Raw genomic sequence first — 57,010 nt, 5'->3', positions numbered from 1 at the left:
CGCGCTGTCGGCGGGCTTGGTGGCGGCGACCATGATGACTCGTTTCTGCGCCTGTCGGCGCGAGACAGGCCTCGGCGTCCTGTGCCGAGAATTTCACCCGGAGCGACTGTAACGCCGCTACCCACGTTTCAGTGGTCCAAACCACTAGTTTTTTAGCCCGTCAGAGGGGCAGGTTACTCCACCTGGTTGACTTACGGGGCAGCAAACTTGACACTCCGTCAGGGGCAGAGCCGCTCCACCCGCCAGCCGCCGCCCTCGCCCTCCAGGGCGACGAAGCGGAGGCGGTCGTGGAGGCGGTTCTCGCGGCCCTGCCAGAACTCGACGGTGCGCGGGACGACGCGGTAGCCGCCCCAGAACGGGGGGACGGGGACGCCCTCGCCCTCGGGGTAGCGGGCGGCCAGGTCGGCGTAGCGCTGTTCCAGCACCTCGCGGCCGGCCACCGGGCTGGACTGTTCGCTGGCCCAGGCGCCGAGCTGGGAGCCGTGCGGGCGGGTGCGGAAGTAGGCGGCGGTCTCGTCCCGGCCGACCTTCTCCACCCGGCCGCCGATCACCACCTGGCGGGCCAGCCCGATCCACGGGAAGAGCAGGGAGGCGTTCGGGTTGGCGGCCAGGTCGGTGCCCTTGCGGGAGCCGTAGTTGGTGAAGAACACGAAGCCGCGCGGGTCGTAGCCCTTGAGCAGCACGGTGCGCGAGGACGGCAGGCCGTCGGCGTCGGCGGTGGAGACCACCATCGCGTTGGGCTCCACCACGCCCGCCTCGACGGCCTCGTGGAACCAGCGGGCGAACTGCCGGAACGGGTCCCCGGCCAGCTGGTCCTCGGCCAGGCCCTCGTGCTGGTAATGCTTGCGCATCACGGTCAGGTCCGGCACGGGCCGCTCCTCGGCCGGCGTGGACAGGGCGCTCGGGTGACTGTGGCGTTCCGCGGTAGGCACGCCAACATCATCCCGTACGACAAGCGCCGGACGCCGCTACGTCCACGCAAACACCCGGGGACATGGCGGCGCACCGCCAAAGCCCGGCGAATCGTCCGGTTTGCGGCGGAGTGCCCAGGAAATCCGCCGGCAGCACCGGGGCGGGCGGGGGTTCGAGTGGCGTCTGGGGGAAACATCACCGTCGTGGTGTATGGCGCAATGCACTCCGTGCCTGCCACTCTGACACCGAGTGCCAACCCACCATCGGTCACCGGCGTGCCGCCCCACCACGGCCGCACGTCGTGTCGGATCACTGAAGGAGCCGTTCTACATGTCGGACTTCGTACCCGGCCTTGAGGGTGTCGTCGCCTTCGAGAGCGAGATCGCCGAACCCGACCGCGAGGGCGGCGCGCTGCGCTACCGCGGGGTGGACATCGAGGACCTGGTCGGCCAGGTCTCCTTCGGTCACGTCTGGGGCCTGCTGGTGGACGGCCGGTTCGCCCCGGGGCTGCCCGCCGCCGAGCCGTTCCCGATCCCGGTCCACTCCGGCGACATCCGGGTCGACGTGCAGTCGGCGCTCGCCATGCTCGCCCCGGTCTGGGGCCTCAAGCCGCTGCTGGACATCTCCGCCGAGCAGGCCCGCGACGACCTCGCCCGGGCTGCCGTGATGGCGCTGTCCTACGTCGCCCAGTCCGCCCGCGGCCAGGGCCTGCCGATGGTCCCGCAGCGTGAGATCGACAAGGCCGAGACCATCGTCGAGCGGTTCATGATCCGCTGGCGCGGCGAGCCGGACCCGAAGCACGTCAAGGCCGTCGACGCCTACTGGACGTCCGCCGCCGAGCACGGCATGAACGCCTCCACCTTCACCGCCCGGGTGATCGCCTCCACCGGCGCCGACGTCGCCGCCGCGCTGTCCGGCGCGGTCGGCGCGATGTCCGGCCCGCTGCACGGCGGCGCCCCGTCCCGGGTGCTCGGCATGATCGAGGAGATCGAGCGCACCGGCGACGCGGTCGGCTACGTGAAGAAGGCCCTCGACAAGGGCGAGCGCCTGATGGGCTTCGGCCACCGCGTCTACCGCGCCGAGGACCCGCGCGCCCGGGTGCTGCGCCGCACCGCCAAGGAGCTCGGCGCGCCGCGCTTCGAGATCGCCGAGGCGCTGGAGAAGGCCGCGCTGGAGGAGCTGCACAACCGCCGCCCCGACCGCGTGCTGGCCACCAACGTCGAGTTCTGGGCCGCCATCATGCTGGACTTCGCCGAGGTCCCGGCGCACATGTTCACCTCGATGTTCACCTGCGCCCGCACCGCCGGCTGGTCGGCGCACATCCTGGAGCAGAAGCGCACCGGCCGCCTGGTCCGCCCGGCCGCCCGCTACATCGGCCCCGGCAGCCGCAAGCCGCAGGAGATCGAGGGCTGGGACCAGATCGCCCACTGACACCCGATCAGGTGAATGCCTGACGGGCCATCAGCACCCGTGACACCGCCGCCGGGCGCGCGTACCACCCCTGACCAGGGGCGGCGCGCGCTCCGGTGAGCGCTGTCCGGTGCCGCGAAGATCGCGTCTCAGCGGCCGGACGGCCGTACAGCCGGGCAATTCGGGGCGATAGGGTGCGGGTGTGGCTCAGATTCAGATCCCCGCCGACAATCTGCCCAACGACGGCCGCTTCGGCTGCGGCCCCTCCAAGGTGCGCCCCGAGGCCTTGAGTGCCCTCGCCGCCACCGGAACCTCCCTGCTGGGCACCTCCCACCGTCAGGCCCCGGTCAAGAACATCGTCAAGCGTGTCCGCCAGGGCGTCGCCGAGCTGTTCTCGCTGCCCGAGGGCTACGAGGTCGTGCTCGGCAACGGTGGCTCCACCGCGTTCTGGGACATCGCCGCGTTCGGCCTGGTGCGCGAGAAGTCGCAGCACCTGAACTTCGGCGAGTTCTCCTCCAAGTTCGCCTCCTCCGTGAAGGCCGCCCCGTGGCTGGCCGAACCGACCGTCATCAAGACCGAGCCGGGCACCCACCCGCTGCCGGTCGCCGAGGCGGGCGTGGACGTCTACGCGCTCACCCACAACGAGACCTCCACCGGTGTCGCCATGCCGATCCGCCGTCCCGAGGGCGCGGACGCCGGCTCGCTGGTGCTGGTCGACGCCACCTCCGGCGCCGGCGGCCTGCCCGTCGACATCCGCGAGACGGACGTCTACTACTTCGCCCCGCAGAAGTCCTTCGCCTCCGAGGGCGGCCTGTGGCTGGCCACCTTCTCCCCGGCCGCCCTGGAGCGCGCCGCGGAGATCGCCGGCTCCGGCCGGTACATCCCGCCGTTCTTCGACCTGCCGACCGCGATCGACAACTCCTCGAAGGACCAGACGTACAACACCCCGGCCCTCTCCACCCTCTTCCTGCTGGCCGACCAGCTGGAGTGGATGAACGGCCAGGGCGGTCTGGACTGGGCGGTGGCCCGTACCGCCGAGTCCTCCTCGATCCTGTACGCGTGGGCCGAGAAGTCCTCCTACGCGCAGCCCTTCGTCGCCAAGGCGGAGGAGCGCTCGCAGGTCGTCGGCACCATCGACTTCGACGAGTCGGTGGACGCCGCCGCGGTCGCCAAGGCACTGCGTGCCAACGGCATCGTGGACACCGAGCCGTACCGCAAGCTCGGCCGCAACCAGCTGCGCATCGCGATGTTCCCGGCGATCGACCCGGCGGACGTCGAGAAGCTCACCGGCGCGATCGACTACGTGGTCGAGCACCTCAACGACTGACCCCCGCCCGCTCGAAGGCCCCGGTCCACGGACCGGGGCCTTCGTCGTACCGCCACACCGTTCCCGGGCCCACCCTGCGGACCAGCCGCCCGCCGACGAGGGGCCGGGGCTACTTCTGCACGAGGGCGCTGATGATCACTACGGCGAGCAGCAGGACGAACGCGCCGGTCACGATCCGCATACGGGTCTTCGGGTCCACGCTTCGAGACTAGTCGGTCGCCCGAGCTACCCCTGCTCCGGCCCCTCGTTCGCCGGCTGGGCGCGGCCTCGGTACTCGCGCTGCCGGAAGACCGTCGGGGCGACGCCGACGCGGCGGGTGAACAGGCGGGTGAAGTACGCCGGGTCCTGGTAGCCGACCCGGCGGGACACCGTGGAGACGGGCAGTTCGCTGGCCGCCAGCAGGTGCTTGGCCTCGTTCAGGCGGACGGTGAGCAGGTACTCCTTGGGGCTGGTCGCGCCCTGTGCGCGCACCGCGCGGCGCAGTTCCTCCACGCCCATGCCGACCCGCCGGGCGTGCTCGGCCACCGACAGCGGCAGGCACGCGTCCCGGCGCAGCACCTCCATCACCGGCGCACCCTCCGGACCCAGGTCGGCCCGGTGCCGGTGCAGCTCCACCAGCAGCTCGTGGACCGCCGCCGACGCCTCCGGGCCGGCCGTCGGCCCGCCCCGGCGGCAGACCGCGGCGATCCCGGCGATCACCCGCAGCGCGGTCTCCGCGGAGTCCAGCGGCACCACCTCGGCCTCCGGCAGCAGCCCCAGCTCGGCGTACCCGGCGGTGCCCGCGCCGGTGAAGTCCACGAAGGACTCCGCCCAGCCGTCCGCGCCCGGCCCGTAGTGGTGCGGCACCCCCGGCCGCAGCCACAGCACCGCCGGCGCCACCACCGGCAACCGCCGGCCGCCCGGCAGCGCGTACCAGCCGTGCCCCGAGCCGACCACCACCGCCACCCAGTGGTCCAGCACCCGTGGCCCGACCACCGGCAGCCGCCCGCGCTGCAGGCCCACGCCCAGGCACGCCAGGCCGGTGCCCAACTGCGCCGGCCCCGGCGTCAGGTAGTGCCACCAGCGCTCCATCGTCCTCCGTCCCCGGTCGTCTCCCGGACAAGTCCAACACGCCGCCGGGCTTTGTCCATGGTCCGGGCCGATGCCTTCTTGCAGGCTAGGAGGCATGCTCACCTACGACTCGACCGGCTTCCGCCTCGACGGCCGCCCGCTGCGCATCCTCTCCGGCGCGATGCACTACTTCCGCACCCGCCCCGAGCAGTGGCCCGCCCGCCTCGCCACGCTGCGCGCGATGGGGCTGAACACCGTCGAGACGTACGTGCCGTGGAACCTGCACGAGCCCTCCCCCGGCCGCTTCGAGCGCCTGGACGAACTCGGCGCGTTCCTCGACGAGGCACACCGCCAGGGCCTGTGGACGATCGTCCGGCCCGGCCCGTACATCTGCGCCGAGTGGGACAACGGCGGGCTGCCCGGCTGGCTGACCGCCAAGGTCGGACGCCGGGCCCGCACCAGCGACCCCGAGTACCTGGCCGCGGTCGACGCGTTCTTCGACGTGCTGCTGCCGCAGGTCGTCGAACGCCAGTGGGGGCGGCCCGGCGGCACCGTGCTGATGGTGCAGGTCGAGAACGAGTACGGCTCCTTCGGCAGCGACCGGACCTACCTCGACCACCTGGCCCGCGGCCTGCGCGAACGCGGCATCACCGTCCCGCTGTTCACCTCCGACGGCCCCGAGGACCACATGCTCGGCGGCGGCACCGTCCCCGGCATCCTGGCCACCGTCAACTTCGGCTCCGACCCCGAAGCCGCGTTCGAGACGCTGCGCCGCCACCGCCCCGAGGACCCGCCGTTCTGCATGGAGTTCTGGAACGGCTGGTTCGACCACTGGGCCAAGCCGCACCACACCCGCGACGCCGCCGACGCCGCCGACTCGCTGCGCCGCATCCTCGCCGCCGGCGGCTCCGTCAACCTGTACATGGCCCACGGCGGCACCAACTTCGGCACCACGGCCGGCGCCAACCACGAGGACGCCCCGTTCAACTCCACCGACTGGACGTACTCCCCGTACCAGCCGACCACCACCTCCTACGACTACGACGCCGCCCTCGACGAACGCGGCCTGCCCACCCCCAAGTTCCACGCCTTCCGGCGAGTCATCGCCGACTTCGCGGCCGAAAACCCGTCGCTGGTCCACTACTTGGACGACCGGGTGGCCGAACTGCCGTCCGCAACACCCGTGTTGAGCGGACGCGAGGTCGCGCTCACCGAGATCGCCGAGCTGCCGTTCGGGGACGCCGTCGCCTCCCCCGTGCCGCCACTGTTCGAGGAACTCGGGCTGGAGCACGGCCTGGTCCGCTACACCGCGGCAGTGCCCGCGATCAGCGACACCCAGCCGCTCACCGTCGAAGGCCTGCGCGACCGGGCCGCGCTCCGGATCGCCGGCAAGCACGCCGCCTCCCTCGAACGCGGCGTCCCCGCGCCGCCCGTCACCGCGACGGGCGGCGACCAGGTCACCCTGCTCGTCGAATCGCTCGGCCGGGTCAACTACGGCCCGCAGGTCGGCGAAACCAAGGGCATCACCGGCGTCCGCCACGAACGCCAGTACCTGCACGGCTGGCACGCCCAGCCGCTGGCGCTCGACCCGCAGCCCGCTGCCGCGTACGCCCCCGGCGAGCCCGGCCCGGAGCTGCTCGTCCGCGGCACCTTCGACCTGGACACCACCGGCGACACCTTCCTCGCCGTCCCCGAGGGCGACCACGGCTACCTGTGGATCAACGGCTTCCTCCTCGGCCGCTACGACCGCCAGGGCCCCCAGGTCACCCTCTACTGCCCGCAGCCGCTGCTCCGCGAGGGCACCAACACGCTCACCCTGCTGGAACTGGGGCAGACGGCGCCCTCCCGCATCGAGCTGCGGGAGGCACCCGAGCTGGGGTGACAGCAGGCGGGCGCGAGAACCGGGGCGCGCGCCCGCCGGCCGTCACCCCCGCAACGGCCACTCCTTCACCACGGTGTACCGCGCCGGTCCGAACCCCGTCTCGCTGCGCATCAGATGGATCCGCCCGGCCTCCCACTCCGTCCCCCGGAAGCGATCCATCGCGGCCGCCATCCCGCGCATCCCGCTCGCCCCGAAACGGCTGCGGGCGAGGGTGAGGTGCGGGTGGAAGGGGTGGTCGTCCGTGATGTCGAGTGCGTCGCGGACGGCGTCGGCGAGCCGTCGCAGGGCATGCGTCTCGCCCGTCACGCCGCACCAGAGCACCCGGTCGCCGAACGTCCCACCGCCGGCCAGCCGCAGGCGGTGTCTCGGGTGCGACGCCGCGACCTCCGCCAACTTGTCCGAAAGCAGCGGCACTTCGTCCGCCGGAACCTCCCCCAGGAAGGCCAGCGTGAGGTGCCACCCGGCACTCCCGCTCCAGCGCAGCCGGTCGGCACCGGGGAGCTCTCGCAGGGAGGATGCCGCGTCGGCGAGTTCCTGGATGGCGCGGGCCGGCGGGTTCACGGCGACGAAGAGCCTCATCCCGCCATCGTGCCCTACCGCCCGGCGGCCGCCACCGGATAGAAAGGAGGTCATGCGCATCCGCACCGGAGGTCCTGACTCCGCTCCCGCCCTGCTCTCTCTCATCGACGGCGCGGTCGCCTGGCTGACCGCGCAGGGCCGTACCGGGCAGTGGGGGGCGGTGCCGTGGTCGCAGCGTCCGGAGTCGGTGGCCCGGGCCGAGCAGGCGTGTCGCGAGCAGTTGGTGCGGGTCGCCGAGCGGTCGGGGGGCGGGGGCGACGCGCTGGGCATGTGCATCCTCTCGGAGGAAGCCCCGTCGTACGCCCCGCCGGTGCCGGAGCGGGAGCTGTACGTGCACTGGCTGGTCACCGACCGCGTGCACAGCGGTTCCGGCATCGGCTCCGCACTGATCGCGGACGCCCTGCGGGAGGCCCGGGCCCGCGGCATCGACCTGCTGCGGGTGGACTGCTACGCGGGCGGCGACGGCCGGCTGGTCGAGCAGTACGAGCGGCTCGGGTTCACCCGGACCGCCACGTTCACCGTCGACCGGCCGGCCGGCCCGTGGCCGGGCCAGGTGCTGGAGCAGCGCGTCCCGCAGGACTAGCAGGCCGTCGCCAGGTCGCTCTTCTGCACCACCGAGAACACCCGGCCGCGGGCCCGCACCGGGTGCAGGTCGAACCTGAGCCGCAGGCCGCTGATCCGGCCGAGCACCAGGGCCACCACACCGGCGGCTGCGGCGGAGACCAGTCCGCAGGCGAGCAGGCCGAGGCGGGGGCCGTATTCGGCGGTGATCCAGCCGACCAGCGGGGCGCCGATCGGGGTGCCGCCGGTGAAGACCAGGACCAGCAGGCCCATGACCCGGCCGCGCATCTCGGGGTCGGTGCCGAGCTGGAGCGCCGAGTTGACCGAGGTGTTGAAGGTCAGGCCGAAGATGCCGATCAGGGTCAGCAGCAGCGCGAACGTCCAGTAGCCGGGCGCGAACGCGGCCGTGATCTCCAGCGCGCCGAACGCCAGCGCCGCGAACACCAGGCGGCGCAGCCGGGGCGCGCCGCGCCGTGCGGCGAGCAGGGCGCCGGTGAGCGACCCGACCGCCATCGCGGTGTTGAGCAGGCCGTACCCGCCCGCGCCGACGTGGAAGGTGTCATGGGCGAAGCCGGAGAGCAGGGTCGGGAAGTTGAACCCGAAGGTGCCGATGAACCCGGCGAGCACCATCGGCCAGAGCAGCTCGGGGCGTTCCCGGACGTAGCTCAGGCCCTCGCGGAGCTGGCCGCGTTCGCGGGCGATCCGCTCGACGGGGCGCAGTTCGCTGCTGCGCATGGCGAGCAGGCCGCCGATGACCGCGGCGAAGGACAGCGCGTTGACGGCGAACGCCCAGCCGCTGCCGACCGCGGCGATCAGCGCGCCGGCCACGGCGGGGCCGACCAGCCGGGCGGTCTGGAAGTTGGCGGCGTTCAGGCTGACCGCGTTGGCCAGGTCCTTGGCGGGCACCATCTCGCTGACGAAGGCCTGCCGGGTCGGGTTGTCGACCACCGTGACCAGGCCGAGCAGCAGCGCGAACAGGTAGACCGCGACGGGCGTGACGGTGCCGGTGATGGTGAGCAGGGCGAGGCCGGCGGCGAGCAGGCCCATCGCGCCCTGGGTGGCGATCAGCAGGCGGCGCTTGGGCAGCCGGTCGGCGAGGACGCCGCCCCACAGGCCGAGCAGCAGCATGGGCAGGAACTGCATGGCGGTGGTGATGCCGACCGCGAAGGGGCTGCCGGTGAGGCTGAGGACCAGCCAGTCCTGGGCGATGCGCTGCATCCAGGTGCCGGTGTTCGAGACCACCTGACCGGCGAAGTAGTACCGGTAGTTGCGGATGCGCAGGGACGAGAACATCCCTCCCGGGCGGGTGAACCGGCCCGGCGAAGCGGCGGGGATCTCCGCCGCGGTGCGTTCCTCGGGGTCGTCGTCGCCGCTGCCCGGCAGGCCCGTGGGAGCGGGCGCCTGGCTCTGCGCGGCGGGGGCGCCGGTGGGCGCGGGTTCGGTGGCGGCCGTCTCGTCGGCGAACGGCTCGTCGGCGCGCTGCCCGGCGGGGCGGGCGCTGATGCGTCGGGGGTCGGTTCGGAGGTCGGTGCGGATGGTCGCGGTGCGGATCGTGGCGGCGCGTGCGGCCGGCGGTGTCACAGTGGTCTCCCCTCGACGCGCCGCGGCCGTTTCGACGGCCGCGGCGCGGTGTGTGGCGCTGGTGGATGCTGCGGTGATGCGGTTCTCCTTCGTTCGCCCTGAGACGGTCGGCCTGTCGGCTTACAGGTGGGCCAGTTTGTAGAGCACGGGCGCGGCTGCCTTCAGCCGTTCCCACTCCTCCTCGTCGAGGCCCTCGGCGAGCTCCGCCAGCCAGGCGTTGCGCCGCCTGCGGGACTCGTTGAGGATCTGCTCGGCCTGTTCGGTACTGCTGACCACCACCTGCCGGCGGTCCTCGGGGTGCGGCTCGCGCCGCACCAGGCCCTTCTCCTCCAGCATCGCGATGATCCTGGTCATGGAGGGCGGCTGGACGTGCTCCTTGCGCGCCAGCTCACCGGGCGTCGCCTTCCCACAACGGGCAAGCGTGCCGAGCACCCCCATCTCGGTGGGGCTCAGCGACTCCTCGACCCGCTGGTGTCGCAACCGCCGGGCCAAGCGCATCGCGGACGACCTCAGCTGGCTTACCGCCACCAGGTCGTCCTCGGACATCTCGGGCATGTCCTTAGCCTACGTCATTACCAAGGCTAAAGAAAATTGATTTCGATCACCCGGCCGGCCGCGCTCCCCCGGGGGGTTCAGTCCGCGCTGAGCTGGAAGCCCAGGCGGCCGAAGCGGAGGCGGTCGCCCGGGCGGACGACGGTGCCGCCGGCCAGGCGGCGGTCGTTGACGAAGGTGCCGTTGCTGGAGCCCAGGTCGTAGAGGACCCAGTCGCCGCCCTCGAAGCGCAGTTCGGCGTGACGGCGGGAGACCGTCGCATCGCCGAGGCGCAGGCCGGAGCCGGTCATCCGGCCGATCAGCAGGCGGCCGACGGCCGGAGCGGGGAGCTGGAGGCGGGTGAGCTGTTCGGCGTGCCAGGTCTGCCGCAGCCGGACGTTGAGCGCGGAGACCTTGGCGACGGTGCGCAGCAGCAGCCGGGAGACCGGGCCGTAGGTGCGCAAATCGCCGACCACCTCGGCGAGTTCGGCGCGGCTGCGGGCGGTGAGGACCAGTTCCATCCGGCGGATGAAGGTGTCGTGGGAGAGCCGGCCACTGCCGACGCCGTCCCGCAGCACTTCCAGCGCGCTGTCCCGCTCGCCCTGCGAGGGGCGGGCCAGCTCGGTGCCGAACTCCTGAGCGCTCATGGCGCGATTGTCGGCCGCCCGGGGCGCGGCTGTCCAGCGTGCGGCGCGCCCCTGACCGGCGCAATCCCCAACTGCGCCCGCACTGCTGCCTTTTCGGCGAATTCCCGGTCAACTCGCCTGCCCGGCAACGCCGTCCTGGCAGGATCCGGTGCAGCACGATCCGCCGCGCGAGGGAGCACCGCCATGCCCGTCATCGCCGTGACCGGACACATGGGCCTCACCCCGGCCACGGCCCGCGCGGTGCGCGCCGCCCTCGACGCCCAACTCGCGCCTTACCCGGCCGGTGAGTTGACGGGTCTTTCGTGTCTCGCCCCGGGCGCGGACACGCTCTTCGCGGACGCCGTCCTGGCCCGCGGCGGACGCCTGATCGCCGTACTGCCGGGCCCGGCCTACCCCGGCCCGCAGGCCGCGGCCGCCGAAGCCGACTTCGTCCGCCTGCGCGCCGCCGCCGACCGGGTGCTGACGCTGCCCGCGGCCGTGATCGACGACGCCGCCTACGTCGCCGCCAATGCCGAACTGCTGGCGCTGGCCGACGAGTTGATCGCGGTCTGGGACGGCAGGCCGGGCAACGGCCCGGGCGGGACGGCCGACATGGTCGCCGCCGCCCGGGCCGCCGGGGTGCCGGTGCACGTGCTCTGGCCGCCCGGATCGGCCCGCACGAGCAGCTGAACCGCCCGAGAACGGCAGCCGAACTGCCCTACGGCTCCAGCCGGTTCGGGCCGCGGAACAGGAAGACCGCGTCCCGGATCGACGGCAGCCCGAGAGCCAGCATCAGCACCCGGCCGAGGCCCAGGCCGAAGCCGCCGTGCGGGGGCATCCCGTAGCGGAAGCAGTCCAGGTAGCGGCCGAGCGGGCCCTCGGGGCTCGCGTCCATGCCCTTCTCCCGGGCCTGCGCGACGAGTTGGCCGTGCCGGTGCTCGCGCTGGGCGCCGGTGGTGATCTCCACGCCCTTCCACAGCAGGTCGAAGGAGTCGGTGACGGTCGGGTCGTCGGCGGGCCGCAGGTGGTAGAACGGCCGCACCGAGGCCGGGAACCGGGTGACGAACACGAACTCGTGCCCGCTCTCCTCGGCCACCAGCGCGCTGAGCAGCCGCTCGCCCTCCGGGTCCAAGTCCTCCCGGACGCCTTCCTGGTCCCAGCCGGCGGCCCGCAGTTTCGCCACCGCCTGCGCCATCGTCAGCCGGGGGAAGGGGAGTTCGGGCACCACGACGCGGGTGTTCCGGTGCTGCTCGATCTGCTCGCCGTGCCGTTCGGCGACCCGGGCCAGCACCCGGCGCAGCATCCGCTCCTGGAAGGACATCACGTCCTCGACGCTGTCGATCCAGGCCAACTCGACGTCCACGCCGGTGAATTCGGTGGCATGCCGGGAGGTGAACGAGGGCTCGGCGCGGAACACCGGGCCGATCTCGAAGACCCGGTCGATGCCACTGGCGATCGCCATCTGCTTGTAGAACTGCGGCGACTGCGCCAGGTACGCCGTCCGGTCGAAGTACCCGACCTTGAACACCTCGGCGCCCGACTCTGAGGCCGTGCCCATCAGTTTCGGCGTGTGCAGCTCGGTGAAGCCCTCCTCGGCCGCGAGCTCCCGCATCGCCTGCTCGACGGTGGTCTGCACCTCGAACACCAGCCGCCGCCCGGGGCGCCGCAAGTCCAGAAAACGCCAGTTCAGCCGCTGTTCCGGGCCGGTCTCCGCGCTGATCGGCAGGCCCGACTCGGCGGCCGACACCACCTCGATCCGCTCCGGCACGATCTCCAGCCCGCCGAGCTTCACCACCGGGTTGGCGACCACCTTCCCGGTGATCTCCACCGCCGACTCCGGCGTCAACCCCCGCAGCACCTCGTCGAGCCGGTCTCCGTCACCCCCGCGCCGGTGGGTCACCTGCACCATCCCGGTGTGGTCCCGCACCACCACGAACTGCATCCTGCTCTGCAGCCGCAGCGTGTTCACCCACCCCTTGACCGTCACCGTCCGGTCCAGTGCGGACGGCAACTCGCCGACGAGGGTACGTACCATGATCAGCAACTCCCTGGGTTGCGGACGCGTTGTTCGCGCCACGAATAGAGCGGTAAACAGCCGCCCGAGGACGCGCCCACCGTAGCGGCCCGCCCACCTGCGACACCTCCGGTTTTCCGCCGCACTCGTCGCCCCCGCCCCGGGCCTACGATGTCCCGACTCGACTGCGGCCAGGGGGAGTTGACGGTCGATCGCAGACGCGTACGCACCTGGGGAGGTCCGTCCGATGGACGAGGACGCGTGGGAGCGGCCGGTGGCACGGGCGCAGTCCCTGGAGGGGCTGCTCAACCTGGCCGGCCCGCTGATCGAGATCGCGACGCTGCCCCGGGCGCAGACGCCCGTCCGGCAGCTGCTGGTGTACGACCCGCTCGACCGGCCGGCCGGGCGCGGGGACCTGCTGGTCGCCGTCGGCGTGGACCCGCACGGCGCGGCGGCCGAGAAACTGCTGCGCGACGCCGGGGCGGCCGGGGCGGCGGGCGTGGTGCTGCGCGAGGCCCGCGACGGCGGACGGAAGCAGGAGCTGCGGGCGGTCGCCGAACAGGCCGGAACGGCACTGCTGTTCCGCACCGCCTGGGTGGACTGGCCACGGGTGATCACCACTCTGCGGGCCGCCGCCGCCACCGGTCCCGTCCCCGGCAGCGCCAACGTCCCGCTCGGCGACCTGGGCGGACTGGCCCGCCTGATCGCCGTCCAGGTGCGGGGCGCGGTGACCATCGAGGACCCGGACTCCCGGGTCCTCGCGCACTACGCCGAGAGCGCCGACCTCGACCCGATCCGGATCCGCACCGTCACCACCGGCCAGGTCCCCGAGGAACGGCAGCAGGCGATGTCCGAGGGCGGCTTCTTCAAGGAACTCTGGTCCACGGACCGGGTGTTGCACCGCCGCGCCGAGGGCGACGTGCCGGAGCGGCTGGTCCTGGCCGTGCAGGCCGGCGGCGAACGCCTCGGCTCGATCTGGGTCGCCGCCCTGTCCGGCCAGCAGCTCCCGGACGGCGCCGCCGAGGCCCTGCAGGTCGCCGCCCAACTCGCCGCCGCCCACCTGCTGCACCACCGCTCCCGCCACCACGGCCGCAGCGAACTGCTCACCGAGGCCGCCCGCTCGGTCCTGGACGGCCGCGGCTCCGGCGCCCTGCTCGCCCGGCACAGCGGCATGCCCGCCGACGGCCACTGCGCCGTCCTCGCCGTCGGTGTGGCCGGCCCGCTCGACGACGACCTGCGGGTCCGGCTGGAACGGCACGCCGGCTGGCACCCCGCCGGCCCCGGCCGCAGCTCCCTGCTGCTCCCCTCCGAGCGCGGCGTCCTGATCCTGCTGGCCGGCCTCGCCCCCGACCTGCCCACCGCCGAACTCCAGGTCGCCGACTTCGGCCGCCGGCTGGCCGCCGACCTGTCGGCCCGTCTGAAGACCCGCGCACTGGCCGGCCTCGGCCCCGTCCAGGACCGCCTCGACCACGCCTCCCGCTCCCGCGAATCCGCCGAACTCGCCCTCAGCGGGCTGCTGTTCGGCCGCGCCGAACTCGGCTGCGCCACCGTCGACGAGGTCGCCGACGCGGTGGCCCTGCGGCACATCGTCGAGACCCTGCGCGAGCTCCCGCTCCCGGTCCGCACCTCGGTGTCCCGGCTGGTCGCGCACGCCGACCAGAAGGGCGACCGCGCCCCGCTGGACGCGCTGCGCGCCTACCTCGACCACTCCCGCGAACTCGGCCGGGCCGCCGACACCCTGGGCGTGGCCCGCACCACCTTCGCCAACCGCTTCCACAACAAGGTCCTCAAGATCTCCGGCCTGGACGTCGACAACCCCGACGCCCGCCTGCTCGCCCACCTCCAACTCCGGCTGCTCGACCACGACCCCACCGCGCCCTGACACCGCGCCGGGCCACGAAACCGGTGCCCGGACGCGGCTTCCGCCAGACTCCCCGGCACCCGGCACCCGCCCGCACCCACCAAACCGCCGACCGACGTCCGGAATCCCGGCCCCCGCTCCGACGCAGGCCCGGACCATCGCACCGTGCGCACGGCCACCGGCCCCACGCCGGGGCGCCCTGCCCGTGTCCTGACACCGGACCAGGCCGTCGAACCGGTGCCCGGACGCCGGTCTGCCCCCGTCTCCCCCGTCATCCGGCGGCCCGCACCCACCCGGGCCGCCCCGGCCGCCGCCCCGCACCAACCCCGGCCGAACCGTCGCACCCCGCGGTGCGCGCGGCCCACCCCGCCCGCCGAAACCCGGCGCGGCGGGCACAGACACGGCGGCACCCCGAACCGCACGCTGGAACCACGGCCCGGAACGCCACCCGGCCCGGTCCCCTTCCTGCCGACCTCGCGCGGAGCGTGCCCCATGACCGACCACCAGCCCCTGATCGGCGCCGAGCGCCGCGAACTCGTCCTCCGCGCGGCCGTCCGGCGCGGCCTGCTCGACCCGGAGGACACCCCGCTCGCCGCCTTCCTCGACCTCGACGCCGTCACCGGGACGGTGGCCGCGCTGCACGCCGCGTTCCCCGCCCGGCTCGACGTGCTGCACGCCTTCGCCGCCAAGGCCAACCCGCTCGGACCGGTGCTGCGCCGACTGCGCGGCCTCGGCATGGGCTGCGAGGTCGCCAGCCCCGGCGAGTTCGCGCAGGCCCTGGCAGCCGGCTTCGCGCCGGACCGGATCGTGCTCGACTCCCCCGCCAAGACCCGCCGCGAACTGGCCCTCGCGCTGGACCTCGGCGTCGCCGTCAACATCGACAACTGGCAGGAACTCACCCGCGTCGACGACCTGCTCACCCACCGCCCCACCACCTCCCGGATCGGCGTCCGGGTCAACCCGCAGGTCGGCGGCGGCAGCATCGCGGCGATGAGCACCGCGACCGCCACCTCCAAGTTCGGCATCCCGCTCGCCGACCCCGGCAACGTGGAGCGGCTGATCGACGCCTTCCGGGCCCGCCCCTGGCTGACCTGGCTGCACTGCCACATCGGCTCGCAGGGCGTCGAGCTGTCCCGGATGGCGGCCGGCGTCGGCGCGACCGTCGACCTCGCCGAACGCATCAACCACGAGCTCGGCCGCCGCCAGGTCACCGGCATCGACCTCGGCGGCGGCCTCCCCGTCAACTTCACCGACGACCGGATCGCACCCGGCTGGGACACGTACGTCGCCGAACTGCGCCGGCACGCCCCCGCGCTCTTCGACGGCGGCTACCGGCTGGTCACCGAGTTCGGCCGCTCCGTGCTCGCCAAGTCCGGCTTCCTCGCCTCCTCCATCGAGTACACCAAGACGGCCGGCGGCCGGGCCATCGCCGTCAGCCACGCCGGCGCCCAGGTCGCCACCCGCACCGTCTTCATGCCCGACAGCTGGCCACTGCGCATCAGCGCCCACACGCCCTCCGGCGCCACCAAGCACGGCACCCTCGTCCCCCAGGACATCGCCGGCCCCTGCTGCTTCGCCGGCGACCTGGTCGCCCGCGCCCACCCGCTGCCCCTCCTGGAACCCGGCGACCTGGTCTGCCTCCTCGACACCGGCGCGTACTACGCCTCCCACCACTTCAGCTACAACTCCCTCCCCGAACCCCCGTGTACGGCGCCCGCACCGACACCTCCGGCGCCATCCACTTCGAAACCCTGCGCCCCGCCCAGTCCATCGACAACCTGGTCACCCGCACCACCGCCTGACCCGCGCTGCCCCGCCCGGAACAACGACAACGGCCCTCCCCCGCAGCACTCGCGGGGAAGGGCCGTCGGGCGACCTGAGGTCAGAGCAGGCCGAGGGCCGGCATCAGGTAGTAGAAGGCGAAGACCGCGGCGACCGCGTACATCGGGACGGGGACGGTGCGGGCGCGGCCGGCGACCACGCGGAGGAGGCAGAAGGCGATGAAGCCGAAGCCGATGCCGTTGGTGATGGAAGCGGTTAACAGCTTGGGTAGGGTCTTCGCATGGCTACCTTCTCTCCTCGCCGTTTCGCCGGCCGCACCGAGCTGGACATAGACCCTGACCAGCTGGTTTGGATTCTCTACGCCCGCGAGTCGGAGGACTCCGAGGGTACGGGCGAGCAGGTCGAGAACCAGATGGTGGACCTGCGCGAAGAGGTCGCGGGCATCGGTGGCCGGGTTCAGCGCGAGGAGTTGGAGAACGACACCTCCGCCTTCAAGAAGAAGCGCATCCGTCTCCCCGACGGCACCTTCGTCTACCGGGTGGTCCGTCCCAAGTGGGACTCGATCATCGCCGACCTGCGCCGGGGTGAGGGCAACGCGCTCGCCGTTTCCAACATCGACCGAGGCATGCGCGACCCCCGCGACCTCGAAGACCTGATCGACCTGGTCGAACGGCACGGCGTCTTCGTCATCTCGGTGACCGGGTTCCTCGACCTCACCACGGACGCGGGAATCGCCATGGCCCGCAACGAGGTGAACCAGCGCAACCTTGAGTCCCGAAACACCTCTCGCCGCATCTCCAACGGCAAGCGCAAGGCCGCCTTGAAGGGGCGGAACTCAGGCGGAGCGAATCGCCCCTATGGCTGGGAGGACGACAAGAAGACTCTCCGCCCGGCCGAGCACAAGAACATCCTCGAAGCCATTGAGAAGGTGCGGCAGAGGAAGAAGACGTCCACGGTCATCACGGAGTGGAACGGGCGCGGAGAGCTGACCGCGACCGGAAAGCGCTGGCTGACGAGGACGCTGGAGCAGATCCTCACGAACCCCCGCCTGTACGGCGCGAAGACGTACAAGGGCGAAGTCCTGTACGACGCGAACGGCGACTACGTGCGCGGCGACTGGGAGCCGGCCACCACGAAGGAGGTGTTCGACAGCATCCAACCGCTACTCCCCACCCCCGGCCCCCGGGTCAACCCCCGAGACGGCCGAGGCCACACCACCAAGTACCTGCTGTCCCCCTTCGTGCGCTGCGGCAAGTGCACCGCCCGGATGCGCGGCGGCGTCCGCGACGGCGGACACGTCTACTGGTGCCGCTCGAAGAACAACGGCGGGTGCGGAGGGTGCTCCCGTCGTGGAGCCGAAGTAGACCGCTACATCACCGAGTTGGTGATTCAGGACCATGAGCGCGCATCCCTCCGCGCGGTCGAGCAGCTTCCCCCGTGGGAGAAGGACGAGGATCTGCGGATCGTCCGCCAGAAGATCAGCGAGTCACGGGAGCAGTACCGCGCCAACAACATCAGCGGCGCCAGCTACTTTCCACTGCTGGCCGAACTGGAGGCGGACGAGCGGAAGTTGAAGAACGAACGGCAGCGGCACGAGGCTGCCCGAGCCCTCCAGATGGAGGCGATTCCCAACCTTCGCCAGCAGTGGGCCGACCCGGAATTTGCGCTTGAACAGCGGCAGGCCGCCGTCGGGCAGAGCCTGGTTGCGGTCGTGATCCATCCGACCGGCCCCGGCAGCCGGGTGTTCGACCCAAGCAAGATCGAACCCATCTGGAAGGAGCACCCGGCCGAACAGGGTGGTGCCTGACCGCATGACGAAGTGGCGGACCGCAGAGAAGTGCGGTCCGCCACTTGCCTTGTGTTCAGTTGGGCTACGACGCTGCGAGGCCGTAGATCATGGCCACCTGTCGCCGCCACTCGGCCGACCGCTCCGGGGCGCGCTTGAGGTGTTCGCGCGCCCATTCCTCCGGGCTGGGCATTGGCGGCCGACCACCAGGTTTGGCCCTCTGCTCAGACTTCACGCCGCTTCCCCCTCCCGCTTGAGGCGCAGAGTGGCGGCGCGGTTGTCGCGGACGGTTTGGGCGAGCAGTTCTTCGCCGGGGGTGTAGCCGGTGGTGAGGAAGCGCCAGTCGGAGATGACGAGGGTGGTGTCGGGATCGACCAGCGGGAGGCCGGCGCGGATGCGGGCCTGCTCGCTCTGCCAGGTGCGGCGCACGTCCCGGAGGGTGCCGAGGGTAGTGGAGTAGCGGCGGGACTTGGTGGAGAAGTGGCCGCGGAAGCCGAGCATGTGAGCCCACTTGGTGAGCTTGAGATCGGCAAAGTCAGTGACGCGGCGGCCGAGGTCCCAACAGGTGCGGATCATCTGGCGAACGTGCGCGGCAACCTTGAGGTCGGCGATGGGCTCGGCCAGGCCGGTGCCGTCGCAGGAGCGACATTCGGTGTCACCGTCGTCGGTGGGGATGCGTCCGCGCCCCTTGCACGGGGAGCAGTAGAGGGGGCGGTCGACGGTGCCGGTGCCCTCCGCGGACTTGGTGGCGTACTTGGCGACGTAGCCGGCCACGGCGGCGTCCGTGAGCGGGGTGTCGTCGCGGTCGTCCGCGTCGGGTCGGCGGATCACCCGTACGTCGAGCTGGGCGCCCCAGCGAAGGACGCGTTCGCCGATGGAGTCGCCAGTCACGGTGACGGCCACCTTGGCGGCAGCGGAGCGGACCGCGTCGGTGAGGAGGTCGGTGGTGGCCCAGGCCGGGGGCGCGGTGGTGGAGCCTTCCGGGCCGTCGAGGCGGACGATGGCGTGGAAGTGGACCAGGCCGCGCTTCTGGAACTCGGCGACCTTGGCGAAGGAGACGCGGCAGTGGTCGCGCAGTTCCTTGAGCGAGAGGCCGGTGGCGTGGGCGACTTCGCGCCGCAGGTAGGTGGTGAGGCGGGCCCAGAGGGCTCCGGCGTGCGCATTGAAAAGAACGGCCCCGGCGTAGTCGTACGTGGCCGGGTCGATCGGGGTGCCGAGGGCGGGGTGCTCGGCGGGGTGGAGGACGCCGCAGCGGCAGGGGACGAGCTTGCCGGTGCGGGTGGTGGGCCGGTTGTGGACGGGGCCGAAGGAAGGGGCGGTGAGGGTGACGAAGACGCGGGGGTGGGTGCGGACGGCATCCGGGGTGCCCTTGCCACCGGCGAGGCCCGCCCGGATCAGCTGGTAGGTGTCGGCCGCGTAGACACGGGAGCAGGAGGGGCAGCGGGTGGAGCGGCGGTTCCCGCAGGCGACGAGGGTTCGGCCGAGGGGTTCAGCGGCGCTGGAGTACTGCCGGAGCAGTTCGCCGCTGGTGGTGTCGAACGTCGAGGTGCTGCCGACGAGTTGGATGGGCCGGGTGCAGCCGGCCAGACGCTCGACGGTGGCTTCGATGCGGTCGAAGTCGTCACGGTTGGCGAGGTGGATCAGGTCCCGGGCGGCCGTCGAGGCGACCGCGCGCAAGTCGAGGAGGTCGGGGTGTGCGGTCATGAGTTCTGTCCTTCCGGGCAGCGCTGCGAGGCATGGGGGTGCCGTCGCGCCGACCACGAGGGGTGTGGTGTTCGCGGTCGGCGCGAGGCGGTGAGGTAGTTCGTCAGGCGGGGACGGCGGCCAGGTGGGCATGGACGGCGTCGGCGAGAGTGGCGGGGACGCCGAGGCGGACGCGCAGTTCGGCCGGGGTGATCACGGTGCCGGTGCGGACGTGGTGGTCGTCGGCAATGCGGCGGCCGGCCGCGAGGAGCGGTGCCGGAACGCTCGGCAGGGCCGTGGGCACCAGGACCGGGGCGGGTTCCGGATCAGGTTCGATGTCCGGCGCGAGTGCAGGTTCGGCGTCCGGGCCGGTCAGGTCAGCGGCCGGAGGCAGCGGCGGCGTGGGCCCCTGCTCGGGTTCGGTGCTGTTTGCAGGGGTGCGGGGTTCAACGGCCGGGGCGGGTTCCACCGGGGACGCGGCGGGTACGGGGACGGGCCGATCGAGGACGGCGGGCGGGACGGGACGGAGGTCAGGAGCAACATCCTTGCTGAGACGGGTGGTTGGGCTGGCGAGGTGGTGCAGGAGGTCAGGGCCGACAACTCCCCAGCCGAGGAGAAGAACGGGGGCGACGGCGTCGAGGGCAGCCCGTCCGATGTGGCCGGTGAGGAGGGGATCGGCAATGTTGAGGGCGACGGTGAGCAGGCCGCACAGGTGCATCAGCCGCTTGGCCGAGGCGAGTTGGGCCGGGCCGGTGCCGGTCAGGATGAGGTGGTGGAGGGCGACGAGGAGGCCGACGACGGACAGGTCCACCATCGGGGCGATCAGGGGCGCGATCGGGCGTGGGATGCCCAGGCGGAGGGCGAGGGCCCAGACGTTGCCGAAGGAGAAGACGAAGGCCAGGGCGGCGATGACCGCCATCACCACCGTGACCGTGACGCGGGTGAACGCTCCCGGGCCGGCCAGACCGGGCGTGGCGAAGGTGGTGGCGGGCATCGCCAACTTTCCTCTCTGCTCTGCACATTGGTGCCACAGTGGTCAGGCGGTGGTGTCGAAGTCGGTGTCCTTGAACAGGCTCGGTCCGGCCTGGAGGGTCAGCAGCTCGAAGGGGTCGGCCGTCAGGTGCGCGGAGGCTTCGGCGACGCGGGCGACGTGGTCGGGCTCGACGTAAGGCACCCGGATGCGGGTGAAGCCTTCGTGGCCCTGCCGGACCATGGACGCGACGCCGACGAAGCCGGGGTCCTGCATCGTGACGGGGTTGGCGTCGGGCCAGTTGCGGATGTCCTCACCGAGGGCGGCCACCGCGGCCTCGGTGGTCTTCTGGGCGAAGGACAGCGAGACCGGGCACACGTCGCGGATGAAGGTGGGGATGGCGTCGCCGGTCGCCTTCTGGGTGGCCAGGACGACCACGATGCCCACCGAGCGGCCCTTCTTGACCAGGTCTTCGACCAAGCGCGCGTTGTCGGCCGCGAGCTGGGCGAGGCGCTTGGTGGTGGAGTCGGAGCCCTTGTACTCGCGGAAGTAGGTGTGCGCTTCGTCGACCACCAGGACGACCAACGGCCATTCCGCGCTGGGGCCCTTGGACCACATGTTGGTGGTGCCCAGCAGCCGGCGGATCGAGGAGGAGCGTGCGCGCCGCAGCTTCACCAGGCGGCGGAAGAGCTTGTTAGCGGCTTCCAGGTCGTCACCGACGAAGGCGAACAGGCGGTTCACGACGTCGGCGTAGTCGCCTTCGTGCGCCTCTGACACCTTGCCATCGGCCACGGCGAACTGGACGGCGCCGGAGGGTGCGAGACGGGAGATCAGGCCGTTGATCAGCGAGGTCTTGCCGTAGCCGGGCAGGCCGGCCACACACACGCCGGGCACGTTGGACATGCGCAGGACGGAGGCGAGGGCGTACTCGTCGATGCCCAGGTCCCACACGGACAGGTCCGCCGGGGGCTTGCCGTCGGGCGTGAAGGCGTAGGGCTCGAAAAGGGGTTCGCGGCGTACGGCGCGGATGCGGAGCTTGCCGGGACCGTCCGGGTTCACCGAGACGCGGGTGCAGGCCCAGGCGTCCGCGAGGTGGTCGGCGCGCTTCTGGAACTCCTCCAGCCCGATCTTCGGCACCGTCTTCACGGTGACCGTGACGCCGTACGGGTCGGGCTTGGTGGAGAGGCTCGGGGTGAGGATGCGGGGTTCGGGCTTCTTGTCCCCGGTGGCGAGGGACTGGAGGAAGGTGGGTGTGCGGTCGGTGGTGACGAGCCCCAGGTTGCGGGCCAGGCGCGGCCAGGTGCGGCGCATACGGGCGGCCTGCCGAATCGAGCGGCGTGTCTCCTTGTCGGCGGACAGGAAGCGCACACCGATCACGATCAGCCAGCCGAGCAGGCCGAGGACGACGACCGCGGCAGCGTAGGGCAGCCACGGCATTGCGTCGAGCGGGCCGGTGGTGGCCATCGACGGGGCGGCGATCACGAGGTGGGGTCCTTGGGGAGGTAGAGGAAGCGGAAGAGCGCTTGACGCAGGTTCAGCAGGTCCGGGCCGGAGGTGATCGGCGGGTAGCCGTGGGCTTCCAGCACCTTGGCGGCGTCGAAGAGCAGGCCAAGCGCGAAGCGGGGGTCGCCATCCGGGGCCGGGAGCGGATACACGGCCGGGTCGGCGGCCGGGGCCGGGCCCGTGGAGGAGAAGTCCACGGGCCCGACGATCCGGGCAGGGCGGGTGCCGGTCACGAGGCGACGGGCTCAGCGCTCTTGGCGGCCGACTTCGACGCCGGGGCCGCCGGTGCGGCGGGAACCAGGGCCTCAGCCCGGTACGCCACGCCGTTGCTGACCTGGCCGTTGAAGAGGTTCGCCCACGGGGTGGCGATCAGGCCGACCGGGCGCACGATCGCACCGGGCACGAGGCCGGCGTCGAGACCGGGCTCCGGCACGGTCACCTTGATCAGCTGAGCGGCGGCCTCGAACGTCTCCAGGAGCTGGACCGTGTAGAGGGTCGCGCCGGTCTCGCGGTCGGTGGCGACCTGCCCGGTGGCGGCGTCGGCCAGCTTCGGCACGGGCGGGACGGCGACCATGTGGGTCGTGCCGGTCAGGTCGGGGCGGATGGTGATACGGGCCATGGAGGACTCCAAGGGTGGGTGGTGGAGGGGCCGGAGGACACCGACCCTGCTAGACCGCTAAGCGGTGCTAGGTCATTTGTAGCACTAGTGAGACTGTCACTGTCAAGCAGAGCTAGCAGTGTTGGTCCATGAATATGCCGATCGAAGGGAAATTTCGGATGAGACAGAGCTTGGGTGTGCTAGCGGGGGCTACCCTTGGGAGCATGAGCCGCAGTAACGATGAGGAGCGGGCGCCGTACCAGAAGGCCGCCGACGCCATGCGCCAGGACATCGCCGAGGGGCGCTTGAAGGCCGGCGACAAGCTGTACGCCCTCTCGGAGATCGAGAAGCGGTTCGGCATCGCCAACATGACTGCCCGCAGTGCGGTCCGAGTCCTGCGCGAAGAAGGACTCGTCTATGCCGTGCAGGGCGTCGGCACCTTCGTGCGCGCCACGCCTCAGCCGGAGCTCGCTGCCAAGCAGGTTGAAACGGCCGGCGGAACCGTCGAGGTATCCGCCGCCGACTTCGCCAAGATCGTTGATCTCGTCACCGGGCTCGAAGCTCAGTTGCAGCAGCTTCGGGAAGAGCAGCAGCAGTTCCGTCAGCAGCTCGCTCGATTTGAGAAAAACGCTCGTTGAGTCGAGCCATCTCCTCGTTGAGATCAGCCAGCTGACCGCCGAGCCGCGCCAGCGTTTCGAGCAGTCCCCCGATTGCGCCGTTCATTGGAATCCCTTCCCCCGCATGTCGTTCGTTTTCGGTGGCCCCACTCAACCCGCCGGAACTCACCGCTTTTCTCACCAGCCGACCCGACCGCGCGTAACGGTTGCGTATCGGGTGTCGGTGAGAAGACTGGTGAGTTTCCAGCCGGCCCGGTGCGGCCGGTGAGAACGGCCACGCAGGCCGGTGAGTTCGGGTGCCGGGCTGGTGAGTTCCCGCACTCAACACCCCAACCCTTGGCGGATTCCTTGGCGCGGAAGCCCTGTTGGGCAACGAATCGGTAACTCCTCCCGGCAAGGTTGGTCATCAAGGTTTGCGAGGCCATCAAGGTTTCGCTTGGCGGCCCACCAAGGTGAGACAGTCCCGCAGGTGAGCGACCACCAAGATTCACGCCAGCCACCCTGGCAACGGCCGGCATCCCCAGACACCCTCCGAGGCTGCTTGACCCTGCATGAGGACACATCCCGTCAGGTCCGCACGCCCCGGGGGGCCCGATAAGAACCCAACCGCAAGGGGGCGGACAACTCAAACCAGGAATCCTGGAAGCCTTTTCGGCTAGAACAGCGATGAGAGATGACAGGCACCAACCGGAGTCGCCGAGCAGGGCGGGCGAGCAAGTCTGGTGGCGCACATCACAGCGCAGATGCAACAGTTTCCCCACCGGCCCTTCGTCTCGTTGGCCCCGACCTGCTCGGGCACATCCATCCTGACAGCCGGCCATGTCCTTGAGCGGGAGATATGGCAGGTGGTAATCGCCCCTTGCGTGGCCATACGTTCGCATAAAAACCACCAGGCTCCAGAAGGCTCGGAAAACTTCCCTGTGGCGTGCACCACACATTCGGCACCACCGCTTCGGCTGGCCGGACTCGGGACACGATGCCGCCATTTCGCGGTTGGGTTCGGCCGGAGATTCCTGGTAGAAGCCGTCCCGCTCGCGGTAGGACCATCCAGCCACGCACAGCCTGTGGACAGACTTTCCGGATCTCATGCCCGTACCCGACATGGCCGGTTCCTCCCTGTTCGTCCCATCAGTCCGCACCGTCACAACTAGAGGCCCGAAATCCGGTGCCGGTGTGACACGTCGGCCGAACTCTCTTCTGACCCGCGCACCACCTTCGCCCCGCAGCAGCCCGACGCATCGAGCCGATCTTGTGGTAAGCCGCCACAGCGGCCAGACGGCTCGTACGGGCCATAGAGGTGCCGCAGGCTCAATCGGTGTGACACCCGACCGGCAGCCGTCAAAGCAGCCCGATGCCGAGGGGGAGAGCGGAGCACGGCCGCGCGAGCGCGCCAAGGCCGGGGCAAGCGGAGGACTGGCGGGGAAGGGCACCGCCGATTTCCTGACGCCCATGACTGATCAGAGCAGCAGCAGGCAGGAAGTCGTACGGCCGGCAGAGCGGCCAGAACCAGGGTGATCAGGAGGGCGAGGGGAGCGTGTTCAAAGTTTCATTACTGGATCAAGGCGGCCCGCCAGAGGCGGGCCGCGCGCCGCCGCGTTTCCGCCCGCCGCTCCTGTCTCCGCCCCGCTATGGGCGGCCCCGCTGGCGGCGCAAGGAACGGGAGGCGGTCGGTCGGCCAGGACGACCCCGGACAGGCGGTCCGGCCCCACGGGGCCCGGGTCACGGCCGATGGTTGCCCGCCGTTCGTTCGGGCCCCCCGCTGCCCGATTGTCCGGGGCGGTCGGAACCCGTCAAGCCCGCACCGCTCGCCGCCGTCGCCCCGTGCAGGTCCGTACGCGCGGCCTTGACCGAACCCGCCCGCCCCTACGACTCGGCAGCTATCGGGGGGCCCGACCGGAGTGGCGCCCCGTGTGTCGCTGCCACAGCTCCGCCCGTGATCAGGTCGGCTCCCCCGTGGCGAAGCAACGGCGGAAGCCGGCGTCGGCGTCGCGTTGAAGTCAGAAGCCCCTGTGGTCCGAGGTTCTCGGGCCGCGGGGGCTTCCTTGCTGCCACGCCTGTCACTGCCGGGTCAGACGTCGCCGAACTCGCCGACCTTGACGGCCGCGACGAAGGAGTTGAAGGCGGCCCGGGAGAAGACCAGTGCTGGCCCCGCCGGGTCCTTGGAGTCGCGTACAGGCATGTGCGTGGCAGACGCGTCGGGGGCGATTTCAATGCAGTTGCCGCCGCCACCGCTGTAACTGCTCTTCACCCACCGACTCATCGTCAGGTCAATGGTCTGCATGAAAGTCCTTCCCGAACCGCCCTGAACTTGGCCAGTGAGGCCGTAGTGGATAGGGACTCCACCTGGAGCTGATGGTAGTCCTCGACCAAGCCTGACACGGCGTCACGTCCGCGCTCGACGTAGCCGCGAAGCTGGGACTCCACATAGCCCACGGTCACCCCGCCGGGGAGGGTCAACAGGACGGTGGGAAGCCGAAACGATCGGTACTCGGCCATCTCGAACGGCGCGACCTGCAAGGTGATGTTCGGGCGGCCGGCCAGGGCCTCCAAGTGCTCCAGTTGCTCGGTCATGACTTCCCGGCCCCCGATCGGCCGGAGCAGGCAACTCTCGTCCATGACGATGTGGACTCTCGGCTCCGGCGCCCGGGTGAGGATCTCTTGCCGCTGGAGCAGGAACTTGACCCGCTCGTCGGCCTGATCCTGAGTGATCCGCCCGCGCTTCACGCCCGCGGCTTCGAACGCGGTGGCGTATGCGGGCGTCTGCAACAAGCCCGGCACGACACCCAGCTCGAAGGCGCACAGTCGGAGGCACCGGGCCTCGGCCTCGACGAACTCGGGGAAGCCCTCCAGGAGGCTGGCGTTGTTGTACTGCCGCCACAGCACCTGGAACCTCTCGCCGGCTCCGAATACTTCGTCGGCCTTGACCGCGAAGTTAAAACTGATCGGCTTCTTCCCTCTTTCGATGTACGAGATCAAGCCGCCCGAGCAGTGCATGCGGTCAGCCAGGTCGGTCTGGGCCCACCCTCGCCCCCTCCGCGACCTGCGAAGTTCCTCCCCGAAGCGCAAAGCAGGAGATGACGAACCGTCAACTTCTGTGAGGTCTTTCATCGTTGCCCCCCTTAACTCGCCGATCCATGAACGGACAAGACCTAGCGATCGTAGTTCCCCGCGCCCATCCTGGTTACACACCGGCGAGAGATAGGAAGCAGACGGTGACCGACAGACCTGTGCTCAAACGCGGCGACCACGTCACGTACGGCCCCGGCGAGGTGGCCCTGGAACTCATGGACGTACGAGGCGGCTTCGTCTACCTGCGTCCCCTGGCTGGCGGCACCGAGTTGGAGGTGCCCCGCAACCAGGTGCACCTGGCCGACGAAGCCGCGTAGGCCGCTGGGCCGACGGTGCAAGGCAGGGAAAGCCCTTCCGTCGCCTTCCTGCGAGACCGAAGCCGGCACCTTTAACCGCTCAACTGATCCACACGACCACGGAACTGGGGTTGCGATGACAACGGACACGGACCACGACACGGTGGAACGGGACTACAAGGCAGACCCGGAAGACGTGCGCATCGGTACTCACGTCGCGTTCCTGGTGGGGCCCGAGCAGCCCGAGGACGGTGACGCGGCCCAGGAACCGCGGCTCGTCCTGGTCTACAAGGCGGAGCTGGACCCCCCGCGTTGGGGTCTCCCGGGTGGTAGCTGGGGCGCGTACCCGGACGAGACGCCCGTCGACACCGCCGCCCGGCACCTGGGGGTGCGGCTGGGGGTTCGGTCGGACGGGTACCCGACCGTGCTCGGCAACGACTGGGTGCTGGCGGACCGCTACCCGCCGGGGCTCAACATCATCTTCGACGGGGGCACCATCACGCCCACCGAGGCGGCGCTGATGCGACCCATGCCCGGGAGCGCGTACGGGGAGGTGAAGTTCGTGCCGGTGAGCGAGATCTTCGAGGCCGAGCTCAATGACCCGGAGAAGCTCCGAATCATCCAGGCGCTGCGAGTGCTGACGGCCGGACGCGGCTTCGCCATGACCGTTCACGGCGTCCCCATCCCGACGCCGGCGCACCGGGCGCTGTAGCGCCCCCTTGAACTGCCCGCTTCGGCTGCCGAAGCGGGTGAGCAGCCCCGCTCGGCCTGGAAAACCGAGTGCTCGTCGCCCTTCTGCGAGCGACGGGGCCGTCAGCCCGGTTTACGGTTCCCGGGTCAGCGGCTGAGGAGAAGTCGGCTGCCTGCTCTGCCCCACCTGGCACCCGGGTGCCCACCCCCCGTGTCAGGAGTGGAATGGCCGGTCCGCCGACGAGCAGAGCTGTGGGTGCTGTCCCGCTGTCGCACCAGTGTCCGTCGTGCACGGAGACGGCCGTCCGCTTTGCAGCAGAGGGAAGACGGCCGTTGCGACAGCACCCACAGCCACCACGAGAATCCGCCTCGCCCAGGCGGTCACCGGACCAGTCACGGGGGACTGGTCCGGGAGCAACTGCCCGCCCCGGGGGCAAGGTGAGGTCATGACCGGGGCGGGCAACCATCGAGTCAGGATTGGAGTGGAAGTGAGCACCGACCGTCGAACGCTCAGGGACAGCGCTGTGGCCGTAGTTCTGGGCGCGGGCCCCACGGTGCCGGCCGTTCTGCTCACCGTGTCGGACCCCGACCACTCCCGTCGGTGGCTGTGGACGTTCGGTGCCGTGCTGGTTGCCCTGCTCGGTGCGGCGTTCGGCTCCGACTGGCTCGCCTGGTGGCGAGGACGGCACGACCGCGCCGTACGGAGGCGGGATGCGGTCACGTGCAAGGACGCCGTCCGGGGGCGGATCGCACCGTGATCGCTGCTGAACTACCGGACCTCATCGAGGTGTTCGAGACGAGCATCCTCCCCCCAGTCCCGGCCGAACTGCTGTGGGCCCCGGGCTGGTGCTACCGGTGCCACCTGGTGCGTGACGTCGCACCAGCCGGAACGATGGTCACGAGACAGGGAATTGAGCTGGAACTCGGCCTCTGCCGCTGGCACTGGGCAGAGACGGAGCGGGACATGCTCGCCGTTGTCGAACACCACCGTTTCCCCACCTTGCGTGATCAGTTCGGCCGACTCGCCCGCTGGGCCGGAACCCTGGCTCGCCTTCGCTCTTGATCTCCCGGAGCGCTCCTGCACGCGCTCCGGGCTTTCCCGCCCGCCCCCAACAGGCAGATGGGCGGAAGGGTGCGCCAACCACGCACCGGCGGTCGCCCTGACTGCGGGGCCAGGGCGACCGCTCCCGACTCCTGGCGGACGAGCCCAAGTTCGCCAGGCCGCACACGCCGCCCTGGGCACGTGTCGGCTCCGTGCTCAGGGCGGACTCAGCCGCATCCCCCACGGCGGCGGTTGCTTCGAGCGTCTCCACTTCCCGGTGGAGGCGATCCCCACGACTTCTGTGTCGGTCGGTGGGGACGCTCGCCGGTCTTCGGGCGTGTGACTCCTCCCGCTTGCGGGGAGGGGCTGGTCCTGCGAGACCACTGAACCGTTCGTGTTAGACCGACCCAACAACCGAAAGGGCGAAAACGCCATGAAGGTGATGGACAACCGGTACTCGCCGGGGATGCGCAAGTGGAACCTTCGCTTCGGAATCACCTCCCGCTGCAACATCCGCTGCCAGTACTGCCTGCCCGAGGGCAAGCAGGGCGTCATCGTCCAGCCGTCCCTGGAAGAGGCCATCGAAGTCCTCCAGGCCGCACACGACATCGGGTTCACCCGCATCCACTACACGGGCGGCGAGCCGACCGTGCGCCGCGACTTCGTGGACCTGCTCCGGGCCGGGAAGGAGATCGGCTTCACGCAGCAGATCGTCACGACCAACGGCTACCGGCTGCACCACATCATCGAGGAGGCGATCGACGCCGGCCTCACCCGGGCGATCGTCAGCATCGACACCCTCGACGAACAGCGGAACCTGTTCATCACCCGCCGCGGCTTCCACAGCGACACCCTCCGGAGCATCGAGCGTTCCGTCGAGCTGCTGCCCACGCTCACCAAGATCTCGTGCGTCACCATGCGCGACACCCTGCACGAGTTGCCGGCCTTCATCGAGTACGCCCGCGAACTCAACAACCGCGGTGGGGAAGGGCAGTTGGCGATCAAGCTGAACCAGTTCTTCCCGTCGAACCCGGCCCAGCTCGGCGCCGAGGGCGAAGCGTTCTGGAAGAACCAGTTCGTGGAGGAGTCGGCCATCCTCGAATCGCTCGCCAAGGCCGGGGAGCTCAACCCGGTGCGCCGCGAGGGGATCGAGGGCGACAACCCCAGTTACAACTACTACGAGATCGGCGACACCGGGGTGAAGGTCGCCGTCCTGGCGATGTTCTCCTGGGACTACCCGTGCGGGGGCTGCTGGAAGCTCCGCATCAGCCCCAACGGCATGACGACGGTGTGCATCAGCCAGAAGAACCCGCCTGTCCTGTGGGGGATGAGCCTCGACGAGAAGCGGGAGACCTTCAAGCGCTTGACGGGCTACCGCGACAGCGAGCAGTTCGACATCGACAACCCCAACCGCAAGCACTACCGCGACCAGCTCGGCGAACTGCGCTTCGACAAGGTCGTCGGCGAGCAGAAGAGCATCGCGCACTTCCGCACCATCCTCACCCGTGAGCAGATGGAAGGCGGTATGACGGCGTGACCACCGGGCTGGAGCGCCTGTGCTTCGGTACCTCCACCTTCGTGGCCGGCCGCCTGTTCCCGCAGAAGGACTCGGGCCCCGGAATGGCCGCACTGTGCACGGCGCTCCAGTCCGGCGTCCGGCTGATCCACTCGAACCCCAACCTCAACACCCAGTGGGCCGTCCGCGAGGTGCTGGAGGAGATCGGGCCGGTCGACGGACTACGCCATCTCGTCAAGGCCGAGTGCCCGCTGCACGGCGACCTCGAAGCCCGCATCCATTCCGCCATCGAGGTGACCATCGGCCGGCTCGGCATCCCCCGGGTCAACGCGCTCGTACTCGAAATCGACGTCAAGCGCACCGAACGCACCGACCAGCTCCACCGGCCGCGAGTGCTCAGCGGTTTCTTCCGCAACGGCGCACGTGTGGCCTTCGCGTCCGGCCGGGTGGACGCGGTGTACGCCTACTGCCACGGTCCCCAGGAGCTGGCCGCCGCACTCAGGGTGGAGGCGATCAGCGCCGTCGCCGCGCAGTACCACCTCACCTCACCGTGGGCCCACGCACATCTCGCCCAGGTGGAGAAGGCCGGCAAGGCGTTCGTCGGCATGTCGCCGCTCAACCGCGGAGCACTGGTCAACGCGTTCGCTCCCACCGTCCGAGCACGGCTCCGGCCGTTGACGTGGGCACTGAGCGACCCGCGCATCGCCGCCCTCGCGGTGACCATGTCCACCCCCGACCACGTCAACGAGGTGATCGACACTGTCCTCAACTCGGAACGATCAAGGTCCTGTTCTCCCTACACTGGCCGCACCGGAATCCCAAGGAGAGAACTCCCGTGATTGACATTGCCCTGTTGCGAACCGACCCCGACCTCGTGCGTCGTACCGCACGGGCGAAGGGCTCCGACGTCAACGTTGACCGCCTGATCGAGGTGGACTCCGAACTCCGTCACGAGCAGACCAAGGCCGAGGAACTGCGTTCGCAGCAGAAGAAGCTGGGCAAGGGCGCCGACATCGAGGCGGCCCGCGACCTTAAGAGCCGGGTCCAGGCCGCCCACGACCGCGTCCGCGACCTCCAGGCCGAGCGCGACGACCTGTGGGTTCGCGTGCCGAACATCTTCCCGGACGACACCCCTTTGGGTGACGACGACGAGGGCAACGTCGAGCTTCGGAGCGTCGGAGCCCCGGAGCCGACCGATGAGGCCCGCGCCCACGAGGTGATCGGCGAGCGTCTGGGCATCTTCGACCTCAAGCGCGCCGCCGAGGTCTCCGGGTCCGGCTTCTACTACTGGAAGGGAGACGGCGCGCGCCTCGCGTGGGCGATGTTCTCCTACGTCCAGGACCTGCTGGTACAGCGCGGCTTCTCCCCGATGATGACCCCGCTCATGGCGCGCGAGCGTACGTTCTTCGGCACCGGCTTCCTGCCGTTCTTCGAGGACCAGCTCTACCGGGTGCAGGGCACCGACCTCTCCCTGATCGGCACCACTGAGCAGACCCTGATCGGCTTCTACGGCGACACCATCCTCGACCCCGAGGAGCTGCCGATCCAGGTCGCCGCGTTCTCCCCGTGCTTCCGCACCGAGGCCGGCGCGGCGGGCCGGACCAACCGCGGTGGCTTCCGCGCGCACCAGTTCCACAAGGTCGAGCAGATCGTGCTGTGCCACCCGGACCAGTCCGAGCACTGGCTCACCGAGTGCCAGCGCAACGTGGAGGACATCCTCGACGGCCTCGAACTCCCGTACCGCGTCGTGCGCGTGTGTCTCGGAGACATGGGCGCGCCCACGTACAAGAAGTACGACACCGAGGCATGGTTCCCGTCCTTCGGCCTGTACCGCGAGACGCACTCGAACTCGAACCTGTGGGACTACCAGTCCCGCCGCTTCAAGATCCGGTTCAAGGACGGCAACGGCAAGACCGTACTCCCGCACACCATCTCGTCCACCGGCATCACCGACCGCGCCGCCCTGGCCATCCTGGAGAACCACGTCCAGGCCGACGGCACGATCTACATCCCCAAGGCGCTCCGGCCCTACATGGGCGGACAGGAATGGATCGGCAGGCGGGATTGACCCTGACGCTGGGGCTGAACTTCGGCACCCACGACGCGGCGGCGGCCATCGTTCACAACGGAACGGTGGTCGCCGCCGTCGAAGAGGAGCGCCTCAACCGGATCAAGAACACCAAGGTGTTCCCCGCGCGCGCGGTCCAGGCGTGTCTGGACCTGGCGGGCGCCAGCGCCGACGACCTCGACCAGGTGGCCCTGTTCGTGGACCCGAAGCTCCACCTGCTCCTGGCCCCCTCCAACCTCCGCCACGGCACGCCGGCGTCCATCGGATCCCTGTTCTCCGACCTCGACAAGTACCGCAAGCGCCGCCGGTTGCCGGCCACCATCCGCAGCAGCGGTCTCCTACCGAAGAACCTGCCGCTGATACCCGTGCCCCACCACCAGGCGCACGCGGCCAGCGCGTACCACGTCTCCCCCTTCGACAACGCACTCGTCGTCACGCTCGACGGCCGCGGCGAGTACGAGACCGCCGCCATCTTCGACGGCATCGACGGAAAACTGATCCGTCGTCACCACATCACCTACCCGCACTCGTTCGGCTACCTGTACAGCGCACTCACCCGCTACCTGGGGTTCCGGCCGCAGAGCGACGAGTACAAGGTGATGGGCCTGGCCGCGTACGGCAGCGGCACCTACCGCGAACGGCTCGCCCGACTGGCCCACTTCGACACCGAGACCGGCCGCTTACGCCTGGACCTGCGCTACTTCGACCACCACCGCAGGCCCAGCGCCCAACGAACCCTGTACAGCCGCAACTCGGTCGAACTCCTCGGCCCACCGCGGAACCCCGGCGACGAGATCACCGACCGGCACCGCGACGTCGCCCACGCCCTCCAGCACCTCCACGAGCAGCTGGTGACCGCGTACATCGTCCACGCCCAACGACTGGTGCCACGCAGAACGCTCTGTCTCGCCGGGGGCGTAGCCCTCAACTGCGTCGCCAACGCAGCGGTCATCAACTCCGGACGCTTCGACCAGGTCTTCGTCCAGCCCGCAGCCGGCGACGCCGGGACGTCCATCGGTGCCGCGCTGGTCGCGGGTGCGTCCAAGGAGCGACGACCACTCCAAAATGCCTTCCTTGGCCCGGAGTTCGGCACCAAGGCCATCGAGAAGGCCCTCAGCGGCCTTCCAGCGGGCCGCTACGAGGTGCGGCGGACCACCGACCCCCATCGGGAGGCGGCGAGGCTGCTGCACGCCGAGCAGGTGATCGGCTGGTTCCAGGGCCGCATGGAGTTCGGACCCCGCGCACTCGGCGCCCGCAGCATCCTCGCTTCACCTCGCTCGGCGGAGACCGCAGTTCGGATCAACGCCATGATCAAGCAGCGCGAGGCATTCCGCCCCTTCGCGCCGGCGGTCCTGGCCGAGCACGCCGACGAGTACTTCGACCTGTCCCCGGCCGGAGCGCTGGTGTACCCGTACATGCTCGCCACGGCCCCAGTGCACCCACACCGGCGCGAGGAGATTCCGGCGATCGTCCACGCCGACGGCTCCGCCCGTATGCAGACAGTTGAGCGGACCGGCAACCCCGACCTCTGGAAGGTCATCCAGGAGTACCGCCAGCTGTCTGGCCTGCCGGTCGTACTCAACACGTCGTTCAACGGGGCCGACGAGCCGATCGTCTGCACTCCGGACGACGCGGTCAACACATTCGTGAGATGCGGGTTGGATGGTCTTGTTATCGGACCATTCGTGGCCACGCCGCACAGTCCATAAAAGGGGATCCGATAGTGCTTTCTGGAGGATGTCGGGCCAGGCGGATTGGTAGATTCCGCATGTTCATGGGCTCGGGAGCTGGATACCACTCCCGAGCTCCATCCGAAAGACCCGACCGGGCCGGGGCGCTTCACCCCTCGCTATGCGCAGGCGGTTACGGCATTCGCCTGTCCGCAACGGCCCACCACTTGCTGAAGATGAGGATCATGGTCCCCATCCAAAAGAACGACAGCGACGACCAGAGGACCAGCTGCGCTCCGACCCGGAACAGCGCGAGTCCCATCAGGAACCCGGCAGCGCCGACCCCGGACACCGCGTAGCCCCACCGCATGACAAATCGGGCCCGGGGCCCGATGGGGTGCCGTACGGGCGCGGAGACGACCGCGACCAAGGTCAGCAGTTGCATGAACGCGAAGCCGACGACAATCACTTCGCCGCCTTTCTCTCGTACGCCCGAGGGCGACAGTACGCCGCAGGGAAGTCCTGGGCCCTGCGGCGTACCAACCAATCTGTCTACTCAGCTACCGTTAGGCGTCACCGTAGGACGTGAACGAGGTGGCCTTGTCGTTAGCATCCCATCCGACGAAGGAGTTGTGGGTGGGGTCCGAGAAGAAGTTGTCACGGGCAGGCTCGAACCACAGCCGCTGGCCGCCAGGACCCCAGACCTCCACCACCGTCTTCAAGCTGGTGTTGACCCAGCCAGAGGCCTGATAGCTGAAGTTCCAGGTGTCCAGCGTCTGCTCGTAGGGGTAGTGGTCCTTCCACTGCAGTCGCCGACCACCCCAGTCGCTGTCCTGGTACAGGCAGTACCACTGATCGGTCCACCCGTAGGGGCACTTCTGGTACTGGCACGTGCCTGTGTCGTAGCAGGTTCCACTCGCCACCAGATCGACCTCTCCGGCCGCCGCCGGCCGCCGCGCGGCGTTGGGCCCAAGGGCCTTCGCACTCGTCAAGGACGCCTGCTTCTGTCCGGGAACTGGAAACTCCATGACGACGTTTCCACCATTCCAGGAGATCTCGGTAGCACTGATCTGAGTGCCTCCCGGAGACTTCCGGAGCTGGTCGTCGATCTGCGCCTGGAGCTCTGTGGCTTGAGCGACCGTCATCCCCGACACCTCAGCGCGGGCGTCGGACTGCGCCATGACGTAGGACGCGGGCTTCGGGGGTGCGGCCTGTGCCGCACCGGTGGCCGCCCCCGCCAGAAGCAGGATCGACGACGCGAGCGTTAAGAGCTTTCGCATACTTTCCACCTCGTTTGTCCGGCCAGCAACAGGGCGGCGAACAACCCCTCGAACTGTTCGCAAAACCCAGTTGCTGGTGCTCTGTCAACTGCGGCCAAGCATTTCATCAGCAGCAAACTCGGACAGAACATTTGAGCGAAACTTGAGCTACTGAGGATGTTCGGCGAAATGATCACTGCTCGATCGGCGTAGACCGGAATTGCGGGTCCTGGTAGCGGACAGGCTCGAATTCCCTGGTAGGAGAGGAACGTCGAGATCGTATCTGTGAAAACCGGAACCTTTACGTGGGGCGCCTGCATTGTCGCGCTGGCCGTCCCGCACCACACCGTCGACTGTTGCCGCCCACTGCTGCCGGATCGGCACCCCGAAGCGCTCCCCCACGCTCGGCCCGTTCCGCCAAGCGGTGTTGGTGGTGTGTAGGTCACGGGATCGAGGCTTGATGCATCGTCTGGCCTGCGATGTCGACGCCTCCCGGCCACCGCTACCTACACGAGGGCATCGACATCTGCGTCCCCGTCTGCGGCAGGGTGTGCTGGGCGCCCGGGGTGAGCGAGACGTGGATCATCGTGATCGGGGTGTGGGTGGCGCCGGGGCCCTGGTAGCCGTCCAGCTCGCCGGCGATGACGCGGATCAGCGCGCCGCCGTCCTCGGAGGCGAGGAGCTTGACGCTGCCGCTGCCGCTGCGGATGTCCTGGCACTTGGGGGCGATCATCTTGCCCGAGGCCGGCACGTTCACCCACAGCTGGAGGCCGTGGAACAGGCCGCCGGACAGCACCAGGGACTCCGGCGGGGTCTCGAGGTGCAGCAGGCCGGAGCCAGCCGTCATCCACTGGGTGTCGCCGTCCGTGATGGTGCCGCCGCCGTGCGAGTCACGGTGGACGAAGGTGCCGTCAATGATGTGCGTGACGGTCTCGAAGCCGCGGTGCGGATGCCAAGGCGTCTCTTTCGGCTCGCCAGCCGCATAATCCACCTCGTCCATCTGGTCCATCATGATGAACGGGCCGAGGAACTTGGTGTTGATCTTCGCGAAGGCGCGGCGGACGGGGAAGCCCTCGCCTTCGAAGGCGTCGCCTCAGCGGGCCGGCCTGAGCCCTTCCTCGCGGGATTCAACTCCGGTCCCTCACATGACCGGCGCTGGCTTCCCCGATTGTGCGGCAACTATGCCGGACCCGCCCACAACGAAGGTGGCCCTGCGCTCCGAAGAGTGCAGGGCCACCGCTGGCCGTTCAGCGCGGTCAGAGCAGACCGAACGCGGGCATCAGGTAGTAGAAGGCGAAGACACCAGCCACGGCGTACAGCGCAGGCTGCACCTCGCGCCCGCGACCTGCGACGACGCGCAGGATGCAGAAGGTGATGAACCCAATACCCAAGCCGTTAGTGATTGAGTAGGTGAACGGCATCATCACGATGGTGAGGAAGGCCGGCATGGCGATGGTGTAGTCGCTCCAGTCGATCTCCTTGATGGAGTTCGCCAGGATCAGGAAACCGACGGTGACCAGCGCGGGGGTGGCGGCCTGGGCCGGGACCATGGTCGCCAGGGGGGTGAGGAAGAGGGCGACCATGAAGAGCGCGCCGGTGACGACGGAGGCGAAGCCGGTGCGGGCGCCCTCGCCGACGCCGGCGGTGGACTCGACGAAGCAGGTGTTCGCGGAGGAGGAGGTCGCGCCGCCGGCCGCGGTGGCGATGCCGTCGATCATCAGCACCTTGTTGATGCCGGGCAGGTCGCCCTTCTCGTCGAGCAGGTGGGCCTCGTCGGCGACGCCGAGGATGGTGCCCATCGCGTCGAAGAAGCAGCTCATCAGCACGGTGAAGACGAACAGGATGCCGGTCAGCACACCGACCTTGGAGAAGCCGCCGAACAGGCTGACCTGGCCGACCAGGCCGAAGTCGGGGGTGGCGACGGGGTTGCCGGGCCAGGCCGGGACGGTGAGGCCCCAGTGCTCGGGGGCCAGGTTCGCGAACTGCTGGACGATCACGGCGACGGCGGTCATCACGGCGATCGAGATCAGGATCGCGCCGGGCACCTTGCGCACGACCAGCGCCATGGTGAGCAGCAGGCCGGCGATGAAGATCAGGACCGGCCAGCCGTGCAGGTGGCCGCCCACGCCGAGCTGCAGCGGGACGGTGGTGTGGGCGACGTCCGGGATGCGGGAGACGAAGCCGGAGTCGACCAGGCCGACCAGGGCGATGAACAGGCCGATACCGATGGCGATGGCCTTGCGCAGCCCGAGCGGGACGGCGTTCATGACGCGCTCACGCAGACCGGTGGCGACCAGCAGCATGATCGCGACACCGGCCAGCACCACCATGCCCATGGCGTCCGGCCAGGTCATCTTGGGGGCGAGCTGGAGCGCCACGATGGTGTTGACACCCAGGCCCGCGGCGAGACCGATCGGGACGTTGCCGATGACGCCCATCAGCAGGGTGGTCAGACCGGCGGTGAGCGCGGTCGCGGTGACCAGCTGGGCGCTGTTGAGGTGGGTGCCGTTCATGTCCGTGGCCGAGGCCAGGATGATCGGGTTGAGTACCAGGATGTACGCCATGGTGAAGAACGTGGCGACACCACCGCGGATCTCACGGGGCAGCGTGGAGCCGCGCTCGGAGATTCTGAAGAAACGGTCCAGCGCGCCCGACGAGGGCTGCGGCGCGTGCTGGGTGGGCTCGGGCGACGCGGTGGTCGACTGGGCCTGAGACATTCGGGCGTCCTCGATCGGGTGAGGCAAGGGTGGGGGGAGTGTCAAGTATGGCGATCCCCGTCGTGGACGCGCCATCTTCGCGCGTAGAGCGAGGCCCTTACGGCCAGCATCGATCGAATACGAAAGACCGGCCACGCCCCGCCCCACCGGACGGCCCGCCGGACCCGCGCCACCCGACCGGGCCCGCCCCGTAGGCTAGGCGCATGCCCAAGACCGCGCTGCGCTCCGCTCCCCCGCCGCTAGAGGCGAACGACGTCGCCATCGTCGGCACCGGCACGGTGCTGTGGTTCGTCGGTTTCGTGGCGCTACTGCCGTTCCAGGGCTGGCTGTCCGACCACGGCCACGGCAGCTGGCCGTGGATCTGCCTGTCCGGCGGCCTGCTCGGTCTGATCGGCCTGAAGTACTGCCGGGCCCGCCGGGACGCGATCCGCCGCGCCCGCGCCGCCGAGTCGGCGGAGAACTCCGACCAGAAGGTGTGACGCTCCACTCGTCCGGCACGAAACGGCCGAGGCAGGGCGCCCCGCCCAAATCACCCACCTAGAGTCGGTGCCATGACGCACCCAGCGGAAGGCACCGCCCCTGCGAGCCCCGGCGCGCACCCCTCCGGCGCGGGCGGGTCGTACCAATCCGGCCTGACGACGGCCGAGGTCGCGGAGCGGATCGCCCGCGGGCAGGTCAACGACGTGCCGGCGCGCTCCAGCCGCTCGGTGCGGGAGATCGTCCGGGCCAATGTGTTCACCCGGTTCAACGCGATCATCGGCGTGATGTTCGGCATCATCCTGGTGGTCGGCCCGATCCAGGACGGCCTGTTCGGCCTGGTCATCGTCGCCAACACGGCGATCGGCATCGTGCAGGAGCTGCGCGCCAAGAAGACCCTGGACAGCCTGGCGCTGATCGGCGAGGCCCGCCCGCAGGTGCGGCGCGACGGCGCGGCCGTCCAGGTCGCCACCGGCGAGATCGTGCTGGACGACACCGTGCTGCTCGGCATCGGCGACAAGGTCGTGGTGGACGGCACGGTCACCGAGGCGGACGGCCTGGAGATCGACGAGTCGCTGCTGACCGGCGAGCCGGACCCGGTGCACAAGCACCCGGGCGACCACGTGATGTCGGGCTCGTTCGTGGTGGCCGGCGCGGGCGCGTTCACCGCGACCAAGGTCGGCCGGGAGGCGTACGCCGCCAAGCTCGCCGAGGAGGCCAGCAAGTTCACGCTGGTCAAGTCGGAGCTGCGCACCGGCATCGACCAGATCCTGCGGATCATCACGTACCTGCTGATCCCGACCGCGCTGGGCCTGATCGTCAGCCAGCTCGCGGTGCAGCGCCACGACTGGCAGGAGGCCGTCCGGCGGATGGTGGCCGGCATCGTGCCGATGGTCCCGGAGGGCCTGGTGCTGCTGACCTCGGTGGCCTTCGCGATCGGCGTGATCCGGCTGGGCCGCAAGCAGTGCCTGGTGCAGGAGCTGCCCGCGATCGAGGGCCTGGCCCGGGTCGACACGGTCTGCCTGGACAAGACCGGCACCCTCACCGAGGGCGGCATGGACCTGATCGACCTGCGCCCGATCGGTGCCGCGGACAAGGCCCGCCTCGCCGAGGCACTCGGCGCGATCGGCGCGGCCGACACCCGGCCGAACCCGAGCATGCAGGCCGTCATCGAGGCGTACGGGCCGCCGGAGGAGGGCCGCTGGCGGGTGCTGGAGGCGATCCCGTTCTCCTCGGCCCGCAAGTGGAGCGGCGTGCAGCTGCTGGAGCCGGGCGGCGGCGAGGGCAGCTGGCTGCTGGGCGCCCCCGACGTCCTGCTGCCGGCCGGACACCCGGCGCTGGCCGAGGTCGACGAGCTCGGCGCGAAGGGCCTGCGGGTGCTGCTGCTGGGCCGCAGCCCGCTGCCGCTGGACGACCCCGACCCGGCGGCGCAGCTGGAACCGCTCGCCCTGTTGGTGCTCCAGCAGCGGGTGCGCGAGGACGCCGCCGACACGCTGCGCTACTTCCGCTCGCAGGACGTCCGGGCGAAGGTGATCTCCGGCGACAGCGCGGTGTCGGTCGGCGCGGTCGCCGCCCACCTGGGCCTGCCCGGCGCGGAGACCGCGACCGACGCCCGCAAGCTGCCCACCGACCCCGAGCAGCTGGCCGAGGTCGCCGATCGCACCGCGGTGTTCGGCCGGGTCACCCCGCAGCAGAAGCGGGCGCTGGTCGGCGCCCTGCAGTCGAAGGGCCACACGGTGGCGATGACCGGCGACGGCGTGAACGACGTGCTGGCGCTGAAGGACGCGGACATCGGCGTGGCGATGGGCACCGGCTCGGACGCCACCCGGGCGGTCGCACAGATCGTGCTGCTGGACGACCGGTTCGCCACCCTGCCGTCGGTGGTCGCCGAGGGCCGCCGGGTGATCGGCAACATCGAGCGGGTGGCCGGGCTGTTCCTGGTGAAGACCGTCTACTCGGTGCTGCTGGCCCTGCTGGTGGTGTTCACCCAGGTCCCGTACCCGTTCCTGCCCCGCCACTCGACGGTGCTGTCCTCGCTGACCATCGGCATCCCGGCGTTCTTCCTGGCTCTGGCGCCGAACAACGAGCGGGCCCGGACCGGCTTCGTGCGGCGGGTGCTGCGCCTCGCGGTCCCGGGCGGCCTGATCTGCGGCACCGCCACCTTCGTCGCCTACGCGCTGGCCCGCGCCGACCACGCCACGGAGCTGAAGGCGGACACCTCGGTCGCCACCCTGACGCTGTTCATCTCCGCGATCTGGGTGCTGGCGATCGTCGCCCGGCCGTACACCTGGTGGCGGCTGCTGCTGATCGGCGCCATGTCCGGCGCGTTCGCGCTGGTGCTGGTGGTGCCGTGGCTGTCCGACTTCTTCCAGCTCCAGCTGGTCGGCTGGCGCGACCCGCTGATCGGCGTGGCGATCGCGGGCGTCGCCGGGTGCCTGCTGGAGATCACCTCGCGGGTGTTCGTGGAACGGAAGGAGGCCCACCCGGCGTAGGCCTCCCTCCCGCTCGGCGTCACTCGTAGTCGCGCGCCGCCAGCAGCTCGTAGGCCCGGTCGGGTTCGGTGAGCGCGGCGAGGATCTCGAACCGGCGGTGCCACTGCTGGACGGACCAGGCGAGGCCGGCGGCCAGGCCCTCGGGGGTCGAGGCGTGCAGCAGGCCGGGCACCGGCGGGACCTCGAACTCGTCGGCCTCGTCGGCCTCGTCCATGTCCTCGGGGTCGTAGGGCAGTTCGGGCGCGGTGGCGGCCGGGTCCCAGCGCCAGTCCACCCGGGCGTCCTCGCCGTCGGGGCCGACGACCAGCAGTTCCTCGTGCTCCTCGTACACGGCGGGGCAGCCGGGGAGCAGCTCGCGGACCACGGCGGGAGTCCGGTGCAGGGTGCCCTCGGAGAGCACCCGGCCGCCGGCCACCTCGCTGGCCAGCGAGACGTGCAGCCGCTCCGCCAGGGCGGGGGCGAGCGCAGGGTGGACCGGCAGCACCGGGTGGTCGTGCAGCAGCTCGACCAGGTCGGGGGCGTCGGCGACGACCGCGGCGGTGGCGTCGACGATCACCGTGCGATCGTCCCGGCGTCCGGTGCCGTCGTCCAGCGGGGCCAGCGCCCGCACCACGTCCAGGGCCTCCACCCGCTCGGCCGGGAGCGCGGCCAACGCGCTGTAGATGCCGTGCAGTTGGCGGTGGGTGACCTCGGACAGCGGGTCGGTGAGGCGGTCGATCAGCTCCTCGGGGCCGTGCGGTTCGGCGAGCAGCGCGGCCAGCGTGGTGCGCACCCCGAGCGCGTGCAGGAACTGCGGGTCCAGAGTCGTCCGGGCCTCGTCGTACAGACCGCGCAGCAGCGGGTCGGCGCCGGCCGCGCGCAGGCCGGCGGGCTCCCGGCCGTCCAGCACGGGGTGGTCGCGCAGCCACCAGGCGGTGTACGGCGGCAGGTCGGTGTAGGTGCCGTCGGGCAGCAGGGTGCGCACCGGCGTCACCACGGCGTCCCGGTACGGCGGTTGGGCGAGCAGCGCGAGCGCCTCGGGCCAGGCGTCGTCGGCGACCAGGTCGAGGTCGCGGACGGCGAGCAGTTCGGCGGCCACCGGCGGGACGCCCAACTCCCCGGCGTCGTCGGCATGCAGGGCCTCCAGGGCGTCCTCGCACCAGTCGGCGAGGCCGTCGGGCGCCTCGTCGATCAGGCCGGTGGGGGCGCCGCCGGCCGCGCGGTCGGCGGGGGCGGTGGGGTCGAGGCGCTCCAGGTCGTCGGGGTCGAGCACGACGTCCTCGGCGCGCACCAGGGTGAACGCGGTGAGCACCCCGGCCGCGGCCAGCACCTCCGGGCCCCAGCGCTCCAGCAGGTCCTCGTCCACGAACGCGGCCTCGTCCTCGCCCGCCAGGTGCGCCAACGGGCTTTCGGGAAGCAGCAGTTCGCCCGCGCGGGCGAGTTCGCCCTCGTCGTCGGGCAGCGCCAGCCGGGCCAGCCACGGGTACTCGCCCGGGGCCGGCGCGGCGGCCTTCACCACCGCCAGGACGGCGTCCGCGAGGTCCACCGCGGCGTCGTAGTCGTCCTCGCCGAGTTCCAGCGAACGAGCAACCGCGGCACGCAGTTCGGGGGTCTCCAGCAGGCCGGCGGGGGTGGCGGTGGCGGCGCCGAGCTTGGCCAGCAGCGGGTGCGCGGCCTCGGGGTGCGCGAGGCGCAGGTCGAGCAGGTCCAGGGCCTCGGCCAGCGACTCGGGGTAGCCCTCGAAGCCGGTCCAGTCGGCGGCGTCGGACGGCAGCAGCACCCGGCGCGGGCCCGTCACCGTGCGGCCGTCGGCCAGCGGGACGGGCAGCGCGCCGAGCGCCTCCGGGTCGGCCCCGGCCAGTGCCGCGTACAGGCCCCGCCACCACGCGGGGTCGCGCTCCAGGCCGCCCAGCTGGTCGACCACCTCGGCCAGCGGGACCCGGCGCACCCGCAGCGTGCGCAGCTCGGTACGGCGCTCCAGACCGGCCGGCAGCAGGCCGGGGAAGATCGGGGCGAGCGCCTCCACCACCGAGTGGTCGGCACCCTCCAGCACCAGCGCGTCACGCGGGCGCAGCGCGGGGGTGCCCTCCTCGGTGCCGCGCGGGTGCGGCAGGAACGGCGTGCCGGGCAGGCGGTCCAGGATCGCGGTGCGCAGCGCGTTGTCGAGCGCACTCCCGCCGAGCGGGGACGGCACCAGGTCCAGCGAGTGCGCGTCGGCACCACGGGCGCGCAGCAGCTCGGCATAGGCCTCGGCGGCGCGCTCGACCAGGAAGTCGGTCAGCGGGCCGGGCGCGACGTGCCGACGGGTCGGGTCCAGCGGGAACGAGGCGATCAGCAGCGCGGGCACCCCGAGCGGCTCGTCACTCGGCGTCGGGGCGTGCACCACGGCGGCAGTACCCGGCCGCTGCGGCCGGCCCTCCCCGTCCACCGGCACGGCCCAGGTCAGCGTCCACTGCGGCCGGGCCCGCTCCTCGGTGGTGCGATCGGCCAGCAACTCCGCCGACGCCGTGCCGGACGCGCTGACGATCTGCCAGCCGGTGCTGCGCTCCCCGTCGGTGACGGTGACGGTCGGCAACTGCTCCGGCCGCGGCGCCCGCTCGCTACGGGTCAGCGTGCGCACGCCCTCGGCGGTCTCCACCACCACCTCGGCCAGACCTGGCAGCGTCAGCAGCAACGCGTCGTCGATCGCCGCCAGCAGCCGACCCGTCAGGTCCTCGGCGGCACTGTCCCGCAGCGGCAGCACCACCACGGTGTCATAGCCCTCCGGGGCCTGCCCCTGTGCCGGGAACGGTAGCCGCAACAGCGGCACATGCCCCTCCCGGCGCGTCAACTCCTCGGCCAGCTCCGGCCGTTCCTCGACCAGCGCCCGAGCCTCGCCGAGCGACCACCGCACCCCACCGGGGTGGCTCAGCACCGCCGGCTCGTCACTGACGGCCAGCACCGCGGCGAAACCCACCCCGAAACGGCCCACCACCGGCTGCTCGTCCCCGCGCTTCGCGGACGCCCGCAACGTCGACAGCGACTCCACCGCCGCGGCATCCAACGGCGCACCCGTATTGGCCGCCGCCAGCACCCCGTCCCGCAAGGTCAGCCGAAGGCGCCCCGCGGCACCCGCACGGGCCGCCGCATCGGCGGCGTTCTGCGCGAGCTCGACGATCAGCCGGTCCCGGTACCCACCGAGCGCGAGCTCCTCCTCGGCATTCGCGTCCTCCCGGAATCTGGCCGGCGCGGCCGTCCACGCAGCCAGCACGGTGTGCCGCAGCCGAGCCGTGTCGAACACATCCGGCCCCTCGGGGGACGCCGCACTGCCGATGATCCGAGACTCCACGTGCCGAGCCGCCCTTCGCGTGGTCTGCGTACGAGTCGGCATTCTGCCAGTGCTTCCCGACAGGGCCCGACGGGTGCGAGGGTGCGAAACCGGGGAGAGCACCACCGGGGGCGCGTGGGGGTACCTCCCGGCCCGCCAGGGCTGGGGGAGAACTGCGCGACAAGCGCACACCACGTCCGCAAGGTCGCGATCAAGTGCAGGTCATTGCCCTGCGTCGCGATCTTGCGGTGGGGTGCCTTCCGCTGCGCGCAGTTCCACGCGCCCCCGGTCTCGCGCCCGCCCGCTTTCGCGCCCAGCCCCTACGAGTGCCCGAGCTCCTCCGCGGGAGCGTCCGGCTCGACGGAGCCCGAGTCGCGGTCCGGGTGGATGTGCAGCGGTTCGACCACCGTCTCGTCGAGGATCAGCTCGGAGGGCACCGGCGGAGCCGGCAGCACCGCGGCCTCGGAGTGCGCCCCGCAGCCGTACGCGAGCGAGACGACCTGCCCGTCGGCGGGGCTGAACTCGTTGCCGCAGACCCCGAAGGCCTGCCCGAGCGAGCCCCCGATCGGGATCAGGAAGCCGCAGGTGCTGCAGGAGGCCGGCGCGGACTGCGCCATCGGTGTCTGCGGCCCGAACGCGGTCTCCCAGCGTTCGGCGGCCTGGTGCAGGCCCATCCGGGAGAGCACGCGGGGGCGGCCCAGGCCCAGCTCGTCGGCCACGGCACCGATCTCGGCGCGGGCCGGCGGCGGCTGGATCCCGGCCTCGGTGATCACCAGGTCTTCCTCGGCGGCTTCGACCAGCGCCGAGTTGGGGGCGGGCTCGTCCTCGCCGGTCCAGCCGGGTTCGAGGCGCAGGTCGTCCGCGCCGGTGGGCAGCAGGTCGCCGGGGCCGAGGTCGCCGGGCAGCAGGCGCTCGCTCCACGGCACCCACTGGGGGGCGAGGACGGCGTCGGGGCCGGGCAGCAGGGCGATCTCGTCGAGGGTGACGTTCTTGGCGCGCGGGGCGCGGGCCACGGTCACCGCCCAGTGCCAGCCCCGGTAGGCGGGGTCGAGGCACTCGAAGGTGTGGGTGACCAGGCGCTCGGCGTCCGCGTTGGCCTTCAGGTGGGAGCCGACGACGGACTGTCCGACGCTCTCCACGGCTGCCTGGCGGGCGAGATCGACGGCCTCGGCACAGAGCCGGTCAGGGGTACGGCTTCGCATCGCAGCACTCACGGCGTCGGTTCTCTCCCAGTCCTGTCATCCTGCGGTCTGTCCCGAGACGGCCCCCGCATGGGCGGGCTCGCGCCGGTTGCCGCTGCCACGTCGCCAGAGCAACCCCCGCTGACGCGGGACCGATCCATTCTGCTCGACCGGGGACCGCTCCGTGGCCGGGCCGCGCCGCCCCGGTCGGCCACCCCCTGCGCAGGCCGGGCAGGCGCGTAGTGCAGGCTACCCGCCGGTCGGCGGTGGAGCACAGTCCGGGGCCGTGGCCGCGGGCGCGCCGTGCCGCGGGCAATCACTCGTACGGCGTGTGTTTGTCGGGCAGGATGGGCTTGTGGCGGAGGAGAACCCGCCGCAGCACGGACTGCGCCCCGGGCAGGACGAGAACCGGCCGGAGCCGTCGAACGCGCCGCGGCAGCATCCCGTAGCCCCCGGCGAGCCGGAGGCGGACGAGCCGCGCCCGACCGCCCATCAGGACGGGCCGGAGCCGCCGACGGTGAAGCCGCGCGGCGTGTGGGCGCGGGGCGCGTCGGCGGCGGGGGTGCGCACGGGGCGGGTGGTGCAGGGCACGGGGCGGCGGATCCGGCGGGCGACGTCCGCGGAGGGCGCGGGCGAGTCGGGCCTGGCGAAGCTGATCGAGCTGCACGCGCTGAATTCGTTCGGCGACATGCTGATCACGGTGGCGCTGGCGTCGACCATCTTCTTCTCGGTGCCGACCGGTGAGGCCCGCGGCCGGGTGGCGCTCTACCTGGTGATCACGATGGCGCCGTTCGCGGTGCTGGCCCCGGTGATCGGGCCGCTGCTGGACCGGCTGCCGAACGGCCGGCGTTCCGCGATGGCGATGGCGATGCTGGCCCGGGCGGTGCTGGCCTGGGTGATGGCGGGTCTGGTGCCCGGCGGCGGGCTGGCCCTGTATCCGGCGGCGCTGGGTGTGCTGGTGGCGTCGAAGGCGTACGGGGTGGTGCGCAGCGTGGTGGTGCCGCGGCTGCTGCCGGCCCAGTTGTCGTTGGTGAAGGCGAACTCGCGGGTCACGCTGGCGGGCCTGGTGGCGACGCTGGTGGCGGGCGGGGTGGGCGGGCTGCTGCACCTGATCGGGCCGGACTGGCCGCTGCGCGGGGCGTTCGTGGTGTTCGTGATCGGCACCCTGATGGCCTTTCATCTGCCGCACCAGGTGGACTCGGCGAAGGGCGAGCAGCGGGCGGAGCTGCTCGCGGAGCCGTCCGAGCCGCGCCCGAAGGGGGTGCTGCGGGCGGTCGGGCCGTCGGTGATCATGGCGTTGCGCGGGGTGGCGGGGCTGCGCTGGCTGGTCGGGTTCCTGGTGATGTTCCTGGCGTTCCTGATCCGCAAGAACCCGCCGGGCGGGCTGCCGGAGACGGTGGCGCTGGGCATTGTCGCGGCGGCGGCGGGCCTGGGCAACGCGCTGGGGTCGGTGCTGGGTTCGTGGCTGCGCACCCGCGGCTCCGAGCTGACGGTGACGGTGATGCTGCTGCTGGCGACGCTGGCGGCGGGCGCGGCGGCGCTCTGGTACGGCATCGTGACGGTGGCGGTGGTGGCGGCGACGGCGGGCATGGCGGCGTCGCTGGCGAAGCTGGCGCTGGACGCGCTGATCCAGCGGGACGTGCCGGAGGCGGTGCGCACCTCGGCGTTCGCCCGCTCGGAGACGGCGCTTCAACTGAGCTGGGTGGTGGGCGGCGTGGTGGGCATCTCGCTGCCGTTGAACGCGGTGCTGGGGCTGTCGCTGGCGGCGGGGGTGACGGCGCTGACGCTGGTGTGGACGTTCCGGTCGCTGCTGCGGATCGGGCCGCGCCGGTCGGCGGCGCGTCCGCGCGTGGCGTAACCTCGCGCGACTCGGCCACCCCGCTGTCATGTGATCACCGAAGGCGAGTAGCCTCTTGCGCATGAGCCTCAGCACCAGCGTCACCGCCGGACTTGCAGCCGCCACCGTCGTCGGTGCCGGCCTCGTCGGTTTCGGCGTCTTCCAGGCCGTGGACAACGGCAAGCCGCCCAAGAACGAGGCCACGCTGGTCGTCGGCACCTCGTCGGTCCAGGCGGAACCGACCTGCTTCAACGGCGGCAAGGCGATCTCCGACTCCGAGCTCGCCAAGTGCGCCCAGCAGGCCTCGAAGGACTCCGAGCAGAAGAAGCTCACCAACCTGGACGTGCGTGCGAGCGACCGGGTCGGCGTCGGTGTGCCGAAGGACCTGGCGGACAAGGGCTGGTACGCGTTCACCGGCTCGGGCCAGAACCGGACGCCGATCATCACCGGCGCCACCGGCCTGACCTACTCGGGTTCGGTGTCGGCCTCCGGTCTGATGACCAGTGACGACGTGACCATGGTGACGGTCGCCGCGGTCGACAAGGACACCAACGAGTACTACGCGGTGTGGTTCTTCAACCTGAACAACCAGAAGAGCTGACTTACCGGTCGATGACCGCTGAGCGCGACGACGAGCAGTCCGGCCCCGCCGCCGGACTGCTCGTCGTCGTTGCCGTGCCCGCGGAGGCCGAGGCGGTCCGCCGGGGGCTGGGCGAGGGCGCGCCGGTCGAGGTGCTGGCGGCGGGTGTCGGCCCGGCCGCCGCGGCGGCCGGTACGGCGGTGGCGCTGGCCCGCGGCCGGTTCCGGCTGGTGCTGTCGGCGGGCATCGCGGGCGGTTTCGCGCCCGCCGCGCCGATCGGGTCGCTGGTGGTGGCGGACGCCCTGGTGGCGGCCGACCTGGGCGCCGAGACCCCGGAGGGCTTCGCCGACGTCACCGAGCTGGGCTTCGGCACGGTGCGGCACGCGGTTCCGGGCGGCGTGGTGGAGCTGCTCGCGGCGGCCACCGGCGGGGCGGTCGGCGAGGTGCTGACGGTCTCCACGGTGACGGGTTCGGCCTCGCGCGCCGAGCAGCTGAGGGCACGTCACCCGCGGGCGCTGGCCGAGGCCATGGAGGGGTTCGGGGTGGCCGAGGCGGCCGCCCGTTTCGGGCTCGCGGCGGGGGAGCTGCGGGCCGTGTCCAACACCGTCGGGCCGCGCGACCGTGCGGCGTGGCGGATCGGTGAGGCGCTGGCTGCCCTGGAGCGGGCCTTCGCGGCGCTGCCGGTGTCCCGTCTGCTCCAGGAGGTCTGATCGATGGCCGAGCGGCTGAGTGTCGCCTACTCGCCCTGCCCGAACGACACTTTCGTCTTCCACGCCTGGGCGCACGGCCGGGTCGCGGGCGCGGACGCGCCCGAGGTGCGGTTCGCGGACATCGACATCACCAACGGGCTGGCCGAGCGCGGCGAACTGGACGTCCTGAAGATCTCCTACGGCCAACTGCCGTGGGTGCTGGACGAGTACGCGCTGCTGCCGTGCGGCGGGGCGCTCGGCCGGGGCTGCGGACCGCTGGTGCTGACCGCCGGGCCCATCGACGCGGCCGGGCTGGCCGGGAAGCGGGTGGCGGTGCCGAGCGAGCGTTCGACCGCGTACCTGCTGTTCCGGCTGTGGGCGGCCGAGGCGGTGCCGGGCGGGTTCGGCGAGATCGTGGTGCTGCCGTTCCACGAGATCATGCCGGCCGTACGGGACGGCCGGGTGGACGCCGGCCTGGTGATCCACGAGGCCCGGTTCACGTACCAGCAGTACGGGCTGCACTGCCTGGCCGACATGGGTGAGGCCTGGGAGGCGGCGACCGGGCTGCCGATCCCGTTGGGCGCGATCGTGGCCCGGCGCTCGCTGGGCGCGGAGCGGCTGCGCGAACTCGCCGCCACCGTGCGCTCCTCGGTGCGGCAGGCCTGGGCGGACCCGGCGGCCTCCCGGGAGTACGTGCTGGCGCACGCCCAGGAGATGGACCCGGCCGTCGCCGAGCAGCACATCGGGCTGTACGTCAACGAGTTCACCGCCGACCTCGGCGAGGACGGCTACGCGGCAGTGCGCGGCCTGCTCACCCGGGCCGCCGAACAGGGACTCGTCCCCGCCGTCGACCCGGGCGCGCTGGCCTTCCCCTGACGGGGAGTGCGGCCGCTCAGACGTCGAACTGGTCGGCGATCGCGCGCAGCACCATGGCGATCTTCTGCCCCTCCGGCTTGCTCGGGTAGCGGCCGCGCTGGAGGCCCGGCAGCACGCTGTCCAGCTTGGTGATCAGATCCTGCACGATCGGGGCCATGTCGTCGGCGCTCTTGCGCTGGTTCACGGCCACCGACGGCAGCGCGTCCAGCAGCGTCACACTCATCGCCTGGTCGCCGCGGTGGCCCGCGGCGATGCCGAACTCGACGCGCTGCCCCGGCCTCAGGGTGGTGACGCCCGCGGGCAGCGCCTTGGTGTGGACGAAGACCTCGCCGCCGTCGTCGCGCGACAGGAAGCCGTAGCCCTTCGTCTCGTTGAACCACTTGACCTGGCCGGTGGGCATCTCGAAAAGTCCTCGGTGTCGGGTGCGAGCGACCTCGTCGGGTCGCGGATGGATGTACGGCTCGGCTGCCGGAACGGGCCGCCGGGGCCGCTCAGTGCGGCAATGATCCCTCAGCGTGCGCCTCAGCGGCGACGGGATTCCGGACCGGGGTGCGGCCGTGCCTCGCGCCTGTCGCGCCCTCCATCGGTCCACACCCCCCATCGGCTCCGGGCGGGCATCCGGGACCTGTCCCGATGGACCAGCCGCTGGTCCGCCCGCGCGATGGCTGCATACCCGGCCCCGACGAGGGTCGAAACTCTTTGCGCGCACCGAGTTGCGCGCTGTGACGCCGGGCCGGTCAGACGGGGTCGGTCAGGTGCCCGCCGAGCCAGCCGAGCGAGGCCGGGAGCATCCGCGACCAGGTGTTGAAGTTGTGCCCGCCGGTGTCCAGGGTGATCGCGTTGACGGTGGTCGCGGTGCCCTTGGCGGCGGCCCGGAACCGCTCCGTCTCGGAGAAGTAGTCGCCGTCACCCTCGCGGCTGCCGCCGACCAGCAGCGCGGTGCCCGGCGCCGGCAGGTGTGCCAGGCGCCAGTTCAGGTCGGCCTCCTCGCGGCGCTGCTGGTCGCCACCGAACAGGTCGCCGGTGGTCGGGTCCTCGGCCGCCTTGTAGTAGCCGGACAGCGACACCGCCGCGGAGAACACGTCCGGGTGCCGCATCGCCAGCTTCAGCGCGCAGTACCCACCGGTGGAGTTGCCGATCACGCCCAGGCTGCCCGGGCCCTCCGCGATCCGGTACGAGGAACGCAGCGCGGCCGGCACGTCGGCGCTGAAGTAGCGGTCGGACTGCGGGCCGCCCGGCACGTCCTCGCACTCGGTGTCGCGGGGCATCGCCGGGGACGGGCGCATCAGCACCAGGACCGTCGGCTTGGCCTTGCCCTCGGTGCTGAGCTTCAGCTGCACCGCCGGGTAGTTCAGCTTGGTGATCAGGTTCTTGGCGTCGCCGGGGAAGCCGGTGATGGCGATCGCCGCCGGGAAGTGCTTGTCCTGGAAGGCGGGCTGGAAGTACTGCGGCGGCAGGTACACATAGCCCTCGGTGGACAGGCCGGTGGCCGCGCCGGGCAGCCGGACCTTCTCCAGCCGGCCGACCTGCGCCGGGTCGCGGCCCAGCGCGCCGGTGTCGCGGACGTTCTCCGAGCTGATCTTCTCCACACCCTTGGTGCGGCCGAGCAGCTGGTTCTGGATGGTCACCGGACCTTCGTCGTTGGTGCCCAGCAGGTCGGCCCAGCTGCTGTAGAAGGCGAAGTAGTTGTTGGCCACCAGGCCCAGCGTGCACATCACGGCAAGCTGAGTGCCGAGGATGGTGGCCAGCCGGCCCAGCACCGCCTTCCAGCTCTGCCTGGCCAGCCGGGGCCACAGCCAGACGGTGCCCGCGACCATCAGCGCGGAGAAAAGTGCCGACAGCGCAAGCACTTTGTGACTGGTCAGACCCATATCCCCGCGCGACCTCACTCCCCGCCGTTTTCCCCCGAAGGATCAGGATGCCTGAGAGTTTCCTGGGAACCCTGAGCGTTCAGGTGGAGCGCGAACCGCCGCGCCCCCGCCGATCGGCGGGGGGCGTACGTGGGAAACTGGCACAAAGACCGCACGAAGGAGTGCAGAAGTGGCCCGTCAGTCCCGCGATGCCGGTGACACCCTGGTCCGCGTCGGCGGAGTGGTGTTCATCCTCGGCACGCTCGCCGTCATCGCGACCTTCGTGCCGTACGTCCTCGACCTGCCGCGCCTGCCGTCCATCGCCTGGGGGCTGTCCATGCTGATGCCGCTCGGGCTGCTGGTGACGCTGGTCGGACTGTTCGCCACCGCCCGCGCCGAGTCCCGCCGGCGGCGCGCCGCCCGGGAGGCCGCGGCCGCACGCTGACCCGCCGCCCGGGAGGCCGCGGCCGCCCGGTGACCCGCCGTCAGGCCAGGTGTGCGGACAGCCAGTCGGGGAACTCGGTGAGGTCGCGCAGCACCACGTCCGCGCCCGCCGCGGCCAGTTCGGCGGCGCTGTACGGGCCGGTGGCCACGCCCACCGCGACGGCCTCGGCGGCCCGGGCACCCCGGATGTCGCCCAGGTGATCGCCGACGTAGACGTTCGCGCCGTGCGCGCGCAGCGCCTCGCCCTTGCCCTCCGCCCACAGATCGCCGAGCAGCACGTCCACCTCCAGCCCGATGCCGTCCAGGTGCCGGCGCGCGTTCGGCTCCCACTTGCCGGTGATCACCAGCACCCGGCCGCCGACCGCCCGCACCGCCGTGACCGCCGCCAGCGCGCCGGGCAGCTCCAGCGAGCCGGGCACCGCGTGCTCCACGTACAGCTCCCGGTAGCGGTCCACCATCGCGTCCAGCTGCTCCGGCGGGAACCAGTGCGCCAGCTCCTGCGCCAGCGGCGGCCCCAGCCGGCTCACCGCCAGCCCGGAGTCGATGAAGGTGCCGGTCTCGGCGGAGAGCACGTCGTAGGTGTCCTTGATGCCCGGGCGGGTGTCGAGGAGTGTCATGTCGAGGTCGAAGCCGACGGTCAGAGCCATGCGATCCAGCCTAACCAGCCACGATTTCCCCCCGGAAAAGCCGGACGAGCAGCCACAATATGGACATACCGCTGAAGTCCGACCCGTGCCGCCGGAGGTCCCTGGTGCCGCCCCCGTTCTCCCGCCGCGCCGCCCTCGCCGGGCTCGGCGCCGCCCTGCTCACCGGCTGCGGCCCGCATCCGGCGCCCGCCGGGCCGCCGCCGCAGACCGCCGACGGCTCGGCGCCGCCCTCGCCCACGCCCAGCCCGACGCCCAGCCCGACGCCGAGCGTCACCGTCAACGGCGCGGACGGGGCAGTCACCGTCCCCGGCGGGGCGACCCGGGTGATCGCCCTGGACACCGCCGAACTGGACTCCGCGATCACCCTCGGCATCCCGCCCGTCGGCGCCGCCAAGTCCCCGCTCGACTCCGGCCTGCCCGACTACTGGCCGGCCTCCTGGCTGGCCCGGATCACCGTGGTCGGCGACATCGGCGGCCCGCCCGTCCCGGCGGCCATCGCCCGCCTGCGCCCGCAGCTGATCCTCTCCAACCGCACCCGCGACGCCGCCCACCTGGACACCCTGCGCGGCCTCGCCCCGACCGTGCTCACCCAGACCACCGGCGCGCCCTGGAAGGAGAACTTCCAGCTGCACGCCGCCGCCCTCTACCGCCACGAACAGGCCGCCGCCGTGGTCGGCGCCTACGCCCGCCACCTCGACCAGGCCACCAGGGCGATCGCCTCCGCCGGCCTCGCCGGGCAGCGCATCAGCCTGGTCCGGTTCGTCGAGGACTCCCCCACCGTCCACCTGTACGCCCGGCAGAACTTCCCCGGCAGCGTCCTCACCGACCTCGGTCTGCCCCGGCCCGACCCGCAGAACACCGACCAGTTCGCCCTCGAAACCACCCCCGACCAGCTCTCCCACGCCGACGGCGACCTCCTGCTCTACTCCGGCCACGGCCACCCCGACCGCAACGGCCTCAACGCCACCCTCGCCTCCCCCGCCTGGCAGTCCCTCGGCGCCGTCCGCGCCCACCGGGCCTTCCCCGTCAACGACCAGCTCTGGTTCCAGGGCATCGGCTACACCGGCGCGCACTTCCTGATCGCCGAACTCCTCCACCTGCTCGGCGCCAGCTGAGACGGCCCGCCGGTACGACACACCGCCGGGGAACCGGACGCCGACGGATCACCGCGCAGGACTCCCCGACGGTCGGCCCACCGAGTGGGGCCCGGAGCCCGGCCGCGGCAACCCTCGACGGCACGCCTCGCGCTACGCCTTGCGCCGGCGCAGCGTCACCGCCAGCAGGAACAGCGCCGTCAGCACCGCCGCCACCCGCAGGACGTCCGGGGCGGCGGCCCAGGTGGCGTGGCCGGCGTCGGTGCCGGGGGACAGCGGGGTGCCCCAACGGCCCTTCTCGCGGCCCCAGTTCCATATCGTCAGACCGGTCACCGTGATCAGCGGGATGCCCAGCACGGCGAACTTCTTCAGTAGGTCGGAGAGTCCGCTCGACAGGTACGCCAGGCCCCAGCCCAGCAGCATCGCCAGCAGCGAACCCGTCACCGCGCCGCCGAGCAGCACCGCCGCGCCGAGCAGCAGCAGTGGCGCGGGCCGCCGGGCCCCGCCGCCGGCCGCCGGGGCGGTGGCGGGTGCGGGCTCCGGAGCAGGAACCGGTTGCGGCTTGCCGAGGAGGAAGCGCAGGGCACGCACCGCCAGGCCCGGACGCGGCTCGGCCGGGGCCGGCGGCTCGGGTTCGGGCTCCGGCTCCGGCTCCGGCTCCGGCTCCGGCGCGGCCTTCGGCTCCGGCTCCTCCGCCGGCAGGTCGAAGTACACCTCGGTCCAGCCGGGGAACACCGAGGTGACGTCGGCGCGGCCACGCCCCTCCGCCCAGTGCGCGGCCCGGTCCACCTCGTCCTGGGACGGCCCGGCCGGCAGCTCGAACTCGACGGGGGGCGGCACCGGCTTGTCGAACTCGACGCGGCGCTGCGGCGGAGGTGTCACCGGCATCGGCGGCGCCGACGGGACGGCCGCCACCGGCGGCGGCTCGGCCGCCGGCGCGGGAACGTACACGCTGTCCCCGCCGTCCGAGCCGTCCGCCGACCCGCCCTCGCGCCACCACGAGCCGCCCGCCATCGCCCCGCCACCCGCCCTCACGTCGTACATCCCGCCGCATCGAGACGGTACCCACCCGCGGCCGCCCGAAGCGAGCCCCGTCCAGTGGACGCCGACGCCCCGCCGGGCCCGGACCGCCCCGGTTTCGCCGGGAGTTCTTCCGCCGTTCTGGGCCTCGGACGGGGGCGTTGACTAGGCTGGACCGGATGACCGCACCGCAGAGCGCGCCGCGCACCACCCGCGCAAGCGCCCCCCGCACGCTGGCCGAGGAACTCCGCGGCCGGGAGGACGACGCTGTCGCGGCGCTGCTCCGGGCCCGCCCCGACCTGCTGAACCCGGTGCCGACCGACCTCACCCAGCTGTCCGCCCGGCTCTCCAGCCGGGCGTCCGTGCTGCGCGCGCTGGAGCGGCTCGACCGCTTCACCCTGCAGACCGCCGAGGCGCTGGCCGCCGCCCCCGAGGGCGCTTCCGAGACCGTCGTGCGCAACCTGCTGGCCGGGCCGGCCCGGGTCAAGCCGCACCCCGGTGCCGACCCGGTGGACCGCGCAGCCGTCACCGCCGCGCTCCCCGGCGCACTCGCCCGGCTGCGCGAACAGGCCCTGATCTGGGGCCCGGACTCGGCGCTGCGGCTGGTCCTCGCCGTCCGCGAGGCACTCGCCCCGAGCGCCACCAACCCGGGCCGCACCGGTCTCGGCCCGACCCTCGCCGAGGCCACCGTCGGCATGTCGCCCGCCCGCCTCCAGCAGCTGCTGGCCGGCGCCGGACTGCCGCCCACCCCCGACCCGGTCACCGCCGTCGCCGCGCTCACCGCCCTGCTCGGCGACCGCAAGCGCCTGACCGCGCTGCTCGACCAGGCCCCGCCCGCCGCCCTCGGCCTGCTGGAACGCCTGGTCTGGGGGCCGCCCACCGGCACCGTCCCGGACGCCGCCCGGCAGGTCACCGCCGACGACGCGCACAGCCCCGTCGAGTGGCTGCTCGCCCGCGGCCTGCTGCTGCCCTCCAGCCCCACCTCGGTGGTGCTGCCCCGCGAACTCGCCCTGCACCTGCGCGGCGGCCGCACCCACCGCGCCGTCGAACCGGCCCCGCCCGCCGTCACCCCCGTCGTCACCCGCGACCCCGCACTCGTCGACCGCACCGCCGCCGGACAGGCCGCCACCGCCGTACGGACCCTCGAAGAGCTGCTCGAAGCCTGGGGCCTCACCCCGCCGCCCACCCTGCGGGCCGGCGGCCTCGGCGTCCGCGACCTCAAGCGCGCCGCCGCACTCCTGGAATGCTCCGAGTCCGACGCCGCGTTCTGGCTCGAACTCGCCTACACCGCAGGGCTGTTGGCCCCCGACGGCGAGATCGACGAAGTGTGGGCGCCGACCCCCGCCTACGACCAGTGGCGACAGCAGGACACCGCCGAACGCTGGACCCTGCTCGCCCGGACCTGGCTCGCCGCCACCCGGGTCGGCCGCCTGACCGGCACCCCCGACGGCAAGGGCCGGCCGCGCGCCGCCCTCGGCCCCGAACTCGACCGCACCCTCGCCCCGTCCGTCCGCCGCGCCACCCTCACCCGGCTCGCCGAACAGCCCCCCGGCACCGCCGCCGGGGCCGACGCCCTGCTGCCCGCCCTGCGCTGGCACCGCCCGCTGCGCGGCGGCCCCACCGGCCCCGACGGCCGCGACCTGCGCGAGACGCTCACCGACTGGACCCTGCACGAGGCCGAACTGCTCGGCATCACCGGCCGCGGCGCACTCGCCGCCCCCGCCCGCGCCCTGCTCGCCGGCACCGACCCCACCGGCGTCCTCGCCCCGCTGCTGCCCGAACCCCTCGACCACGTCATCCTGCAGCCCGACCTCACGGCGATCGCCCCGGGCCCGCTGCTCACCCCGCTCGCCCAGACACTCGCGCTCTGCGCCGACATCGAGTCCAAGGGCGGCGCGACCGTCTACCGCTTCACCCCCGACAGCATCCGCCGCGCCCTCGACGCCGGACGCACCGCCGCCGACCTGCAGGGCCTCCTCGCCCAGCACTCCCGCACACCCGTCCCGCAGCCGCTCGCCTACCTGATCGACGACGTCGCCCGCCGCCACGGCATCCTGCGGGTCGGCGCCGCGTCCTCCTACCTGCGCTGCGACGACCCCCGCCTGCTCGGCGAAGTCCTCGCCGACCGGCGCGCCGCGGAACTGCGCCTACGGCTGCTCGCCCCCACCGTGCTCGCCGCGCAGGCCCCGCCGGACACCCTGCTCACCGTGCTGCGCACCATGGGCTACGCGCCCGCCGCGGAGTCCGCCGAGGGCGACGTGGTGATCACCCGCCCCGACGCCCGCCGCACCCCGCCACGCACCGCCCCCACCCCCGTCCCCGACGGCCCCGCCCGCCCCGACGACACCCTGCTCACCGCCGCCGTCCGCGCCATCCGGGCCGGCGACCGCGCCGCGACCGCCCCCCGCAAGGACGCCGTCGCCGGCCCCGCGAGCGCGGCCGTCCCGCGCACCGCAGCCGCCGATACCCTCGCCTCCCTGCAGACCGCGGTCCTCCTCGGCGAACGCATGTGGATCGGCTACATCAACGCGGAGGGCCTCTCCTCGCAGCGCGTCATCGACCCGGTCAAGGTCGAGGGCGGCTTCGTCACCGCCTACGACCACCTCACCGACGAAGTCCGCACCTTCGCCCTCCACCGCATCACCGGCGTGGCCGAGGTCGACGACTAGGCCCTGTCCGGCCGATCTTGCCGGGCGCGCGGCTCCCCCAGCCCTTGGGGGCTGGGAGGTACCCCCATTTCGCGCCCGGCTGGGCGTGCCGCCGGAACGTCCTCGTCCTGGGTGTACTTGGATGTTTCGGCGGTGCGTCCGTGGGGGCACCTCCCAGCCCGCCAGGGCTGGGGGTGGGGGCACCTCCCAGCCCGCCAGGGCTGGGGGTGGGGGCACCTCCCGGCCCGCCAGGGCTGGGGGCGGATGATCCGGCGTCGCGCGCCCGGCA

At 71.7% G+C, this 57,010-nt stretch carries 49 protein-coding genes and 3 pseudogenes (1 of these 52 cut by a window edge); 26 read left to right on the top strand and 26 right to left on the bottom strand.

The window, feature by feature from the left end:
- Positions 1-33 carry the beginning of a hypothetical protein gene (locus ACFV18_RS05005; RefSeq protein WP_380479380.1) on the bottom strand. It extends 138 nt beyond the left edge of the window, so the window shows 33 of its 171 coding nt (coding positions 1-33); its start codon is at positions 31-33; its stop codon lies beyond the left edge, outside the window.
- Positions 34-218: 185 nt separating this feature from the next.
- Entirely contained in the window at positions 219-851 is a 633-nt protein-coding gene (gene pdxH, locus ACFV18_RS05000; RefSeq protein WP_380479860.1) for a pyridoxamine 5'-phosphate oxidase, read from the bottom strand.
- A 391-nt stretch (positions 852-1,242) separates the two neighbouring features.
- On the opposite strand from pdxH, the gene ACFV18_RS04995 reads away from it, so the two are divergent.
- Both ACFV18_RS04995 and serC read left to right on the top strand, forming a co-directional pair.
- Positions 1,243-2,343 carry a citrate synthase 2 gene (locus ACFV18_RS04995; RefSeq protein ID WP_380479378.1) on the top strand — a complete coding sequence of 367 codons (1,101 nt, stop codon included), beginning with the start codon at positions 1,243-1,245 and terminating at the stop codon, positions 2,341-2,343.
- Between the two features lie 181 nt (positions 2,344-2,524).
- Entirely contained in the window at positions 2,525-3,649 is a 1,125-nt protein-coding gene (serC, locus tag ACFV18_RS04990) for a phosphoserine transaminase (protein ID WP_380479375.1), read from the top strand.
- Between the two features lie 225 nt (positions 3,650-3,874).
- Here the strand turns inward: serC and ACFV18_RS04985 are convergent, their stop codons facing one another.
- Entirely contained in the window at positions 3,875-4,720 is an 846-nt protein-coding gene (locus ACFV18_RS04985; protein ID WP_380479372.1) for an AraC family transcriptional regulator, read from the bottom strand.
- Between the two features lie 94 nt (positions 4,721-4,814).
- On the opposite strand from ACFV18_RS04985, the gene ACFV18_RS04980 reads away from it, so the two are divergent.
- On the top strand, positions 4,815-6,581 hold the full coding sequence (locus tag ACFV18_RS04980) for a glycoside hydrolase family 35 protein (RefSeq protein ID WP_380479370.1): 1,767 nt from the start codon (positions 4,815-4,817) through the stop codon (positions 6,579-6,581).
- A gap of 42 nt (positions 6,582-6,623) precedes the next feature.
- Here the strand turns inward: ACFV18_RS04980 and thpR are convergent, their stop codons facing one another.
- Entirely contained in the window at positions 6,624-7,160 is a 537-nt protein-coding gene (gene thpR / locus ACFV18_RS04975; protein ID WP_380479368.1) for an RNA 2',3'-cyclic phosphodiesterase, read from the bottom strand.
- A 52-nt stretch (positions 7,161-7,212) separates the two neighbouring features.
- Between thpR and ACFV18_RS04970 the strand changes: the two genes are divergently transcribed.
- Positions 7,213-7,743 carry a GNAT family N-acetyltransferase gene (locus ACFV18_RS04970; protein WP_380479365.1) on the top strand — a complete coding sequence of 177 codons (531 nt, stop codon included), beginning with the start codon at positions 7,213-7,215 and terminating at the stop codon, positions 7,741-7,743.
- On the opposite strand, the gene ACFV18_RS04965 is transcribed toward ACFV18_RS04970, so the two are convergent.
- From ACFV18_RS04965 to ACFV18_RS04955, 3 genes are all read right to left on the bottom strand, one after another.
- Entirely contained in the window at positions 7,740-9,014 is a 1,275-nt protein-coding gene (locus ACFV18_RS04965) for an MFS transporter (protein ID WP_380479858.1), read from the bottom strand. The two genes, ACFV18_RS04970 and ACFV18_RS04965, sit on opposite strands and share 4 nt — an antisense overlap.
- 408 nt (positions 9,015-9,422) lie before the next feature.
- Positions 9,423-9,857 (bottom strand): MarR family winged helix-turn-helix transcriptional regulator, encoded by a 435-nt coding sequence (locus ACFV18_RS04960; protein WP_380479363.1) that lies wholly within the window; start codon positions 9,855-9,857, stop codon positions 9,423-9,425.
- A 77-nt stretch (positions 9,858-9,934) separates the two neighbouring features.
- Positions 9,935-10,480, bottom strand: coding sequence for an FHA domain-containing protein (locus ACFV18_RS04955; RefSeq protein WP_380479361.1), 546 nt, complete (start codon positions 10,478-10,480; stop codon positions 9,935-9,937).
- 183 nt (positions 10,481-10,663) lie between these two features.
- Between ACFV18_RS04955 and ACFV18_RS04950 the strand changes: the two genes are divergently transcribed.
- Positions 10,664-11,149, top strand: coding sequence for a hypothetical protein (locus ACFV18_RS04950; RefSeq protein WP_380479358.1), 486 nt, complete (start codon positions 10,664-10,666; stop codon positions 11,147-11,149).
- A 28-nt stretch (positions 11,150-11,177) separates the two neighbouring features.
- Here the strand turns inward: ACFV18_RS04950 and aspS are convergent, their stop codons facing one another.
- Positions 11,178-12,500 carry an aspartate--tRNA(Asn) ligase gene (gene aspS, locus ACFV18_RS04945; RefSeq protein ID WP_380479857.1) on the bottom strand — a complete coding sequence of 441 codons (1,323 nt, stop codon included), beginning with the start codon at positions 12,498-12,500 and terminating at the stop codon, positions 11,178-11,180.
- Between the two features lie 220 nt (positions 12,501-12,720).
- Here aspS and ACFV18_RS04940 point away from each other — a divergent pair, with 220 nt between their 5' ends.
- Positions 12,721-14,355 carry a helix-turn-helix domain-containing protein gene (locus ACFV18_RS04940; protein WP_380479355.1) on the top strand — a complete coding sequence of 545 codons (1,635 nt, stop codon included), beginning with the start codon at positions 12,721-12,723 and terminating at the stop codon, positions 14,353-14,355.
- Between the two features lie 471 nt (positions 14,356-14,826).
- Positions 14,827-15,927: pseudogene (locus tag ACFV18_RS04935) on the top strand (diaminopimelate decarboxylase); the annotation flags it as partial.
- Positions 15,928-16,216: 289 nt separating this feature from the next.
- On the opposite strand, the pseudogene ACFV18_RS04930 reads toward ACFV18_RS04935, so the two are convergent.
- Positions 16,217-16,372, bottom strand: a pseudogene (locus tag ACFV18_RS04930) (NCS2 family permease); the annotation flags it as partial.
- A gap of 24 nt (positions 16,373-16,396) precedes the next feature.
- On the opposite strand from ACFV18_RS04930, the gene ACFV18_RS04925 reads away from it, so the two are divergent.
- Positions 16,397-17,923, top strand: a complete 1,527-nt coding sequence (locus ACFV18_RS04925) for a recombinase family protein (protein WP_380479353.1) — start codon at positions 16,397-16,399, stop codon at positions 17,921-17,923.
- A 210-nt stretch (positions 17,924-18,133) separates the two neighbouring features.
- On the opposite strand, the gene ACFV18_RS04920 is transcribed toward ACFV18_RS04925, so the two are convergent.
- The 5 genes from ACFV18_RS04920 to ACFV18_RS04900 all read right to left on the bottom strand — a co-directional run bounded on the left by ACFV18_RS04920 (position 18,134) and on the right by ACFV18_RS04900 (position 22,677).
- Positions 18,134-19,606, bottom strand: coding sequence for a replication initiator (locus tag ACFV18_RS04920; protein ID WP_380479350.1), 1,473 nt, complete (start codon positions 19,604-19,606; stop codon positions 18,134-18,136).
- A gap of 103 nt (positions 19,607-19,709) precedes the next feature.
- Positions 19,710-20,579, bottom strand: a complete 870-nt coding sequence (locus ACFV18_RS04915; protein ID WP_380479347.1) for a DUF2637 domain-containing protein — start codon at positions 20,577-20,579, stop codon at positions 19,710-19,712.
- Positions 20,580-20,621: 42 nt separating this feature from the next.
- The gene (locus tag ACFV18_RS04910; protein WP_380479345.1) at positions 20,622-22,037 is read right to left on the bottom strand and encodes a cell division protein FtsK; all 1,416 of its coding nucleotides are present in this window, start codon (positions 22,035-22,037) and stop codon (positions 20,622-20,624) included.
- Complete coding sequence (locus ACFV18_RS04905) at positions 22,034-22,255, bottom strand: hypothetical protein (protein WP_380479343.1); 222 nt, start codon at positions 22,253-22,255, stop codon at positions 22,034-22,036. The genes ACFV18_RS04910 and ACFV18_RS04905 overlap by 4 nt, the downstream gene beginning before the upstream one ends.
- Positions 22,256-22,287: 32 nt before the next feature.
- The gene (locus tag ACFV18_RS04900) at positions 22,288-22,677 is read right to left on the bottom strand and encodes a hypothetical protein (protein ID WP_380479341.1); all 390 of its coding nucleotides are present in this window, start codon (positions 22,675-22,677) and stop codon (positions 22,288-22,290) included.
- Between the two features lie 203 nt (positions 22,678-22,880).
- Here ACFV18_RS04900 and ACFV18_RS04895 point away from each other — a divergent pair, with 203 nt between their 5' ends.
- Entirely contained in the window at positions 22,881-23,294 is a 414-nt protein-coding gene (locus ACFV18_RS04895; RefSeq protein WP_380479340.1) for a GntR family transcriptional regulator, read from the top strand.
- Positions 23,295-25,341: 2,047 nt separating this feature from the next.
- On the opposite strand, the gene ACFV18_RS04890 is transcribed toward ACFV18_RS04895, so the two are convergent.
- Both ACFV18_RS04890 and ACFV18_RS04885 read right to left on the bottom strand, forming a co-directional pair.
- Positions 25,342-25,554, bottom strand: coding sequence for a DUF397 domain-containing protein (locus tag ACFV18_RS04890; protein WP_380479337.1), 213 nt, complete (start codon positions 25,552-25,554; stop codon positions 25,342-25,344).
- The gene (locus tag ACFV18_RS04885; RefSeq protein ID WP_380479336.1) at positions 25,536-26,381 is read right to left on the bottom strand and encodes a helix-turn-helix domain-containing protein; all 846 of its coding nucleotides are present in this window, start codon (positions 26,379-26,381) and stop codon (positions 25,536-25,538) included. Before ACFV18_RS04885 ends, ACFV18_RS04890 begins: the two co-directional genes overlap by 19 nt.
- Before the next feature lie 104 nt (positions 26,382-26,485).
- On the opposite strand from ACFV18_RS04885, the gene ACFV18_RS04880 reads away from it, so the two are divergent.
- The 8 genes from ACFV18_RS04880 to ACFV18_RS04845 all read left to right on the top strand — a co-directional run bounded on the left by ACFV18_RS04880 (position 26,486) and on the right by ACFV18_RS04845 (position 33,663).
- The gene (locus ACFV18_RS04880) at positions 26,486-26,659 is read left to right on the top strand and encodes a hypothetical protein (protein ID WP_380479334.1); all 174 of its coding nucleotides are present in this window, start codon (positions 26,486-26,488) and stop codon (positions 26,657-26,659) included.
- Positions 26,660-26,774: 115 nt separating this feature from the next.
- Entirely contained in the window at positions 26,775-27,350 is a 576-nt protein-coding gene (locus tag ACFV18_RS04875; RefSeq protein ID WP_380479331.1) for a hypothetical protein, read from the top strand.
- A 502-nt stretch (positions 27,351-27,852) separates the two neighbouring features.
- Positions 27,853-28,086, top strand: coding sequence for a hypothetical protein (locus ACFV18_RS04870; RefSeq protein ID WP_380479328.1), 234 nt, complete (start codon positions 27,853-27,855; stop codon positions 28,084-28,086).
- Positions 28,083-28,391: a hypothetical protein gene (locus ACFV18_RS04865; RefSeq protein ID WP_380479326.1), complete on the top strand. Its 309-nt coding sequence runs from the start codon at positions 28,083-28,085 to the stop codon at positions 28,389-28,391. Before ACFV18_RS04870 ends, ACFV18_RS04865 begins: the two co-directional genes overlap by 4 nt.
- 412 nt (positions 28,392-28,803) lie before the next feature.
- Complete coding sequence (locus ACFV18_RS04860; protein WP_380479324.1) at positions 28,804-29,907, top strand: radical SAM protein; 1,104 nt, start codon at positions 28,804-28,806, stop codon at positions 29,905-29,907.
- A complete protein-coding gene (locus ACFV18_RS04855) occupies positions 29,904-30,725 on the top strand; it encodes a hypothetical protein (RefSeq protein ID WP_380479322.1) in 822 nt (273 codons plus the stop codon). Before ACFV18_RS04860 ends, ACFV18_RS04855 begins: the two co-directional genes overlap by 4 nt.
- The gene (serS, locus tag ACFV18_RS04850) at positions 30,722-31,954 is read left to right on the top strand and encodes a serine--tRNA ligase (protein WP_380479319.1); all 1,233 of its coding nucleotides are present in this window, start codon (positions 30,722-30,724) and stop codon (positions 31,952-31,954) included. Before ACFV18_RS04855 ends, serS begins: the two co-directional genes overlap by 4 nt.
- Positions 31,951-33,663, top strand: coding sequence for a carbamoyltransferase (locus tag ACFV18_RS04845; RefSeq protein ID WP_380479317.1), 1,713 nt, complete (start codon positions 31,951-31,953; stop codon positions 33,661-33,663). Before serS ends, ACFV18_RS04845 begins: the two co-directional genes overlap by 4 nt.
- Positions 33,664-33,817: 154 nt before the next feature.
- On the opposite strand, the gene ACFV18_RS04840 is transcribed toward ACFV18_RS04845, so the two are convergent.
- The 4 genes and pseudogenes from ACFV18_RS04840 to ACFV18_RS04825 all read right to left on the bottom strand — a co-directional run bounded on the left by ACFV18_RS04840 (position 33,818) and on the right by ACFV18_RS04825 (position 37,600).
- Entirely contained in the window at positions 33,818-34,093 is a 276-nt protein-coding gene (locus ACFV18_RS04840; protein ID WP_380479315.1) for a hypothetical protein, read from the bottom strand.
- Between the two features lie 97 nt (positions 34,094-34,190).
- On the bottom strand, positions 34,191-34,904 hold the full coding sequence (locus ACFV18_RS04835) for a hypothetical protein (protein WP_380479313.1): 714 nt from the start codon (positions 34,902-34,904) through the stop codon (positions 34,191-34,193).
- A 520-nt stretch (positions 34,905-35,424) separates the two neighbouring features.
- Positions 35,425-35,967 (bottom strand): annotated as a pseudogene (locus ACFV18_RS04830) (pirin family protein); the annotation flags it as partial.
- A 172-nt stretch (positions 35,968-36,139) separates the two neighbouring features.
- Positions 36,140-37,600, bottom strand: a complete 1,461-nt coding sequence (locus tag ACFV18_RS04825) for an NCS2 family permease (RefSeq protein WP_380479311.1) — start codon at positions 37,598-37,600, stop codon at positions 36,140-36,142.
- Between the two features lie 203 nt (positions 37,601-37,803).
- On the opposite strand from ACFV18_RS04825, the gene ACFV18_RS04820 reads away from it, so the two are divergent.
- Together ACFV18_RS04820 and ACFV18_RS04815 are read left to right on the top strand one after the other, a co-directional pair.
- Positions 37,804-38,079 (top strand): DUF2530 domain-containing protein, encoded by a 276-nt coding sequence (locus ACFV18_RS04820; RefSeq protein WP_380479310.1) that lies wholly within the window; start codon positions 37,804-37,806, stop codon positions 38,077-38,079.
- A gap of 72 nt (positions 38,080-38,151) precedes the next feature.
- Positions 38,152-40,569: an HAD-IC family P-type ATPase gene (locus ACFV18_RS04815; protein ID WP_380479307.1), complete on the top strand. Its 2,418-nt coding sequence runs from the start codon at positions 38,152-38,154 to the stop codon at positions 40,567-40,569.
- A gap of 19 nt (positions 40,570-40,588) precedes the next feature.
- On the opposite strand, the gene ACFV18_RS04810 is transcribed toward ACFV18_RS04815, so the two are convergent.
- Entirely contained in the window at positions 40,589-43,876 is a 3,288-nt protein-coding gene (locus ACFV18_RS04810) for a sacsin N-terminal ATP-binding-like domain-containing protein (RefSeq protein WP_380479305.1), read from the bottom strand.
- Positions 43,877-44,175: 299 nt separating this feature from the next.
- Positions 44,176-45,057, bottom strand: coding sequence for a DUF3027 domain-containing protein (locus ACFV18_RS04805; RefSeq protein ID WP_380479302.1), 882 nt, complete (start codon positions 45,055-45,057; stop codon positions 44,176-44,178).
- Between the two features lie 496 nt (positions 45,058-45,553).
- On the opposite strand from ACFV18_RS04805, the gene ACFV18_RS04800 reads away from it, so the two are divergent.
- The 4 genes from ACFV18_RS04800 (at position 45,554) to ACFV18_RS04785 (ending at position 49,018) form a co-directional block, all read left to right on the top strand.
- Positions 45,554-46,894, top strand: coding sequence for an MFS transporter (locus ACFV18_RS04800; protein WP_380479856.1), 1,341 nt, complete (start codon positions 45,554-45,556; stop codon positions 46,892-46,894).
- Between the two features lie 61 nt (positions 46,895-46,955).
- Positions 46,956-47,474 (top strand): hypothetical protein, encoded by a 519-nt coding sequence (locus ACFV18_RS04795; RefSeq protein ID WP_380479300.1) that lies wholly within the window; start codon positions 46,956-46,958, stop codon positions 47,472-47,474.
- An 11-nt stretch (positions 47,475-47,485) separates the two neighbouring features.
- Entirely contained in the window at positions 47,486-48,163 is a 678-nt protein-coding gene (locus ACFV18_RS04790; RefSeq protein WP_380479298.1) for a futalosine hydrolase, read from the top strand.
- 3 nt (positions 48,164-48,166) lie between these two features.
- Positions 48,167-49,018 carry a 1,4-dihydroxy-6-naphthoate synthase gene (locus ACFV18_RS04785; protein ID WP_380479295.1) on the top strand — a complete coding sequence of 284 codons (852 nt, stop codon included), beginning with the start codon at positions 48,167-48,169 and terminating at the stop codon, positions 49,016-49,018.
- Positions 49,019-49,034: 16 nt separating this feature from the next.
- Here the strand turns inward: ACFV18_RS04785 and ACFV18_RS04780 are convergent, their stop codons facing one another.
- Together ACFV18_RS04780 and ACFV18_RS04775 are read right to left on the bottom strand one after the other, a co-directional pair.
- Positions 49,035-49,418, bottom strand: a complete 384-nt coding sequence (locus ACFV18_RS04780) for a cold-shock protein (RefSeq protein ID WP_380479292.1) — start codon at positions 49,416-49,418, stop codon at positions 49,035-49,037.
- Between the two features lie 337 nt (positions 49,419-49,755).
- Entirely contained in the window at positions 49,756-50,868 is a 1,113-nt protein-coding gene (locus tag ACFV18_RS04775; protein ID WP_380479289.1) for an alpha/beta hydrolase, read from the bottom strand.
- 190 nt (positions 50,869-51,058) lie between these two features.
- Between ACFV18_RS04775 and ACFV18_RS04770 the strand changes: the two genes are divergently transcribed.
- Positions 51,059-51,313: a hypothetical protein gene (locus ACFV18_RS04770; protein ID WP_380479287.1), complete on the top strand. Its 255-nt coding sequence runs from the start codon at positions 51,059-51,061 to the stop codon at positions 51,311-51,313.
- A gap of 40 nt (positions 51,314-51,353) precedes the next feature.
- On the opposite strand, the gene ACFV18_RS04765 is transcribed toward ACFV18_RS04770, so the two are convergent.
- Positions 51,354-51,959: an HAD family hydrolase gene (locus ACFV18_RS04765; protein WP_380479285.1), complete on the bottom strand. Its 606-nt coding sequence runs from the start codon at positions 51,957-51,959 to the stop codon at positions 51,354-51,356.
- 59 nt (positions 51,960-52,018) lie between these two features.
- On the opposite strand from ACFV18_RS04765, the gene ACFV18_RS04760 reads away from it, so the two are divergent.
- Positions 52,019-53,074: an ABC transporter substrate-binding protein gene (locus ACFV18_RS04760; protein WP_380479283.1), complete on the top strand. Its 1,056-nt coding sequence runs from the start codon at positions 52,019-52,021 to the stop codon at positions 53,072-53,074.
- A gap of 132 nt (positions 53,075-53,206) precedes the next feature.
- Here ACFV18_RS04760 and ACFV18_RS04755 read toward each other — a convergent pair whose 3' ends face one another.
- Positions 53,207-54,097: a hypothetical protein gene (locus ACFV18_RS04755; RefSeq protein ID WP_380479281.1), complete on the bottom strand. Its 891-nt coding sequence runs from the start codon at positions 54,095-54,097 to the stop codon at positions 53,207-53,209.
- 155 nt (positions 54,098-54,252) lie between these two features.
- Here ACFV18_RS04755 and ACFV18_RS04750 point away from each other — a divergent pair, with 155 nt between their 5' ends.
- On the top strand, positions 54,253-56,742 hold the full coding sequence (locus ACFV18_RS04750; protein ID WP_380479279.1) for a helicase-associated domain-containing protein: 2,490 nt from the start codon (positions 54,253-54,255) through the stop codon (positions 56,740-56,742).
- The last annotated feature ends 268 nt before the right edge of the window (positions 56,743-57,010 follow it).

Source organism: Kitasatospora sp. NPDC059673 (assembly GCF_042734215.1).
Classification (GTDB): domain Bacteria; phylum Actinomycetota; class Actinomycetes; order Streptomycetales; family Streptomycetaceae; genus Kitasatospora.
Note: the sequence above shows the minus strand (reverse complement) of the source record. Positions and strands in the feature narration are given on the sequence as shown.

Coding starts and splice junctions, on each gene's coding strand:
- ACFV18_RS04805 (WP_380479302.1), bottom strand. CDS start 45,057: ATGCGAAGCCGTACCCCTGACCGGCTCTGTGCCGAGGCCGTCGATCTC.
- ACFV18_RS04885 (WP_380479336.1), bottom strand. CDS start 26,381: ATGAAAGACCTCACAGAAGTTGACGGTTCGTCATCTCCTGCTTTGCGC.
- ACFV18_RS04790 (WP_380479298.1), top strand. CDS start 47,486: ATGACCGCTGAGCGCGACGACGAGCAGTCCGGCCCCGCCGCCGGACTG.
- ACFV18_RS04755 (WP_380479281.1), bottom strand. CDS start 54,097: ATGTACGACGTGAGGGCGGGTGGCGGGGCGATGGCGGGCGGCTCGTGG.
- ACFV18_RS04890 (WP_380479337.1), bottom strand. CDS start 25,554: ATGCAGACCATTGACCTGACGATGAGTCGGTGGGTGAAGAGCAGTTAC.
- ACFV18_RS04825 (WP_380479311.1), bottom strand. CDS start 37,600: ATGTCTCAGGCCCAGTCGACCACCGCGTCGCCCGAGCCCACCCAGCAC.
- thpR (WP_380479368.1), bottom strand. CDS start 7,160: ATGAGGCTCTTCGTCGCCGTGAACCCGCCGGCCCGCGCCATCCAGGAA.
- ACFV18_RS04950 (WP_380479358.1), top strand. CDS start 10,664: ATGCCCGTCATCGCCGTGACCGGACACATGGGCCTCACCCCGGCCACG.
- ACFV18_RS04760 (WP_380479283.1), top strand. CDS start 52,019: ATGGACATACCGCTGAAGTCCGACCCGTGCCGCCGGAGGTCCCTGGTG.
- ACFV18_RS04965 (WP_380479858.1), bottom strand. CDS start 9,014: ATGTTCTCGTCCCTGCGCATCCGCAACTACCGGTACTACTTCGCCGGT.
- ACFV18_RS04815 (WP_380479307.1), top strand. CDS start 38,152: ATGACGCACCCAGCGGAAGGCACCGCCCCTGCGAGCCCCGGCGCGCAC.
- ACFV18_RS04835 (WP_380479313.1), bottom strand. CDS start 34,904: ATGCGAAAGCTCTTAACGCTCGCGTCGTCGATCCTGCTTCTGGCGGGG.
- ACFV18_RS04925 (WP_380479353.1), top strand. CDS start 16,397: ATGGCTACCTTCTCTCCTCGCCGTTTCGCCGGCCGCACCGAGCTGGAC.
- ACFV18_RS04765 (WP_380479285.1), bottom strand. CDS start 51,959: ATGGCTCTGACCGTCGGCTTCGACCTCGACATGACACTCCTCGACACC.
- ACFV18_RS04820 (WP_380479310.1), top strand. CDS start 37,804: ATGCCCAAGACCGCGCTGCGCTCCGCTCCCCCGCCGCTAGAGGCGAAC.
- ACFV18_RS04900 (WP_380479341.1), bottom strand. CDS start 22,677: ATGGCCCGTATCACCATCCGCCCCGACCTGACCGGCACGACCCACATG.
- ACFV18_RS04795 (WP_380479300.1), top strand. CDS start 46,956: ATGAGCCTCAGCACCAGCGTCACCGCCGGACTTGCAGCCGCCACCGTC.
- ACFV18_RS04780 (WP_380479292.1), bottom strand. CDS start 49,418: ATGCCCACCGGCCAGGTCAAGTGGTTCAACGAGACGAAGGGCTACGGC.
- ACFV18_RS04895 (WP_380479340.1), top strand. CDS start 22,881: ATGAGCCGCAGTAACGATGAGGAGCGGGCGCCGTACCAGAAGGCCGCC.
- ACFV18_RS04920 (WP_380479350.1), bottom strand. CDS start 19,606: ATGACCGCACACCCCGACCTCCTCGACTTGCGCGCGGTCGCCTCGACG.
- ACFV18_RS04960 (WP_380479363.1), bottom strand. CDS start 9,857: ATGCCCGAGATGTCCGAGGACGACCTGGTGGCGGTAAGCCAGCTGAGG.
- ACFV18_RS04970 (WP_380479365.1), top strand. CDS start 7,213: ATGCGCATCCGCACCGGAGGTCCTGACTCCGCTCCCGCCCTGCTCTCT.
- ACFV18_RS04955 (WP_380479361.1), bottom strand. CDS start 10,480: ATGAGCGCTCAGGAGTTCGGCACCGAGCTGGCCCGCCCCTCGCAGGGC.
- ACFV18_RS04750 (WP_380479279.1), top strand. CDS start 54,253: ATGACCGCACCGCAGAGCGCGCCGCGCACCACCCGCGCAAGCGCCCCC.
- ACFV18_RS04980 (WP_380479370.1), top strand. CDS start 4,815: ATGCTCACCTACGACTCGACCGGCTTCCGCCTCGACGGCCGCCCGCTG.
- ACFV18_RS04985 (WP_380479372.1), bottom strand. CDS start 4,720: ATGGAGCGCTGGTGGCACTACCTGACGCCGGGGCCGGCGCAGTTGGGC.
- pdxH (WP_380479860.1), bottom strand. CDS start 851: ATGCGCAAGCATTACCAGCACGAGGGCCTGGCCGAGGACCAGCTGGCC.
- ACFV18_RS04915 (WP_380479347.1), bottom strand. CDS start 20,579: ATGCCCGCCACCACCTTCGCCACGCCCGGTCTGGCCGGCCCGGGAGCG.
- ACFV18_RS04940 (WP_380479355.1), top strand. CDS start 12,721: ATGGACGAGGACGCGTGGGAGCGGCCGGTGGCACGGGCGCAGTCCCTG.
- ACFV18_RS04860 (WP_380479324.1), top strand. CDS start 28,804: ATGAAGGTGATGGACAACCGGTACTCGCCGGGGATGCGCAAGTGGAAC.
- ACFV18_RS04875 (WP_380479331.1), top strand. CDS start 26,775: ATGACAACGGACACGGACCACGACACGGTGGAACGGGACTACAAGGCA.
- ACFV18_RS04785 (WP_380479295.1), top strand. CDS start 48,167: ATGGCCGAGCGGCTGAGTGTCGCCTACTCGCCCTGCCCGAACGACACT.
- ACFV18_RS04995 (WP_380479378.1), top strand. CDS start 1,243: ATGTCGGACTTCGTACCCGGCCTTGAGGGTGTCGTCGCCTTCGAGAGC.